Raw genomic sequence first — 57,671 nt, 5'->3', positions numbered from 1 at the left:
TCCGATGGACAACCAGCGCGCGCTGATCCGGCACGCTTTCGACGCGGGCATCACCCACTTCGATCTGGCCAACAACTACGGTCCCCCCTACGGATCGGCAGAGAAGAACTTCGGCAGGATTCTGCGCGAAGACCTCGCGCCGTACCGCGATGAGCTCATCATCTCCTCCAAGGCCGGATACGACATGTGGCCGGGGCCGTACGGCGATCGGGGCTCGCGAAAGTACATTCTTGCGAGCGCCGATCAGGCCCTCGATCGCATGGGTCTCGAGTACGTCGACATTTTCTACTCCCATCGCGAGGACGAGGGCACGCCCCTGGAAGAAACGATCGGCGCTCTCGACACGCTTGTCCGTCAGGGGAAAGCCCTGTACGTCGGGATCTCCTCGTACTCGGCCGAGCGCACACGCACAGCCGGAGAGATCGCTCGCTCTCTTGGCACTCCGCTGGTGATCCATCAGCCGAGCTATTCGATTCTCGATCGCTGGGTTGAGGGCGGGCTCACGGATGCTTTGCGTGATGAGGGAATGGGGGCGATCGCTTTCGTTCCTCTGGCGCAGGGACTATTGACGGGCAAGTACCTGGGCGACGGAACCGCCGAGCGGGCTCAGCAGCGCGGTTCTTTGCCTCCGACGCGTCTCACGCCGCAGGCGTTGGAGATCCTCCGTGGGCTCGGCGATATCGCTTCCGCTCGCGGACAGAGCCTGGCGCAGATGGCTCTGCAGTGGGTTCTCCGGGACCGTGTCGTGGCATCAGCTCTGATCGGCGCCTCGCGTCCCGAGCAACTGGACGAGAACCTCGCTGCCCTCGACGCGGCACCGTTCTCGGATGAGGAACTGACCCGTATCGATCAGATCTCGGCGGGTCTGCCGGGAGGACCGGGAAGCGCCTTCGAGAAGTAGTGCACGCGCCGCGCGGGTGATCACCGCGCGGCGCGTCATCTTCGTGCCAGGCGGTCTCGCATCGGTCGGGAAGGCCGGGCGCCGCGAGATACGCTGAAGGTATGTCGCTGGCGGAAGAATTCCAGGGGGTGCGCGTACGCGCACCCGGCAAAATCAACGTGTTCCTCGCCGTAGGGGCGTTGCAGAGTGATGGCTACCACGAGCTGGCGACGACATTCCAAGCGGTGTCGCTGTTCGAAGATGTTGTGGCGACGCTGTCAGACGATTTCACGATCAGCGTGACCGGATCGGTCGACGTTTCCGGAGTGCCAGCCGACGAGACCAACCTGGCTCTTCAGGCAGCGCAGCTTCTCGCCACGGAGACAGGCTACGAGGGCGGTGTGCACCTCGACATCCGCAAAGAGGTTCCCGTTGCTGGCGGTATGGGAGGCGGTTCCGCGGATGCGGCTGCGGCCCTTGTCGCCTGCGATGCGCTGTGGGGAACCGACCTCAGCTCACAGGAGCTCCACCGACTTGCCGCGCAGCTCGGCGCAGATGTCCCCTTTGCCCTCAAAGGGGGCACAGCGGTGGGCACTCGCCGCGGCGACGAGCTGAGCGCTGCACTCGCGCACGGGCGCTTTGAATGGGTCATTGTGCCGAACCCCGTTGGGCTGTCGACCCCGGCCGTGTACCGGGAGGTAGACCGGCACAGAGGAGAGCACCAGGAGGCGCTCGGGGAGGTTTCTGCGACGCCGTCTGTTGATGCCGGTGTGCTCCAGGCACTGCGGGCCGGAGATGCGCGCCTTCTTGCCGATGTCATCCGCAACGATCTGCAAGCGGCAACGTTGCGACTGCGCCCGGATCTTGCCGACGTTCTCGAATTCGGGGAAACCTCCGGAGCGCTGGCGGGTCTCGTCTCGGGATCTGGGCCGACGGTCGCGTTCTTGGTGGAGGACACCACGAAGGCAGACGAACTTCGTCGAGTGCTGATGTCCGCCGGACACGAGGCGATCCACGTCTACGGTCCCGTCCACGGCGCGCGCATCGTCTGAGCCCGTCGCGATAGGTTCGGAAGATGGCACGCATCGATCTGAACAGCGACGTCGGTGAGTCTTTCGGGGCCTGGACGATGGGCGACGACGCCGCCATACTTCCGAGTATCTCCAGCGCCAACGTCGCCTGCGGGTTCCACGCGGGCGACCCAGCGGGAATTCGGGCGACGCTCCGCTCCGCGCGTGGGGCAAACGTGAGCGTCGGCGCTCACGTTGGGTACCGGGACCGCGCGGGTTTCGGACGACGCTTTCTCGATTGCGCGCCGGCGGAACTCGCGGCAGACATCGTCTACCAGATCGGGGCGTTGCAGGCGCTTGCGGCGGCCGAGGGTGTCGCCGTCCGGTATGTCAAACCGCACGGCGCCCTGTACAACGCGATCGTTCGGCACGAGGGGCATGCCCGCGCCGTCGTTGACGCCGTTCGCGACGTCGATGCATCGTTTCCGCTTGTTGGGCTCCCGGGATCTCTCGTGCTGGACATCGCCGAGCGCTCCGGGCTGCGCGTCGTGCGCGAGGCCTTCGCGGACCGTGCGTACACCGCCGGGGGCGAGCTTGTTCCTCGCCGGGAGCCCGGCGCCGTCATTCATGATGTGTCCGCTGTCGCGGAGCGCGTGCTGCGCCTCGTCACAGAAGGAGTCGTTCGCGCCGCAACCGGGGAGCTGGTGCGTGTCGACGCCGAGAGTGTCTGCGTGCACGGGGACACCCCTGGCGCGGTGGCGATGGCCGCCGAAGTGCGCAGAACGCTCGATGAGGCTGGCGTCGAGATTGTGAGGTTCGCATGATCACTCGGCGAGCCAGCGTGTGGACCCGGGCTGCGGAGAAGAGGCCGTGACCGAGATGCGGCGGGCAGGGGAGCGGGGGCTTCTTCTGGAAGCACCGTCCCTCGCCGGCGTGATGGCGCTTCACGCCCGCCTTCTCGCCGAGCCGCTGGCGGGGCAGCTCGACGCGGTCGCGGCAGCGCGGACCGTCCTCGTGACGTTTCAGACCGCTCGCCATGCGCGCCGTGCGGAGGCCATCATCCCTGTTCTCGAGGTTCCCGAGAACGAGGTTGCGGCGGGTCGAGACATCGAGATCGAGGTTGAGTACAACGGCGAGGATCTTGCCGACGTCGCGGACATGACCGGCATGTCTGTTGCGGCGGTCATTAACGCACATACGGACACTCCGTGGCGGGCAGCATTCGGCGGTTTTGCGCCCGGCTTCGCGTATCTGGCCGACGGCGACACCCGTCTCCAGGTGTCTCGCCGGGAAACTCCTCGCACCCACGTTCCGGCAGGATCTGTTGGGCTCGCGGGCGAGTTTTCGGCGGTCTACCCGCGGGCGTCACCGGGCGGGTGGCGGCTGATTGGCCGCACCGATGCGGCCATGTGGGATCAGAGACGCGATTCCCCCGCCCTTGTCCGTCCGGGGGATACCGTGCGCTTTCGTGCTGTTCGCGCCACCACGACGATTGCGTCGGCAACCAGAGCGCAGCGCTCGGCGGAGCCGGATATGTCAGCACCGGACAGCGCACACGGGCTACAGATTGACGCGCCCGGTCCGCGATCGCTCGTTCAAGACCGAGGGCGTCCCGGCCACGCCGATCTGGGTGTTACCGCGTCCGGTGCCGCCGACACCGCTTCAGCGCTGTCGGCCAATCGCCTCGTCGGAAACGATCGAGACGCGGCCGTGATCGAGTCCTTGCTGGGCGGTCTCACGGTCACGGCCCGTGGCGACCAGGTTCTCGCTCTCACGGGCGCCATCGCCGGCGCTCACATTGGCGAGGAAGAGATCGCCTTCGGATCTCCGTTTCTCCTCCGCAATGGGGAAACGCTGACGGTCGGAACGCCGGATCACGGTCTCCTGACCTACGTCGCCGTTCGCGGCGGCATCGATGTTCCGGCCTTTCTCGGAAGCCGCTCCGCCGACACGCTCAGCGGAATCGGCACGCCCGCGCTCGCGGCGGGGCAGATGCTCGCGGTGGGTTCCTCGACGGCCGGAGCCGTGGGAGCGCCGGAAGAGCCCGCTACCGAAACCCGCACCCTGCGTGTCATCCCTGGTCCGCGCACCGAGTGGTTACCCGACGGCGAGTTCGATGCGTTTCTGGGTATGTCGTGGGTTGTCAGCGATGAGGTGAACCGCGTGGGAATCCGGCTCGAGTCGGCTGCCGACGGACGAGCGTTGCGGCGTCGGCAGGGGGAGCTTCCCAGCGAGGGGATGGTGCGTGGCGCGATCCAGGTCCCGCCGTCCGGGATGCCGGTCATCTTCGGGCCCGACCACCCCGTGACGGGTGGGTATCCCGTGATCGCCGTCGTCATCGACACCGATGCCGCGGCGCAACTGCGCCCTGGCGAGAGCATTCGCTTCGCGGTGTAGTCAGAGACCAGGGCGCTTCGAAAAACTGGGACAACGAATTGTGCGGAGGCTGTCGATATCCGGCATGCGTGTTCGTCATCATGGTGTCGGGTCGTTCGGTCCGGCGCCATCGCCCGTTATTGCTACGGGCGCTACCAAGGAGGAACTGTGAAGTACGCACTGCTGCTGATGGGACACGTCGACGATCCGAACTGTGGTGAGGACGGCGGAGCCAGCCCCGAAGAGTTTTTCGCGTTCGACAAGGAGATCACCGAGGCGGGCGTCGTGGTCACCTCGTTCGCTCTCGAGGACGACGCGGCCGCCGGTGTCATCGTGCAAACGGACGGCGCCGGCGAGCGTGTTGTGTCATCGGGGCCGTACGCCGAGGTACGTGAATTCGTCGGGGGTGGCTACATCATCGATGTTCCCGGCATCGACGAGGCGATCGACTGGGCGAAGAAGAGCCCGGGTTCGGCTCCCGGCGGTCACGTCGAGATTCGTGCCGTCGCGCCCTACTGAGCCATGCCGGACGCACGTCTGAGCGGTGCCGACGGATCTGCCGTTGGCACCGCCGCGGCGCTGACACGTGATGAGCGCACATCGATCATCGCGGCGCTGACACGTCGCTTCGGAGACCTGGACCTCGCGGAGGACGCGCTGCAGGATGCCACGGTGCGGGCATTGCGCAGTTGGCCGAAAACGGGTGTGCCCGCCGTACCCGCCGCCTGGCTGATGACGGCGGCGAAGCGCCGCGCGATCGACGTCGTGCGGCGCGACGCGGTTCAGCAGCAAAAGGTCGCTGAGCTTCGACACGATGCGTTTCGTGTCGGAGCGTCGCACGGCGCCGATGATCCGGCAGATGTGCGGGAGGACGAGAGCGGGGTGGACGACCGGCTCGGTTTGTTCTTCGCCTGTGCTCACCCGGCTCTTTCCGCCGATGATCGCGCCGCGCTGATGTTGCGATTTCTTGCGGGACTCACAACGGTGGAGGTAGCCCACTCTCTGCTGGTACCCGTTCCGACCATGCAGCAACGTCTCATCCGTGCGAAGAAGCGGATTCGTACGCTGGGAATCCGCTTCAGCGTTCCGCGACACCGAGATCTTCCGGAGCGATTGAGCGGTGTTTTGCAGGTTGTCCTGCTGATGTTCTCCGAGGGTTTCGCGCGGTCGACCGGGCCGGAGCACACCCGTGACGACCTCACGGAAGAGGCGATCCGTCTGGCTCGTATGTTGTACGCGCTGATGCCAGGATCAGCGGAGACCGCGGGTTTGCTGTCGCTGCTGTTGCTGACGCAGGCACGGCGTCCCGCACGCGTAGACGGCTCCGGACGCCCTGTCCCGCTGGCCGACCAGGACCGGTCGCTGTGGGCGGCAGAGCTCGTGTCGGAGGGCGCGCGGCTGGCCGAGATGGCAGCGGGCTCCCCAGGGGCCGGTTCCTGTGCCATTCAGGCGGCTATCGCGGCTGTCCACGCGGAAGCGGAGAGCATCGACAGTACTGACTGGGCGCAGATCGCCGTGCTGTACCGCATGCTCGGGGCGTATGAGCCCGGCCCCGTTGTCCGTCTCGGGCACGCCATCGCGTGCGGGCGGGCGCAGGGGTTCGAGGTCGGCCTGAGGATGCTCGACGAGATGACGGGTGATGCGGCGATGGCGCGCTTTCGTCCATTTCACATCGCTCGAGCAACAACCCTCGGTGAGCTGGGCCAGACCGCGCAGGCGGCTGCTGCCTTTCGGCGGGCTCTCGATCTCCCGGGAAACGCTGCCGAGGATGTTCTGCTGAACGAGCTGCTCGCCGAGCTCAGCTGAGGAGTTCGCTCAGCTCTAGCCAGCGTTCTTCGAGGGCGTCGTTTTGCTCCTGGAGATCGCGGAGCTTGCCATTGAGAATGCCGAGACCTTCGAAGTCACCCTGATCGTGCGCCGCCATCTCTGCGTGCGTTGCTTTGACCTTCACCTGCAGGTTCGCGAGTTTGCGCTCGATCGCGCTCAGCTCTTTTTCTGCCGAGCGCCGCTCGGAACCCGACAGCTCCGGTTCCGCGGTCGCTGTCGTCTGCGCCTGCTTGTTTCCGGGGGAGGAGCCGGACGCAGCCTGGGCGGCACGCAGTTCGAGGTACTGATCGACTCCGCCGGGAAGATGTCGAAACCGGCCGTCGAGGACCGCGTACTGCTGATCCGTGACGCGCTCGAGCAAGTAACGATCGTGGCTGACGACCAGCAACGTCCCCGGCCAAGAATCGAGCAGGTCTTCCATCGCCGCGAGCATGTCGGTGTCGAGATCGTTGCTGGGCTCGTCCAGGATCAGCACATTCGGCTCGTTGAGCAGAACGAGCAGCAGCTGCAGACGGCGCTTCTGTCCGCCCGAGAGGTCCTTTACCGGCGTCGACAGCTCACTGGTGCGAAATCCGAGTCGTTCCAGCAGCTGCGACGGTGAGAGTTCCTTGTCGCCTGAGACGTAGGACGATTTCTGCCGCGCGAGAACTTCTCGTACCCGTAGTTCGCGTACCTCATCGAGCTCCTTGAGTCGCTGATCCAGGTACGCGATTCGTACGGTCTTTCCTCGTTTGACGCGACCCGATGTGGGTTCGACGGCACCTGAGATCAGGCCGAGCAAAGTTGACTTTCCGGCACCGTTCGCGCCGAGGATTCCTGTGCGTTCTCCCGGGGCGATGCGCCAGGTGACATCATTCAAAACGTCGCGCTCGTCGTACACGACGCCGGCATCCAACAGGTCGACGACGTCCTTGCCGAGGCGAGCCGTTGCCAGCTGCGTCAGCTGAACGGCATCGCGCACGGGTGGCTCGTTCTCGATCAGCTGATTGGCGGCATCGATGCGGAACTTCGGCTTTGATGTGCGGGCGGGGGCGCCGCGTCGCAGCCACGCGAGCTCCTTACGCATGATGTTCTGTCGCTTTTCTTCCGCGACAGCCGCCTGCCGCTGTCGCTCGACACGCTGCAGAACGTACGCGGCATATCCGCCCTCGAAGGGGTCGACGATTCCGTCGTGCACTTCCCACATGCGTGTGCACACGGCATCGAGGAACCACCGGTCGTGGGTCACCAGCAACAGCGCGCCCTGATTCTTCTGCCAGCGGCGATCGAGGTGCTGCGCCAGCCAGGAGATTCCTTCAACATCCAGGTGGTTGGTGGGCTCGTCAAGAGCGATCACATCCCAGTCGCCGACGAGGAGCTTCGCGAGGGCGACGCGGCGACGCTGTCCGCCAGAGAGGCTCGTGACATCGGCCGCGAGATCGAGGTCTCCTGTGAGCCCGTCGAGAACATCGCGGATGCGCGCGTCGCCCAGCCAGGTATGTTCATCGGCATCGCCGACGATCGCGTGCTGAACCGTTCCGCCGCCGGGAAGATCGTCTTCCTGCGCCAGCATTCCGACCCGCAACGCGTTCCTCTGCGTGACGCGTCCGTCATGGGGCGCCATGCGCTGCATCAGCACCTTCATGAGCGTTGATTTGCCGTCGCCGTTGCGTCCCACAATGCCGACGCGGTCGCCGTCGGCCACTCCGACCGTGACGCCGTCGAGAACGGTTTTCGCGGGGAAGTCGACCCGCAGGTCCTCGCCTCCGATGAGGTGGGCCATGTGCGCGTTACGCCTTTCCGTCGAACGAGATGAGCAGCTGGCGGAGGAGTCCGCCCAGCCGCTTCTGGTCGTGAGTTGACATCGACTGCAGAAGATCCGACTCTGCGTCGATGAGCCTGGTGATTGCCGCGTCCACGCGCGTCCGCCCCTCGTCGGTGAGCGTCACGAGGACGCCGCGCCGATCGGCCGGGTCTGTGGCTCGCTCGACGAGGCCGCGCTCGCGCAGACGATCGATGCGGTTGGTCATCGTCCCGCTCGAGACAAGGGTCTGTTGCAGGAGCTGCTTGGGGCTGAGCCGGAACGGGTCTCCCGCGCGGCGCAGGGCTGAGAGAACATCCCACTCCCACGGTTCGATGTCGGTACGGCGAAACGCCTCGCGTCGTTCCCTGTCGAGATGATGCGACAGGCGGTCCACGCGGGAGAGCACCTCCATCGGTGAGAAGTTGAGGTCGGGTCGTTCGGCGCTCCACGCCCCGACGATCCGATCGACCTCATCATGTTCACTGCCCATCCGATGATTATCGCGTGTCTCGCCCTCTTACGCGCTGTGCGCATCGCATTCACGTTTCCCCTCGTCGTTCATGCAAGACTTATAGGGCGGCGTCAGCCGTAGTCCGCCATGGTGTAATGGCAGCACGACGGCCTTTGGAGCCGTGAGGTCCGGGTTCGAATCCTGGTGGCGGAGCGTGACGAAAAACGGTGAGGGCCAGCGCCAGCTGGCGATCGTGGTGATGGCGGCTGGTCAAGGCACCCGCCTCAAGTCGGATACGCCCAAGGTTCTACATCGCATCGGGGGGCGAACGCTTCTCGGACACGTACTCAGCTCGGCGGAGGCGCTCGGATCCGCACACGTGCGCGTTGTGGTTCGCCACAAGCGGGAAGAGGTTGTTGCCTCTCTTGAGGACTACCCCGGCGTCATCGCCGTCGATCAGGACGACATTCCGGGAACGGGGCGCGCTGTCCAACTGGGCGTCGAGGCGCTTCCGGCAGAGTTCGATGGTGATGTTCTCGTTCTTTCGGGCGATGTCCCCCTGATCGAGCCAGATATCTTCCGCTCGCTGCTTACCGAACACGCGGGTCGCGCCGCCGCCGCAACGCTCTTGAGCGCCGAGCTGGCGGACCCGCACGGATACGGCCGCGTGATCCGAGACGCCTCGGGTCTTGTCGCCCGCATCGTTGAGCAGAAGGGGGCGACGGCAGAAGAGGCCGCGGTCACCGAGATCAACGCGGGCGTTTATGTGTTTCGCGCGCCCGAGCTGCGCCGCGCTCTCGCGGACGTTGGCATCGACAACGAGGCCCGCGAGATGTACCTCACCGACGTCATCCGCATTCTTCGCGCAGACGGTCACGGCATTGCCGCCGTTTCCGCGCCCGATGCATCAGCAGCGCTGGGCGTGAACGATCGCCGCCAGCTCGCGGAAGCGGGGCGCATGCTGAACCAGCGCGTCATCCGGCGATGGGAAGCCGGTGGGGTCACGGTTCAAGACCCACACACCACGTGGATCGATGACACGGCCACGTTCGAACAAGACGTGACGATTCTGCCGAATACCCACATTCTCGGCGCCTCGCATGTGTCAACGGGCGCAACGATCGGTCCGGACACGTCAATCGTCGATACCGAAGTGGGGGAGGGCGCCGTTGTGCGCCGTTCTGATGCGAACCTCGCCGTTATCGGCGCGGGCGCGAACGTCGGTCCGTGGGCGTATTTGCGCGCGGGCGCCGTTCTCGGTCGCGGGGCTAAAGCCGGAACGTTCGTCGAGATCAAGAACTCGACTGTCGGCGATGGCAGCAAGGTTCCTCACCTGTCCTACGTTGGCGACACCGAGATCGGTGTTGGTGTCAATCTCGGTGCCGGAGCGATCACGGCGAACTATGACGATGTGGCGAAGCACCGCACCGTTATCGGCGACCATGTGCACACCGGCTCACATACGGTTCTCATCGCCCCCGTTAGACTGGGCGACGGCGCAAAGACGGGCGCAGGCGCGGTCATCCGAAAAGATGTTCCGCCCGGCGCGCTCGGCCTAAGCGTTGCACCCCAGCGGAACCTCCAGGGGTGGGTCGAGAAGAACAGAGCGGGTACGGCGGCAGCAGAAGCCGCAGAGCGTGCTCGAGACTCAGAGAAAGCGACCGATGACGGGCAAGAATAAGACCGTTGACCTCGACCTCGAGCGGGGCATCGCCCCGGGCAAGGTTCAGAAGACGAAGAAGCGTCTGGTGGTGGTCTCCGGGCGTTCGCATCCTGAGCTCGCTCGCGACGTCACGGCGAACCTCGGTATCGAGCTCGCTCCAACGGAGTGCCGCACATTTGCCGCAGGAGAGATCTACACGCGCTTCGAGGTGTCGATGCGCGGAACCGATGTCTTCCTCCTGCAGAGCTTCGGCGAAAACATCAACGAAGACTTGATGGAAACGCTGATCATGCTTGACGCGCTCAAACGGGCCTCGGCGAAGCGCGTCACGGTGGTCCTGCCGTATTACCCGTACTCCCGTCAGGACAAGAAGGGCCGCGGCCGCGAGCCGATTTCCGCCCGCCTTGTCACCGACCTCATTGCCACGGCCGGCGCCGATCGCATCATGAGTGTCGATTTGCACGCGTCGCAGATCCAGGGGTTCTTCGACGGTCCCGTCGATCACCTGTTCGCGAAGCCGGTTCTGCTCAAGCACTTCCAGGAGACGCTCACGGAGGAAGACCGCGAAACACTCACGGTTGTTTCTCCCGACATGGGACGCGTTCGTGTTGCCGACACGTGGAGCGACTCGCTGCTTGCTCCGCTCGCCATCATTCACAAGCGACGTGACCCGAAGGTCGCGAACCAGATCTCTGTGCACGAGATCGTCGGACAGGTCGAGGGGCGCACGTGCCTCCTCGTTGACGACATGATCGACACCGCCGGCACGATCCAGAAGGCGGCGCGCGCGCTCAAGGAGAACGGCGCCAAGAAGGTCATCGTTGGGGCAACCCACGCGATTTTCTCGGACCCCGCCGTGGAACGCCTGCAGGACCCGGCGATCGACCGCGTTGTTGTTACCGACACCGTGCCGATTCCTCCGCATCACCGCTTCGACAGCCTCACGGTCCTCTCGGCCGCGCCGCTTCTCGCGCGCGCCATTCAGGAGGTCTTCGATGACGGTTCCGTCACGAGTATGTTCGACGGCGCTGCCTGAATATCGTTCAGAGACGGATGAATGGGTTCGTTTTTCGGTAGCGTTGCGCGTACGCAGCACGTCGCGGCTCCAGCTGGGAGGATCGAAATGAACCGAACTGTGCGCGCCTCTGCGGCGTTTGTTGGTGTCGCCGGAATCATGGCGCTCGCGGGCTGTGGCGCCGCGACGCCCGGCGCCTCCGGGTATGGCGGCGGTCAGCAGACCGATATAACGCCCACCGAAACCGGCTATGCCGACGGAACATACTCGGCGGAGGGCACGTACCAGACGCCCGAGACCGTGGAAACGGTCGAGGTGACCGTCGATGTGCAGGACTCCGTCGTCACGTCCGTCGAGGTGGTGGGAGATCCGCAGGCCACCGAGAGTCGGCAGTTCCAAGGACAGTTCATCGACGGCATCGCCGATGAGGTCGTTGGCCAGCCACTCGACGAGATCAACGTCAGCCGAGTTGCGGGTTCATCGTTGACCAGCGGCGGCTTCAACCAGGCGATCGAGCAGATCAAGCAGGACGCGGAGCTCTAACATGTCGCCCGCCGTATGGCGCTTCGACGCGATCGGCACGGCATGGGAGATCGTCACCCCGGGGCCGATCGCAGCGGGGGAGCGCGACGCGGTGTCGCGCGTGATTGCGGAATTCGACGCCGATTGGTCGCGGTTTCGGCCCGATTCTGTTGTGTCACGCCTGTCGCTGAAAGGCGGCTCGGTTCCTGCGCCACCGGATGCCGAGGCCATGTTGGCACTCGCCGGCGAGCTTTCCGTGGCGACGGCGGGAGGGGTCAATCCCCTGATCGGCGACTCCCTGAGCCGGTTGGGATATGACGCGGACATCACGCTGAAGCCCACCGGTTCGGCGCTTCCGGCCCCTGTGCGCTGGCGCGAGATCCTCAGCTGGGACGAGACATCTCTGCGACTCGCTCGGCCCGGCACCATCGACGTGGGTGCGATGGGAAAGGGGCGACTGGTCGATCTCGTGTGTGATGAGATCGCCGGACCGGTCGTCGTCGACGCGAGCGGCGACATTCGAGTTCGGGGGATGCCACAGCGCATTGCGCTTGAGCACCCCTACGATTCACGCACGGCGATCGGGGTGGTCGAGATTGACGGAGAGGCGCTGTGCGCCTCGGCGACCAATCGGCGCGCGTGGGGTAACCAGCTACATCATGTGCTGGACGGACGAACGGGAGAACCCGTTCGCGAAATCGCGGCAACGTGGGCGATCGCTCCCGACGCGATGACGGCGGATGCCGCGGCGACGGGGCTGTTCTTCGACGGCGGGCCGCAGTTCGCTCATGAGCGCGGCGTGCACTGGGTGAGGATGTTCACCGATGGGCGCGCCGAGTGGTCGCTCGGTGACCGAGTTGATCAGCGCGTGGCGGAGGTATTTGCATGAACGGGCTGGGTAGTGCAGTGAGAAGAATGCGTGGTGCGCTGGGGCGGATCACGATGTACCGGTTGGTGCTGGCCGGCCTGGCTGTGCTCGCCGCGCTGGCATGTGTGCTGTCGTTCTTCGGTCTTATCGGTCCAGAGCCGGCGTCGCTTCTGCTGACCGCTGCCGTGCTTGTTGGGGTTGGCGCCGGAATCGACATGGTGGTGCATCGGTTGCGTGGGGCAATCTGGCGGCCGGAATCGACGCTGATCACGGCCGGCATCTTGTTGTTCGTGCTCCGTCCAGGGAGCGATGTCGCCACGCTTCTCGGCGCCGCTGTGGCCGCGGTTGCGGCTTCTGCGTCCAAGCACCTTCTCGTGTGGCGCGGCCGGCATCTGCTGAACCCCGCCGCGGTTGGCGCGACAGTGGCGACGCTCGTTTCGCTCACCCCGGTGATCAGCGGGGGCTCTGCCTGGTGGGTCGGAACGCCCTGGTTGTTCGTGCCTGTGCTCTTCATTGGCGGGGTCGTGGCATGGCGAACGGAGCGCATCGGCGTCGTCAGCGTTTTCCTCCTCGTCGCCGTTGCCACCTCCCTGCTCCGCACCTACGTTCAACTGCACCAGCTTGGAGCAACCCTTCCGGTTGTCGATGTGATCACGGCGGTCGTTGTTCAATCGCCGGTGCTCTTCCTCGGCGCTTTTATGCTCACGGAGCCCCTCACGCTTCCGCCGCGTCGGCGCCAGCAGGTGCTTATCGCCGTGGTCGTCGGACTTCTCGTCGGGTGGCCGATTTCTGTTGGTGTCATGACGCTCGGCCAGGAACGCGCGTTGTTGATCGGCAACCTCATTGCCGCCGCTTTTGTGGCTCGCGGGGCAATCCGCATGACGCTTGCACGCAGCACAAAGATCACTCCGACGGTCCGAGAGCTGTCGATGGTGGCTGATCGGCCTTTCCGGTTCGTTCCCGGTCAGTTCTTGGAACTCGACATTCCTCATCCGCGGCCCGATGCCCGCGGAAGCCGGCGGGAGTTCTCAATCGTTTCGGCCCCGGAGGATATGCCGGAGGTGCGGATCGCTTACCGTGAGCGGGCGGGAGATCTTTCGACGTTCAAACATGCGCTCACGGCAACGCCGACCGGATCGCGGGTGCGCGCAACGGGAGTGTGGGGCGATTTCTTCCTGCCCCGCAGGGGACCCGTTCTTCTTGTGGCGGCAGGTATTGGCATCACCCCGATCGTCTCGCAACTGCGGCACGATCGCCTTGCCCGGGTGTCTCGTGATGTTGTTCTCGTGTACGTCGCCTCGTGTTCCGATGAACTTGCCTACCGCGATGACATCGCTCGTTGCGGCGTTCCTGTTCACGTCGTTGTTCCTGATCGGCCCGCGGCGTTGCCGACCGACTGGACATGGAGCGGAGATCGACTCACCGCCGAAGCACTGCTCACGGTGGTCCCCGATCTGGCGGATCGTCATGCGTTCGTCTCGGGCCCCCCGGCCCTGATCGCCGGCCTGGCACCAGCCTTGGGCCGGGCCCGCAAGGTCACCACCGACGCCTTCTCCGGGTACTGAAACCTGCCGGCAAGCAGGGCGGGATTCACAGGTCAGACATAAGCCGCGCCATAGCGAACGCATAGAAACCGGCGCACAATGGTGAACATGACGAACGCACCCCATGGATCCGCCCTGTCTCGCGCCGACGGCACCGACGTCCGCGTTCTCGTTGTTGACGATGAGCAGATGCTGACCGATCTGTTGTCGATGGCGTTGCGCATGGAGGGCTGGGATGTGCGCACCGCGAGCAGCGGTTTCGAGGCGTTGGAGGCCGTCAAGGACTTCGAACCTGATGCTCTTGTTCTCGACATCATGATGCCTGACCTTGACGGAATGGCGGTTCTGCAGCGACTGCGTCAGCAGAACAACATGGTGCCTGTTCTGTTCTTGACGGCGAAGGATGCTGTTGCCGACCGCGTGGCGGGCCTCACTGCCGGCGGTGACGACTACGTCACGAAGCCGTTCAGCCTCGAGGAGGTTGTTGCGCGATTGCGGGCGCTGATGCGTCGTGCGGGAACGGCGCTGTCGGCCGAGCCTGACCCGATTCTGCGCGTGGGCGACCTCAGCCTCAACGAAGACAGCCATGAGGTGATCCGCGGCGAGGAAGAAGTGGAGCTCACCGCAACGGAGTTTGAGTTGCTGCGATTCCTGATGCGCAACCAGCGCCGCGTTGTGTCGAAAGCGCAGATCCTCGATCGCGTCTGGAACTACGACTTCGGGGGCAAGTCCAGCGTTGTCGAGCTGTACATCTCCTACCTTCGGAAAAAACTCGACGCGGGCAGGGAGCCGCTCATTCACACGGTGCGCGGCGTGGGATACATGATCAAGGCACCGCAGTAATGACCACCGACGCTCCGCAGCAGGCGGAGGCGGAGGCCGCCGCGCCTTATCCGCCGCAGCCCGTTCTGCGGCAGCGTCGTGGCAAGCGTCTGACGTTGCAGACGCGTTTGATGGTGACGATCTTTGCGATTGTCGCAGGTATTTTGCTTGTGGTATCGGCCGTCACGGGTGTCATGCTCAACACCGTTTTGGCGGCCCAGACCGATCAGCAGTTGACGAGCGCGTGGGAGAATCTCAGCCCACAGATCGGTATTTCCGCCGTGCATGGCACCGCGGCCGACCAGTTGCAGGGCGCCCAGGCCTCACCCGGCACAATTCTTGTTGTCGAGAGTCCGTTTTCCGGCAAATCAGGAGCCGTCGTCGGCGACGACCTTGCGCGTTATCACCTGTCGCCTGCTCAGGCCGAGCAGGTGATGAAGACGGCCCGTTCTGCGGGAGACACAACGGTGAACCTGCACGGGCTCGGCACGTTTCGTATCGTACCCGTGACGCAGTCGGGTGAGATTATCGGCGTTCTCGGCATTTCTCTGGGCTCGGAGCGCACGGTGTTGACCCGCATGCTGTGGTCCATCACGCTGGCAACCATCGGTGGCATGCTCGTGCTGGGCTTTGCGACAAGCGGTGTGATTAGCCGCGGTTTCCGGCCGCTGCGCGGAATCGCGGCGACGGCAACGCGTGTTTCGCGCCAGAAGCTCGACGAAGGCGTTGTGTCGATTGCCGAGCGGGTTCCCGAAGAGCAGTCCGACCCATCAACTGAGGTCGGACAGGTGGGGTTCGCCCTGAACACCCTTCTCGATCACGTGGAAGACTCGCTCGCCGCGCGTCAGCGCAACGAAGAGACGATGCGACGCTTCGTCGCGGATGCCAGTCACGAGCTGCGCACACCCCTCGCATCGATTCGCGGATATAGCGAACTGTCTCAGCGTGACCCTGAGCTGACGGAATCGAGCCGGCAGTCGCTCGAACGGATTGAGGCTCAGTCGCAGCGGATGACCGGGCTGGTCGAGGACCTGCTGCTTCTCGCGCGGCTCGACGAGGGGATGGAACTCACCTTCGACATGGTGGACCTGAACCAGCTTGTTGTCGAAGCGGTCGGCGATCAGGCGATGGCGGGAATGGAACACGACTGGGGCGCCGATGTGGGGGAGGAGCCCGTGTTGGTCGCCGGGGATAAGGCTCGACTGACGCAGGTCGTGACCAACCTGCTGGCGAATGCGCGTACGCATACGCCCGAGGGCACGCAGGTGACGGTGGGGCTCCGCACCGTCGGTGAGGGGTCGTCAACCCGAGCGATATTGACCGTTCATGACACCGGGCCCGGAATCGCCCCCCAGCTGCAGGACACGCTATTCGCCCGATTCGCGCGCGCGGACAGTAGCCGCAATCGGCGAACGGGAGGGTCGGGTCTGGGCTTGTCGATCGCGAAGGCCATTGTTGAGGCGCACCACGGCGATATCTCCGTTCTCAGCGTGCCGGGATCGACGACGTTCACCGTGACGTTGCCGGCGCGGCCGTCGACATAGTGCGCAGATTCGCGAGCGGTGCCCGAACTCGCGATGGGGAGACGCTGGCGGCACGCTTGGCAAGATGTGCCCCGGTCGCGGCGGTGCTTGTCCGTTCGGGGTTCCCAACACCAGCTCCTGCACACAAAACACGGGCGCCGCGGCAGGAAGAACCTGCCGCGGCGCCCGTGTTCTGCGGAGACGCTAGTGCGTGTCGACAGCCTCGATCTCGGTACGGTCACCCGACCACTGCGTGTGGAACGTGCCGTCCTTGTCAATGCGCTTGTAGGTGTGCGCGCCGAAGAAGTCACGCTGACCCTGCACAAGAGCGGCCGGCAGACGGTCGGCGCGGATGCCGTCGTAGTACGCAAGCGACGAGCTAAACGCCGGCGAGGGGATACCTGCCTGCGTTGCTGCGACCACGACGCGGCGCCAGGATGCCTGGCCGCGCGTCAGGGCATCAGCGAAGTACGGAGCTGCTGCCAGAACGGGAAGGTCGGCCTGCTCGGCGTACGCGTCAGCGATGCGGTTGAGGAACTGAGCGCGGATGATGCATCCTTCGCGCCAGATCTTCGACACGGCGCCGAGGTCGATCGACCAGTTGTACTCGGCTGCGCCGGCGCGAATCTCATCGAAGCCCTGCGAGTAGGCGATGATCTTCGAGGCGAACAGAGCCTGGCGGACATCCTCGATGAAGGCGTCGACGTCGGTGACCTCGAAGGCTTCCTCCGGACCGGGGAGGATGCTCGCCGCGGCGCGCTGCTCGGGGTGCGACGACAGCGAACGTGCGAACGTTGCCTCGGCGATACCGGAGACGGGAACACCAAGTGCCAGCGCCGTCTGCACGGTCCAGGCGCCGGTGCCCTTGGCTCCGGCCTGATCGAGGATGACGTCAACAAGCGGCTTGCCGGTTTCGGCGTCGACCTGGCGAAGCACCTCGGCGGTGATCTCGATCAGATACGACTCGAGCTCGCCCGTGTTCCATTCAGCAAAGATGTCAGCGATCTCGGCGGGAGTCTTGCCCGTACCGCGACGGATGAGGTCGTATGCCTCGGCGATGAGCTGCATGTCGGCGTACTCGATGCCGTTGTGCACCATCTTGACGAAGTGGCCGGCGCCATCGTGCCCGACGTGCGTGACGCACGGTTCGCCTTCGGCGACGGCAGCGATCGACTTCAGGATCGGCCCCAGCGTGATCCACGCCTCGTCAGATCCGCCCGGCATGATCGAGGGGCCGTTCAGTGCGCCCTCTTCTCCGCCCGAGATACCCGCGCCGACGAAGTTGATGCCCGTTGCACGGACAGCCTTCTCGCGGCGGATCGTGTCGGGGAAGTAGGCGTTTCCGCCATCGACGATGATGTCGCCCGGTTCGAAGACCTTGACGAGCTCATCGATGACCGCGTCAGTTCCGCGGCCCGCCTTCACCATGATGATCGCCGTGCGGGGCTTCGACAGCGACGCTGCGAACTCCTCGTACGAGAACGCCGGAATGAATCCGGCTTCCGGGTGCTCGGCGACGAGCTGGTCTGTCTTCTCACGGCTGCGGTTGTACACCGCGACAGTGTTGCCCTCGCGACTGGCGAGGTTGCGGGCGAGGTTCGAGCCCATCACAGCGAGGCCGACGACCCCGATGTTCGCTGCGGCAGCGTTCACGCACGTCTCCTTAATAAGAGAGTATTCAGATCTTTACCCAGGCTAGTCGCTCGCCGATAACGGGAGTGACGGTCGGATCGTGAGAAGTCCGAAACCTCGACGTTAGTTGTCGTATGAGCCCTGGCGGCCCATCGAATACATCGCACCGACCGCGAGCACCGTCGTTACGAGGGTGACAACGCCGACGACGAGAGTGATCAATTGCGATGCGTCCATGGTGCGGGCTCCTCGGGTGCAAGGGAAAGCGGTGGGGCGCGCTGTGCGCACGCTGGATCAGCTTATCGAACCCATCGGGTACCATGGAAACTGACCTCGGCGAGGGACGCGTGTACGTGTCCGTGATCGACGCGGTGAAGATGACCCTGCCGGGTCTCCTCACGTTCCCGTTTCTGGGAAAGCGTTCGAGTCGAGAACCCGTACCAACGATTTCAGGAGTCATCATGGCTGATCAGTACAAGCTCTCCGTCGACGTCCGCAACGAGTTCGGCAAGGGCTTCGCCCGCCGTCTGCGCGCCGCCGGCAAGATCCCCGCCGTTCTGTACGGCCACGGCACCGAACCGCAGCACCTCGCGCTTCCCGGTCACGAGACCGCGCTGATCGTGCGTCACTCGAACGCGATCATCACGCTCGACATCGAGGGCACGGAACAGCTCGCCCTCGTGAAGGACATCCAGCGCGACCCGGTGCGCCGCATCATCGAGCACATTGACCTCGTCGTCATCAACAAGGGCGAGAAGGTTCAGATTGACGTTCCTTACGTTGTCGAGGGCGTGTCGTTCGCAGGAACGATGACGACCTTCTCCGCTCAGGCAATCGCGATTGAAGCGGACGCGCTCAACATTCCCGAGCAGATCGTCATCAACGTCGACGGTCTCACCGATGGCACGCAGATCCTCGCGAAGGACGTCGTGCTGCCCGAGGGCGCAACCCTCACGGACGACCCCGAGCTGCTGATCCTCGCCGTGACGGCCGCTGGTTCTGGCTCGGACGCGGATGACGCCGCCGACGCCGCCGTGGCCGAGGCTGCCGCTGCTGAGTCGGCCGAGTAAGATTCTTTTGTATGCGAGGGGCGCGGGCGACCGCGCCCCTCGTCGTATCTTGAGACGGCGTGTGGAAAGGACGCTATGGCGGACACCTGGCTGGTGATGGGGCTCGGAAACCCCGGTTCACGGTATGAGAAGACGCGTCACAACGTTGGGCAGATGGTCGTCGACGAGCTCGCGGCGCGGCGCGGCGCATCATGGCGGCAGCACAAGGCCGGCGCGCGGGTCGCTGAGACGTGGCTCCGCCCGGGGGCAGCGAAGCTTGTGCTCGTGAAGTCGAACGGCTACATGAATACCTCTGGTGGGCCGGCCGTGGGCGTTGCGCAGTTTTTCGGTGTTGCAGCCGACCGCATCATCGTCGTGCACGACGAGCTCGATATCCCGTTCGACCAGCTCAAACTCAAAGCAGGTGGCGGGCACGGCGGGCACAACGGACTCCGCGACATCGCCAAGGCCCTCGCAACTCCGGACTTCGTCCGTGTTCGCGTAGGGATCGGCCGGCCGCTTGGTCGTCAAGATCCCGCGGACTGGGTGCTCAGCGAGTTCGGTTCCACGGAGCGCACCACCCTCCCGATTCTCGTCGCTGACGCAGCAGACGCCGTCGAGATGGTCGTCGACGACGGTCTGATCGCCGCCCAGCAGAAGGTCCACGCACCGAAGTAGCAGTGCTACTGCTCGTCAAGGTACTCGCTGTACAGCTCCTCGTCGGGTATGTCGTTGAAGTCCGTGCGTTCGTCGGGGATCGCGACGCGTTGCGCGGTGAGGTCACGGGGGCGAAGCAAGAAACCCTCCCAGTGCATGTCCATGGGGGACTGATCCTCTGATGCCCAGGTAGCAGAGCGTATGAACCTGGCTTTTCACCTTGCGTCGTCAGCCGATAAACGGGACGAGGCCCGAGATCCCGCCGAGGACGGCCGCCTGCGTCAGCGCTGCGAGGGGAATCCACGCCGTCAGCGATACGACGATCGCAATGACGCCCCAGACGCGTCCGCGGCCGATCGCTGCCGCGACGGTGCCTTGGATCAGCGCCCAGAGGGCAAGAAGTGCGTGAACGACCCACGCAGCAAGTAACCAGACCACCGACCACGTCGCCGAAGAGAGCGTTCGCCAAAACTGGGCCTCGAAGTCGAGCACCAGACCGGGGTAGTCGCTCAGTCGGAGTGCGAAGGCGATCGAGTACCCCGCGACAGCAATGGCGATTCCACCGATCACCAGTGAGAGTATTGCCGCCACGAACGCCACAACACCAACGCCGCGCCGCGGCCGGACCGCCGGAACCTGGGCCGGAACGCCGGGCGGAACGGGAATGGGGGCAGTGGGAACAGGGCTCACACTGCCACCGTATGCCCGCGGCACGATTCAGGTGCAGAGGCGATGCGCACTTGGGCAGTGCGCGCGGCTCCTGGGCAGTGTCTCGCCCGTAGAATTAACGGGTGACTGTCTCCGGGATTCTGCGTGCCCTCGATTCCTCTGAATCCTTCCGCGAGGCGTTCGTCGCGACGTCAACGGACGCGGATGTGTCTCTCGTCGAGGGGCTCGATGCTCCCGCGATCGCCGCGCTTCTCGAACGGCGCCAAGCGTCAGGTCATCCGCCCGTCATCGTCGCAATCGCGCCGACGAGCCGTCGCTCGGAAGCCCTCGCCGGAGCGTTGAGGTCGCTCATCCCCGGCGCAGACGTGCGTGACTTTCCCGCATGGGAAACTCTTCCGCATGAGCGGCTCAGCCCGACACCCGAAACGGTCGGGCGTCGCCTCGAGACCCTGCGTACCCTCACACAGTGGGATGGAGTCACGCCACTTGTCGTGACCGCCTCTATTCGCGCCGCGATTCAACCGCTCGCGCGGGGCCTCGGCGACGCAGAGCCTGTCACTTTGATCGTCGGCGGGCGAGACATGTGGCTCGAGGATGCGACCGAACGCCTCGTCGAGCTCGCATACCTGCGCGTGGATATGGTGTCGCGTCGTGGTGAATTCGCCGTGCGTGGCGGCATCCTCGATGTTTTCCCCCCGACAGCGGACCATCCGTACCGCGTCGAGTTCTTTGGCGATGAGGTCGATCAGATCCGGCAGTTCTCCGTGGCAGATCAGCGCTCTTTGCAGGGAGACGTCACCGAGCTTGTCCTCTTGCCCAGCCGCGAGCTCTTGCTCACCCCGGAGATTCGCCAGCGCGCCCGCGAACTGCAGGCTGAATATCCCGGCATCGCTCAGATGCTCGAGAAGATGGCGCAGGGGATCCCCGCCGAAGGGATGGAGTCGCTCTCATCGCTTGTCGCGGGTCCGCTTGTCTCACTTGCCGAATATCTTCCCGAGGGGGCGGCGGCAGCGCTCGTCGATCCCGAACGCGCCGTTTCTCGTGCCATCAGCCTGGGAGAGACGAATTCCGAGTTCCTGCAGGCAGCGTGGAGCACAGCGACGGCCGGGGGATCGGCTCCCGTGTCGATTGATGAATCAAGCGGATTTTTCACCATCGTCGAGCTGCGTGACATCGTGCACGAACGAGGTGGAGTGTGGTGGACGTTTAGCCCCTTCGACTCCGGTCTCGCGGCGATTGAGGCCGAACTCGCCGAGGCAGACGGTGAGTTCGCACCCGCCCGTGAAGAAACAGCCCGCGTCGACGCAACGGCGATCCCGTCTTTCCAGGGAGACGTCGACGGAGCAACGCGCTACGTCATCGGGCTGCTGCACCAGGGGTGGTCCGTTGTTCTCGCCGCCGCGGGAATCGGCCTTGTTGAGCGAGCACGAGACGTTCTGAGCGACCTCGGTGTTGCGGCGCGCATCGTTGACGCGATTGACGAAACACCGGAGCCTGGGGTCGCCACGCTTGTCGCAGCGCCCATTGAACGCGGTTTTGTCAGTGACGACGTGAAACTCGCCGTTCTGACCGACGCCGAGTTCTACGGACGTACCGCGCGGGGCGGCGAACAGGGCGTTAAGAAGCTCGCATCGCGCCGGCGCAATGTCGTCGACCCTCTTCAGCTCAAGCCGGGTGATCCCGTTGTGCACACGACCCACGGCATTGGACGGTTCGTCGAACTGGTTCAGCGTGAGGTCTCCACGGGCGGCAAGAACGCGCAGAAGACGCTGCGTGACTACGTCGTACTGGAGTACGCGCCGTCGAAGCGCGGGTATCCCGGTGACAAGCTGATGGTGCCAACCGATCAGCTTGACCTGCTTTCGAAGTACGTCGGCGGTGAAAACCCTCAGCTGTCCAAGATGGGCGGATCTGACTGGTCCCAGGCAAAGTCGAAGGCGCGACGAGCGGTCAGGGACATTGCTGTCGAGCTCGTCAAGCTCTACTCGGCACGCATGGCATCACAGGGGTACGCCTTCGGCCCCGACACCCCCTGGCAGCGGGAGCTGGAAGAGGCGTTCCCCTTCGCCGAGACACCAGACCAGCTGCAGACGATCGACGAGATCAAACGGGACATGGAGAAGTCCATTCCGATGGACCGCCTTCTGTCCGGAGACGTCGGCTTCGGTAAGACCGAGGTGGCTGTGCGAGCAGCCTTCAAGGCGATCCAGGAAGGCAAACAGGTCGCCATGCTGGTGCCGACCACCCTTCTCGTCAAACAGCACTTCGAGACCTTCTCTGAGCGATTCGCCGGGTTCCCCGTCAAGGCCCGCGCACTCAGCCGCTTCCAGACGGCGAAGCAGGCAAAGGACACGATCCAGGGCCTCGCCGATGGCACCGTAGACATGGTGATCGGAACGCATCGCATCCTCACGGAAGGCATCGCGTTCAAGGATCTCGGCCTGATGATCATCGACGAGGAGCAGCGATTCGGCGTTGAACACAAGGATGCGCTGAAGAAGCTGAAGACCAACGTCGACATCCTCGCGATGAGTGCGACCCCCATTCCGCGCACGCTGGAAATGGCCGTGACGGGCATCCGCGAAATGTCCACGCTTGCCACCCCACCGGAGGAACGTCACCCGATCCTGTCGTACGTTGGCCCCTCCAACGACAAGCAGATCGGCGCGGCCATTCGCAGAGAGATGTTGCGCGAGGGACAGGTGTTCTACGTGCACAACCGCGTCACGACGATTCAGAAGGTCGCCAATCATCTTGCTGAGCTGGTGCCGGAGGCACGGATCGCGGTGGCGCACGGCAAGATGAGCGAAAAGCAGCTCGAGCAGGTCGTCGATGACTTTTGGGAGCGGAAGTTCGATGTGCTCGTGTGCACGACGATCATCGAAACCGGTATTGACATCGCGAACGCCAACACGATCATCATCGATCGTGCTGATAAATACGGCCTGGCGCAGCTCCACCAGCTCCGCGGACGCGTCGGTCGTGGTCGTGAGAGGGCTTATGCCTATTTCGTTTACGACGAGAACAAGCCGTTGTCGGAGACCGCAGCCGACCGTCTCGAGACGATCGCCGTTCACAACGATCTCGGAAGCGGTATCCAGGTAGCAATGAAGGACCTCGAGCTACGCGGAGCGGGAAACCTGCTCGGAGCGGAGCAGGCTGGCCATATCGCGGGAGTCGGCTTCGACTTGTACCTGCGCATGATCGGTGAGGCCGTCAGCGAGTTCCGCGGTATCGAGAACGACGGGCCGACGGAGCTGCGCCTGGAGCTGCCCATCGACGCACGCATTCCCGACGACTACATCGACAGCGAGCGCCTCCGCCTGGAGGCCTACCAAAAGCTGTCAGCCGCGGCAACGGCCACAGCGGACGAGGACGCGATCGATCTCGTGATCGAAGAGCTCACCGACCGCTACGGTGAGCCGCCCGAAGCCGTGACGGGTCTCGTGCAGGTGGCACGACTGCGTCGCCGTGCCGCGCAGTCCGGCCTGGCTGACGTTGTGGCGATGGGAAAGAACCTGCGTATTGCACCGGCGCAGCTTCCGGATTCGATGAAGGTCCGGCTGCAGCGGCTCTACCCCGGTGGCAAGGTCATCGGGGGCGCAGATGCCCTTGTCGTCCCGATGCCGGCTGCCGGAGGACAGCCCCTCACTGATGCCGCGCTTCTGGACTGGGTCCGGCAGCTCCTCGACGCGCTCTTCCCATTGCAGAAGGCGCCCGAAACGGCGAAGGGCGACCAAGCCTCAGCCTGATCGCCCTTCGCGGCGTTGCGCGAAACCGCCGTCACTCGTGGCCGGTCGTCGGTTCTTCCTCGGCGGTTGCCAGCTCGTCGTACTTCCTGCGCGCCAGCGGAACGCGTGTGAGATACGCGGAGCGGGCGATTGCGATCGTGCCGATGGCGCTTGTCGTGAGCTGGAGGACAACGATGAGGATCACCTTGACGGTGTCCGCGAGGGATGGCGAATGCATCACGGCACCGACGACGACGAAGGTAATACCGAGTCCGCCCGCCGTTCCCACGGCCGAGATGCGGGTATAGGCATCGGGGAACCTCATGATTCCGAGCGCGGCTGACAGGAAGATCAGCCCGCCGATGACGACGAGAACATCACCGATGATCTGCAAAACGTTCATCGCTTTCCTCTCGTGAGCGCGCGGGCCAGCGAGATCGCCGACAAGAAGCCGACGATCGCGGCGACCAGCACGATGTCGAATGTGTACACGCTTGCGATGCGGATTCCGGCAAGCGCGAGGAGCCCGACAACAGCGAACTGGAGGAGATCTCCGGCAACCGCTCGGTCGGCATCTGTTGGCCCAACGATCATCCGATAGATCGCGGGGAGGCAGGCGAGTGCGAGCAGGACGATCCCGATGTCGATTCCGATCATGCGTTCAGTCCCTTCCGTCGGAGGGCGCGCAAGAGTCGGTTCTGCATAACCTGCAACTCCGCACGCAGCACGTCCGGGCTGTCGGCGTACATGCCGTGCACGAACAACACGCGTGTTCCGTCCCCCGTTGTGTCCGTTCCGATCGTCAGCGTTCCGGGTGTCAGCGTGATGCACGAAGCCAGGAGCGTGAGCTCAAGGTCGGTACGGCATTTCGTCGGCATGCGCGCGATCCCGTTCTGCGTGCCCTGGCCCGGGGTCAGGTTGTCGTGCAGAACTTTCCAGTTCGAGCTCACGAGCTGACCGGCAAACCAGAACACGTAGCCGATGAGGCGGAACGGCCACGTCAGCCAGGTCACGAGCCCATCACCGCCTCAATGTAGGAGGTGGGATCGAGGAGGCCCGCTGCGGCCGTTTGAGACAGTGACATCAGCAACTCCGCTCCGAGCCCGAGGCCCAGCGTGACGAGTGCGAGGATAACGGCGGGAGCCATGAGAGCGGCGCCCACCTTTTTCTGAGCGGCGACCTGGGTGGTCGCGAGGGCGGAGCCCGCGGTGATCGGCGGCGTTTCGGGGAACTTCTCCTTGCCCCAGAACACCCCACCCCAGATCTTGAGCATCGACAGCAGCGTAATGATGCTGACGACGAGCATGATGACAACGGCGGCGATCTGCCCAGCATCGAGCGCGGCGAAAATCAGCGACATTTTCGCAACAAAGCCCGAGAATGGCGGGATGCCGGCCAGCGAAAGTGCGGCGACGAAGAACGCCGCGGCCAGAATCGGCTCACGCTTCGCCATGCCCTGAACCTCGCCGATTTTTCCGGAGCCGTAAGTGACCTCGATCGCGCCCGTTGAGAGGAAGAGCGATGCCTTCACGATCATGTGATGCAAGAGATAGAAGATACCGGCGGCGAGCCCCGCTTCGGTAAACAGCGCGATGCCCAGCATGATGTAGCCGATCTGGCTGACCATGTGGAACGCGAGAATTGACCGGGTGGTCTTCTCGCCGACGGCGCCGAGCACGCCCAGCAGCATCGTCGCGCAGAACAGCAGAACACCGATCCACAGCCAACGGGCATCGCCGTCGTACATATACGCGTAGATGCGGTAGATACCGTAGATCGCGACCTTGGTATGCAGACCGGAAAACAGTGCGGTGATCGCGGGGGACGTGGCGGGGTATGCCTTTGCCAGCCAACCGTGCACCGGAACGATCGCCGCTTTGATCCCGAGCGCGAACAGGCACAGCGAACCGGCAATCGCCACCGTGCTGTCTTCTGCGGCAGCGCCGGCGAGCTCTGCCATGTTGACCGTTCCGGCCGTTCCGTAGACGAAACCGACGCCGATGAGGAAGATCGTCGATGTCAGCAGGTTCAGAACCACGTAGAGTCGAGCTCCGGCAATCCGGCCGAGCGGTGCTTCGCCGTATCGTGCCAGCACGAACAGCCCGTACGAGGGCAAGAGCATGACCTCGATGAACACGAACATGTTGAACAGATCTGCCGTGAGCAGCACGCCGTTCACACCGCCGACGAGAACGAGGATCAGCGGCGCGAAGAAGCGCGACATCGTTCGGTGGGCGATGACGGCGAAGAGAACGCAGACAACGGCCAGCAGGCCCGTGACGACGAGCATGAGGGCGCTGAACATATCAGCGACGAAGGGAATCGCGATTCCGAAGCCCCACGATCCGACGCCGTGTGCGTACGTTCTGCCGCCGACGAGCGCGGCCACGAGCGCGATCGACCCCGCAAGCGCGCCGGTGATGACGGCGAACATGACGACAAGGTGAAGCCGAGGGCGGTGGCCGATGATTGTGAGGAAACCAGCGGCGATGAGGGGAATCGCCACGAACAGGGGAAGAAGTGATCCGATCATGCGGATGCCTCCTCTCGTTCGTTCGACATCGAGGGCTCCGCGGTGCCGGACTCGTTCGGTTGCGGCTCGTCTTCGTCCGTCGCGCCGTCCTCCGCGTTGTCCGTGTCCGTTCCTGTTCCGGCGAGAACCAGCATGAAGATTGTGATCGCGAAGGCAATCACGATGGCCGTCAGAACAAAGGCCTGGGGCAGGGGATCGGCGACAACAGAAATGTCATCGGGAGTTCCGAACGGCTCTTCGCGACGTGATGCGCCACCGGCCGCCATGATGATGAGGTTCGCGGCATGGCTGAGAAGAACGAAGCCGAGGATGATCAGCAGCATCTCGCGTCGCATGAGCAGGTAGACGGCTCCTGCGACGAGGATGCCTGCGGTGATGGCGAGTGTCATCGTCCGCTCCCTCCCGTTGTCGTGGCGGATTCTGTGACGGGCACGGGCCCCGTTGGTGCTTCGGGATCGTCATCGTGGGAGACGCGGTGCCGCCTGCCCAGCAGATTGAAGGTGGCGAGCACGATGCCGATGACACCGAGGTACACGCCGAGGTCGAAGATGAGAGCCGACGACAGCCCGTAGCCGAAGATGTCGAAATCGATCGGCGTGAGGAACGATCCTTCGAGATAGCCGAGGAAGCCGGTTCCCGTTCCGACCACGATTCCCGCACCGATGAGGGCCATGTACGGCCACCGAACGCGTGCGGCCGAGTCGGACGGCGCCGCGAGGTAAACGAGCGCGAATCCTGCGCCGCCGACCAGGGCCGAGATGAACCCGCCACCAGGCTCGTAGTGACCGCGCAGCAGGAGCACGATCGAGAGGACGATGATGATGGGCCCAAGGATTCGCGTGATCGTGCCGACGAACACAGCGTTCTTCTCGGCGTTCGCCAACGGAGACGATGTGTCGATACGGGCCGAACGGGTTCCCGTGAGATGGCGTGAGTGCAACAGCGCCGCCATGGCAACGCCCGCGATGCCGAGGACCGTCAGCTCGCCCAGCGTGTCGAAGGCGCGGAAGTCGACAAGGATCGTGTTGACGATGTTCGGGCCGCCCGTTGTCACATACCCCTCGGTGAGGTAGTACTCGGCGGCATCCGACATCTCTCGTCGGCCCGTGAGCGCCCAGACGGCAACGGTTGTCGCCACACCGGCAGCGACCGCGAGAAGTGCTGCGGGGACGCGCTTGCGCCATGTTTGACGCTCGATCTTGGCGGGCAGGCGGCGCAGCATGAGCACCATCACGCAGACCGTCAGGATTTCCACCAGCAGCTGCGTCATCGCCACGTCGGCGGCCCCGAGGGTGAAGTACCACAGGGTCATCGCAAAACCGATGACACCCGTGACGACGACGGCGGAGATCCGAGTGCGAACGCGCAGCAGCGCGAGAACACCAGCCGCGACAAGCGCAAGAAGCAGCCAGTCCATCGGGCGGGAGGCATCGCCGATCACAGCGGGCAGTTCGCCGACGAAGATGTATCCGAGAGCGGCGATTACCACGAGCGACACAACAGGAAGTGCCAGATGCAGGCGCGGCGAGCGTGTTCCCGTCCACGTTCCGACAACGCCGCCGACGCGGATGATCCCGAAGCGCGTGCCGTCGACAACGGCGAGCCCCGAGATCGGAATGCTGATGTTCTCGGTGGCTTTTTCGACCCGGTTGCGGAAGACGATGAGCAAAACCCCCGAAGCGATCACGAGCGCCGAAACGCCCAGCGCAGGGGTGAAGCCATGCCACAGCGCAAGGTGCGCATGGGCGGGTTGTCCGATGACGGCAGTCGCTGCGGCGTCGACGAGCGGGTCGAGAATGAACGGAACGATTCCGAGGCCGAGGCCCGCGACCGCAGCAAGAGCCGGGACAATCCAAAATGACGTGGGTGCCTCGGTAATCGTGCGCTCACCCCGTCCGGAGAATGCGCCAAGGATGAGGCGACCCGAGTATGCGAAGGTCAGCGCGCTCGTGATCGCGGCACCGATCACCACGACGGGAACGACCCAGCCGGTGCCGGCATCCAGGAAGCTCTCGAACATCATCTCCTTCGAGATAAAGCCGAGCAGGAGCGGAACGCCCGCCATGGACGCTGCCGCGAGGGTCATGGCAATCGCCGTGACCGGCATCCGCAGACGCATCATGCGCAGCTTGCGGATGTCGCGTGTGCCGGCTTCATGATCGATGACGCCGACGAACATGAACAGTGAAGACTTGAACAGCGCGTGGCCGACAGTGTGAACAACGGCCGCTGTCAGAGCTGCGGGCGTGCCAACGCCGATCATCACAACGAGAAGACCCAGCTGGCTGATGGTCGAGTAGGCAAGAAGTTCTTTGAGGTCGTAGCGCTTGAGCGCTGCGCTCGCGCCAAGGAGCGCCGTGATGAGCCCAGCCGTGATCAGCAGAGTGGACCAGAGGGTGTCGCCGGCGAGCGGGGGCGAAAAGCGCAGCAGGAGGTAGATACCGGCCTTGACCATCGCCGCCGCGTGAAGGTACCCGGACACGGGAGTGATCGCGACCATGGAGTCGGGAAGCCAGGCCTGGAAGGGGAACTGGGCTGACTTGGTGAAGGCGGCCCCGGCGAGGAGGACGGCTGCGGCGGTGGCGTAGCCCGGCTGCTCGGTCCACATGGGGGACACGAGGATGTCACTGATGAGCGTTGTGCCGGAACCGACCACCATCACGGCGACGGCGCCGAGAAGGCTGAGTCCGCCCGCTGCCGTGACGAGCAGGGTGCGGATCGCGGGCTCGCGGGCGTGTTCTCCGGAGCGCGCGATCAGGAAGAACGAGCACAGGGTTGTGGCTTCCCAAGCAACGAAGAGCACGACGATGTCGTTCGACAGCACCAGGAGGAGCATTGCCGCGGCGAATGTCGTCATGAGTGTGTAAAACGAGCCGTGCGTCCCCGCGGCGCTCAAGTATCGCGCCGAGTACGCGAGGATTCCCGCTCCGATGACGAGGACGAGCATCGAGAACACGAGCGAGAGCGCGTCGAGCCTGAGCGTGAGTCCGATGTCGAGAGAGGGGATCCAGGGAACGTGTTGTTCTACCGCGCTATCGGGGGCGAAGCCGGTCGTAGCAAGGAGCGCCCCGGCGACGGCCAGAAGGGCCGCGGCGAGGATCCAGCCGGCGTTGCGTCCCGCGAAGCGCGTGAGGGCGGGGGCGGCGGCGCACAAGAGTACGACGGCCGCGACACAGGCAAAGAGCAAAGGGTCACCTCGGTTCGGGAGGGCTGATCAATCATCGAGCCGAACGGCGGCGATTGTCCTCGCGTGTGCGTCAGACCGAATAGCGCCGACGTTCGTGCGCCGTTTCTTCGGGGATGGCCCCGGAGAGGTTCGCTCCCCAGGAAGAAATATGCCCGTTGGTGCCGGTATGAGCAGGGACGCGAAACACCGGTGCGAATGCTGACCTGCAGCGCTGTCCTGACGTGCTCATACTGCGCAGAATCGTATCAGTACCGGTGAGGCGATCTCTGAAGGGGCGCAGTGCGCGCAGGCGTGGAGGAGAATTGATCGGGTGAGCGATCAATACCCCGAACTCTTCCGCGCGGCGAACGTGATGCGCGATGTCCATGATCGGTGCGTCTGGTCGCAGGCGATGACACACGAACGACTTGTTCCGTACCTCGTCGAAGAATCCGCCGAGGTGATCGAGGCGGTCGAAAGCGGTGACGCAGACGAGTTAAGAGAAGAGCTGGGCGATCTTCTGTGGCAGGTGCTGTTCCACGCGTCTGTGGCGTCGAACCGTGCGGATGATCCTTTCGACCTGGAGGACGTCGCCGCCACGCTCGCGGAGAAGATGATTCGTCGTCACCCGCATGTCTTCGGTGAGGAAACGGCCGAAACACCGGAGCGGGTTCTCGAACTCTGGAATGCCGCAAAGGCCTCCGAGAAGAGCGAGCGTCGTTCGGTTCTTGACGGTGTCCCGATGGGCATGTCTTCGCTCGCGTTGGCGCAGAAGGTGCTCGACAAAGGACAGAAGGTCGGAGTCGGCGAGGAGTTCCTCGAATCCGTTGCCGCTTCGGAAGCCATAGAAGAAGAGGAGGGGGTTCCCCTGCTCCCGCAGAGCGAGGAGGAGCTCGGAGACACGATTCTCGGACTCGTCGCCGTCGCGCGCGCCAGGGGCTGGGACGCCGAGCGTGCACTTCGCGGGCGTATGCGCGCAGTTGCGGAGGAGATCCGCGCCGCCGAAGTGGAAGAATGACTTCGTTATGGCAACTGTGAACCCGCCGCGCGGCATGCGCGATTTTCTCCCCGCTGACAAGGCCCGCCGCGAGCGCGTTCTCGCGATCATTCGCGAGCGCTACCGCGCCCATGGTTTCGATGAGATCGAAACGCCCGTCATGGAGGAGCATGCTCGCCTGCACGCGGGGATCGGCGGTGACAACGAGAAGCTGGCGTTTAATGTCTTGAAGCGCGGCCTCGATGCGGACGCCGTCCGCGACGCCGCTGAGGACACGTCGGCGCTGAGCGATCTGGGCCTGCGTTATGACCTGACGGTACCGCTGTCGCGTTTCTACGCCAGCCACCGTGCGGAGCTGCCGACCGTGTTCCGAGCCGTGCAGATTGCGCCCGTCTGGCGGGCGGAGCGCCCGCAAAAGGGGCGCTATCGCCAGTTCGTTCAGTGCGATATCGACGTCATGGGTGATGCGACGAGCCGCGCGGAGGCAGAGCTCATCACGGCAACGCTCGACGCGCTTGATGCGCTCGGCCTGGAGGGGACGAGTGTTCGCATCAACGACCGCCGTGCACTCGATGCAATGCTCGATACTTTCGGCTTTCCGGCGGAGGAGCGGCCGGGGGTTCTCATTACGATTGACAAGCTCGACAAGATTGGCCCGGCTGGCGTTGCAGCCGAGCTACGGGAACGCGGCGGTAGCGAGACGGCTGTTGCGGCCCTCGAGTCCTTCCTCGCGGATCTCCCCGAGGACGCTCCGGGATCCTTCGGCGCCGAGCAGATCCGGGCCATGCTGCCCGCGGGTGTTCCGGAAGAGATCGTCGAGCACCTCACCGGGATCGGTGCGGCAGTCATCGCCGCGCGCGGCGCCGCGCCCCTGCAGTTCGACCCGTTCCTCGTTCGCGGAATGGGGTATTACACCGGAACGATCTTCGAGATTGCGCACCCCGATGTGTCGTACTCACTGGGTGGTGGTGGTCGCTATGACGGCATGATCGGGCGGTTCCTCGGGCAGGATGTTCCGGCCGTTGGTTTCTCGATCGGGTTTGAACGAATCGTTGAACTGGTGCAGATCGCGGAAGACAGCGCGGGTTCTGCTGTTGTCCTTGTCCACGACAAGGATGTCCCGGTGTCCGAGCTGCTGCGGCACAAAGCCGCCCTGGTCGCGACGGGGGCGCGCGTACGGCTCGAAAAGCGCACGAAGAACCTCAAGGGGCTACTTGCGCGTGCGGAGGCTGATGGGTACACCGCGTTCGCCACGGTGTCCGCTTCGCAGGATGACCTCGACGTGAAGCCACTCGGCTAATACTCCCGAATCTGCAGAGACGCCCCTTGCCACGCGGCTTCGAATCGCTCGTTGTCGAACAGTGCCTCTTCGCGAGTCAGATCCTCCTCACCAAGGTCGACAAGCTCACGGAAGTCGAGCTGCTGCGGGTGGCGGCCGCCGTCAGCGACATCAATCCCAGTGTCGCAATCGATGGGATTCACTACGGACACATGGCCTTCGAGCGAATAGCGGCGATGCCCGAGTATGACTATCACCGCGTGGAGGTGCTCAGCCGTGAACTCGAAGCGATGGACGACGAGCGGGGTACGCAGGATGGCATTGCGTCTCTCGTCATCGACGACCCGCGCCCGTTGCACCCCGCACGCCTGCACCGGCTGTTCACGACCGCTCTTCCGCAGCAGTGCTATCGCAGCAAGGGGTTCTTCTGGCTTCCCAGTCGCGATGATCGCGTTCTGGCATGGAGCCAGGCAGCCGGACAGATCGGACTCGAAGCCATCGGCTACTGGAAAGCCGGCGTCCTTGGCGAGGCGCGCCCCAATCGCGCTCAGCGTCGCGCCGCCCAGAAGGCCGGCGATCGCATCGTTGCCGGCGGCGGGCGACTCACGCAGCTCGAGCGAGAGGTCCTTGTCGAGCGGATGAAAGATCTCGATCCGAGATTCGGTGATAGAAGAACGCAGCTGACCCTGATCGGCGAGCGCGCCGAAACCGAGCTCTTCCGTGATCTGTTGATGGACTGCTTTTGCACGGAACAGGAGATTTTGCGCTGGCAGAAGGGTGGTTCCTTCGACGACCCGTGGCCGACGGCCACGCTGGAGCTGCAGGCAACCGAGTGATCAAAAGCGCCGCTGCGGCGTGCCGGTCGAGGCGACGAACGGATGAACAGCTCGGCGGGAGACCTGGGGGACGGATAGGATGGGCCACGGACCGAGGGCGGCTCAACGATCAGCGCTCGCGCGCCGAACGGAGCGCCCCTCCACACATCAGTCACCCTTTAAGGAGTAATCCGTGGCTCAGATCGAGGCAGTAGGCGCACGCGAGATTCTTGACTCGCGCGGCAACCCGACCGTTGAAGTTGAGGTTCTTCTCGACGACGGCATCGTCCAGCGAGCGGCAGTTCCGTCCGGTGCATCCACCGGCGCCTTCGAAGCGTATGAGCTTCGCGACGGCGACAAGGCTCGCTACGGCGGCAAGGGCGTCCTCAAGGCCGTTGACAGCGTTATCGACGAGCTCGGCCCCGCAATCGAGGGCCTTGATGCAACCGACCAGCGTCTGGTCGACCTCACACTGAACGAGGTTGACGGAACGTCCAACAAGCAGCGCGTTGGCGCAAACGCCATTCTCGGCGTCAGCCTCGCGGTTGCGAAGGCCGCTGCCGACAGCGCCGACCTCCCGCTGTACCGCTACGTCGGTGGCGCGAACGCGCACGTTCTTCCCGTTCCCGCGCTCAACGTCATCAACGGTGGCGAGCACGCCGACAACGGCATCGACATGCAGGAATTCTTCATCGTCCCTCACGGTGCCGAGACGTTCGCTGAGTCGATCCGCTGGGGTGCCGAGACCTACCAGGTCCTGAAGAAGGAACTGCTTGCCGGTGGCTTCGCAACGGGCCTCGGCGACGAGGGCGGCTTCGCTCCCGACCTGCCCAGCAACCGTGAGGCTCTCGACTTCCTGATGAAGGCGATCGAGAAGGCTGGCTTCACCCCCGGCAAGGACATCGCGGTGGGTCTGGACGTTGCGTCGACGGAGTTCTTCCGCGACGGCGTTTACAAGTTCGAGGGCAAGGACCTCACGGCCGAAGAGCTCACGAAGTACTACGAGGAGCTTCTCTCGAACTACCCGCTCGTCACGATCGAGGATGCCCTCGCTGAAGACGACTGGGAGGGCTGGGCGGCCCTGACCGCAGCGATCGGCGACAAGGTGCAGCTCGTCGGCGACGACCTGTTCGTCACCAACCCCGAGCGCCTCGAGCGCGGTATCCGCGAGGGAATCGCCAACTCGCTCCTGGTGAAGGTCAACCAGATCGGTACGCTCACCGAGACGCTCGACGCCGTCTCGATGGCGCACAACGCGCGCTACACGACGATGATGTCGCACCGTTCGGGTGAGACAGAAGACGTCACGATCGCCGACCTCGCCGTCGCCGTGGGTAGCGGTCAGATCAAGTCCGGCGCGCCCGCTCGCAGCGACCGCGTCGCGAAGTACAATCAGCTTCTGCGCATTGAAGAGGAGCTGGGTGACGCGGCAACGTTCGCGGGCCGCAGCGCCTACCCGCGCTTCCAGGGCTAATCGCTCCGGACACACGCTGAACGAGAGGGGGTCGCATGGCAAAGCCGGCGGCTCCCTCTTCGCGTTCCCGGAAGGCAGCGGGGTCTGCGCGCGTCGACGTTCGCGACTGGCTGGGCAGTGTCCGGCTGTCGGGATTCGCCGTCATCATGTTGGGGCTCGTTGTTCTTGGTGCATTCGTTCTCGTGCCAAGCGTTGGACACTACGTCGATATGCGCCAGCAAATCGACCGTGCCGAGGCGTCGGTGACGGTCACACAGGCCGAGATCGCCGAGCTGGAACGTGAGCGCGAGCGCTGGAATGACCCGGCGTATATCCAAACCCAAGCGCGTGAGCGCCTGTACTTCACACAGCCCGGCGAGGTCACGTATCTCATTCAGAACGACATCGATGTCGACGATGTCGTTCTCGGATCCGGTCCTGTCAGCGCCGACCTCGTCGAGCGCGACAGCGACTGGATGGGAACCGTTTTGCGGAGCGTCGTCGAATCTGGGCTCGCACAGCATGCCGTTGCGGAAACCTCCCCGGAAGACGGAGAAGACGACGTCTTCGCGCCGTCTCCGACGCCTGACGATAACGAATAGCTTTCAGGGGCATCTTTCGTACCCCTCGCACCGGGGAATGTCAGCGGTGAACGGTTAGCCTCGATGCGTGACAACACCTCCATTTGCCCCTGTGAGCGCCGCTGACATCCGCGTCGTCAGCGAGCAGCTCGGCCGCGAGGCGCGCGGCGTCGTCGGCATTTCGGCCCGTTGTATCTGCGGTAATCCCACCGTGGTGTCCACGGCACCGCGCCTGCCGCAGGGAACGCCGTTTCCCACTTTTTACTACCTCACGCATCCCGCCGCCACGGCCGAGATGTCTCGTCTGGAGTCGGGCCAGATGATGGTCGAGCTGAACGCCCTCCTCGGTGAGGATGAGGAGGTCCGAGAGCAGTATGTGCGTGCCCACGAGGCCTACATCGCCGATCGTGCTCAGTTCGGAGAGGTCGAGGAAATTGCTCACATTTCGGCAGGTGGCATGCCCACGCGCGTGAAGTGCTTGCATGCCGTCGCGGGGCATGCGCTCGCCGCAGGCCCCGGGGTCAACCCCATCGGCGACCTCGCACTCGCTCGGTCTGCCTGGTCTCCCGAGCGATGTGAGTGCGCCGTACCGGGATCCGCACGTCGCAGTGACGAGCAGGTCGCCGCAGAATGACACGCGGCGCGCGCGGAATCGTGGGGGCGGCTGTCGCCGTTCTGCTGCTGGCCGCTGTCGCGCTTCTTCCGGCATCTGCCGCTCTTGCCGTGACGGACGAGACACCGGCTCCCGTCGCCACCACATCACCGTCCCCGACGCCATCACCGACGCCGACTCCCGACCCCGTCGATCCGATTCGTTCCTCGCAGTACTGGCTTGAGCAGTACGGGATTGAAGAAGCGTGGGAGACTACGCGCGGGGAAGGGGTAACGATCGCCGTCATCGATAGCGGTGTTGCTGGCGGGATTCCTGAGCTGGAGAACGCTGTTGTCGGCGGCACCGATATGTCTGGCGTAGGTACGTCTGATGGTCGTACACCTCTGGGAAGCACGATCAGTACCCGCAGCCACGGCACATGGGTCGCATCTCTCGTCGGATCACGGGGGCTCGCCGACGACGCCGGGGTCATCGGCGTTGCGCCTGAAGCTGACATTTTGTCCGTGTCTCTCGGTTTTGGCGCCGTCAGCGATGTCTCGTTCTCGGAACAGGTTGCGGAAGCCATTGTCTGGTCCGTCGACAACGGTGCCGACATCATCAACCTCTCCTTTACGACCAATCAGACGCAATGGGATGAGAGCTGGGACCGTGCCTTCAGCTATGCGTTCGACCATGACGTTCTCGTCGTCGTGGCGGCAGGAAATCGTGCCGGTGGAACGGATGTCGTCGGCGCACCCGCCACAATTCCTGGCGTACTTGTCGTCGGTGGAGTGGATGAGAACGGAAATGCCAGCGAAGCTGCGTCGACGCAGGGTTCCACGATTGGTATTTCTGGTCCCAGCGAAAACCTGCGCGGCATCGGCCCATCCGGTGTGGTCGACGAGTGGAGCGGTACTTCGGGGGCAGCGCCGATCGTCGCGGGCGTAGCGGCGCTCGTCATGTCCGCGAAGCCCGAGCTCGACGCCATTAACGTCATCAATCAGCTCATTCAGACCGCTGATCCTGCTCCGCGACAATCGGGTGACCGTGATCCGCTCTACGGTTTCGGAATCGTCGACGCGGCTGAGGCCATCACGGCGCAGTTGCCTCGCATCGAGGAGAATCCGATGGGGGATCTCAGTCGCTGGATTCGCATCAATCGCAGCGCCACATCGGACGACCCGGGCGGCGACATCACCCCGACACCAGATCCCGTCGATCTGCCCGCGCTGCCGCCGCCGGACCCGCCCGCACAGGCCGCCAGCCCCCTGATTCCGACGGCGGATAGTTTGCGCGAGGTGACGCTGCCGCTCGTGGCGATCAGCGCCGCTGGTATTCTTCTAATGCTCGGCGTCGTCGCTGTGTCCCGGCGCATCAGATCGGTGCGCGCGCAGCTGATGCGTGGCCGATCACATGACAATTCCAAGGAGATAACGTTCCGTGCCTAAGATCCTCATCGTCGGAGGCGGCTACGCAGGTTTCTACACCGCGTGGAAGCTCGAGAAGCACCTTCGCAAGGGCGAGGCCGAGGTCATCGTGGTCGACCCGCTTCCCTACATGACCTACCTCCCGTTCCTCCCCGAGGTCGCTGCCGGAGCAATTGAGCCCCGTCACGCCGTGGTGTCGCTCCGTCGTCACCTGAAGAAGACGACGGTCATCAACGCGAAGGTCACCAACATTGACCACGCGAACAAGACCGCCACGATCTCGCCCGAGGGCGGGGACAGCTGGAACCTCGACTACGACCACGTCGTCGTCACGGCCGGCTCCGTTTCGCGCACCTTCCCGATTCCCGGCATCGCCGAGAACGCCGTTGGTATGAAGTCGATTGAGGAAGCCGTGTACGCACGCGACACCCTCATTCGCAACTTCGAGCGGGCGGCAGCCCTTCCCGAGGGCAGCGAACTTCGTCAGCGTCTTCTGACAACGGTCATCGTCGGCGGCGGCTTCGCCGGTATCGAGACCTTCGCCGAACTGCGCTCCGCCGCGTCCGCGCTGCTGGAAAAGTTCCCCAACATCACGTTCGACGAGACGCAGTTCCACCTCATCGAGGCCGCTCCGCGCATCATGCCCGAGGTGTCGCAGCAGACGGCCGACTGGGTGCTCAAGGACCTCGCAAAGAAGGGCGCACACGTTCACCTGAACACGCAGTGTGCCGACGCCACCGACGGCGTGGTCAAGACCAGCGACGGCGCCGAGTACCCCAGCGATCTCATCATCTGGACGGCCGGTGTGATGGCTAACCCGCAGGTCGTGAACGGGTCTGACCTGCCGCGCGAGGCGCGTGGACGTATCTCCACGCAGGCCGATCTGCGCGTCGTTGACGAGAACGGCGAGATCATCGACGGCGCATGGGCTGCCGGCGATGTCGCTGCTGTTCCGGACCTGACCGGTGGCGGCGTTGGCGGCATGTGCGTCCCGAACGCGCAGCACGCTGTGCGTCAGGCCAAGCGACTGGCAAAGAACTTGGTGGGCGTTCTCCGCGGCGATGAGCCCGTGGACTACGTGCACAAGAACCTGGGCGCTGTTGCGGGCTTGGGTCTGTACAACGGTGCGTTCCAGTCGGGCAACATCGCGCTCAAGGGCTTCCTGGCCTGGTGCGCGCACCGTGGCTACCACGGTCTCGCGATGCCGTCGTGGGAGCGCAAGTGGCGCGTTCTGTGGGGCTGGTTCCACAACTTCTTCCTTGGCCGCGACCAGGTGCAGGTTGCAACGACTCAGAAGCCGCGTGAGTTCTTCGAGGCCTTTGCCTCGCGGCCCAAGCCGCCGGCAGACGTCAGCAAGTAAGTTGTTGTGAAGGGCGCCTCGCACACGTGCGGGGCGCCCTTTTGCCCCCTTAGCCCAATCGGCAGAGGCAGCCGACTTAAAATCGGTCCAGTGTGGGTTCGAACCCCACAGGGGGCACCGGAGGGCCGTTGTTCAAACCAGCGACGTTGCAGGGCTGATCCGTCCTGCGACCGCAGAGCAGTCCGGGCGCGGCAGGGCACGCTAGGCGACGAGGCGGAAGCCGGCGCTGAAAGCGTTCGCCATCGCATTCGAAGGCCGAATCAACTAATTGACGCTAGTCCACATCCACCGACAATCAGACACAACCGCGAAGGTGCGGCGACGCAGTGCCAGAGTGGTGGCGGCCTACCGCGACCGCCAGCACATCACCAGCAACTGCCCTCTCGGCCCCGAATCAGAGAGCGCGGCGCAGAAGATTGACCATGCCCGCGCCGATGCCGCTCTCTTCCGCGGACGGGCCATCACCGGGCCCCAGCAGGACGGGCCGGGACGGCGCCCAATCGGACATGACCCGATCAGCCTGCTCCTGTGAGTCCTTCAAGATGTCAGAACTCGGACGTACCGTAGGAGTGAGGCAGGTTTTCCTCACCACTCGGCCGCACGCGGTCGGACCGACTCCGGGCCCTTCTCAACGCGCTGCCTCCTCAGATGAAAGGTGCGATTGAGAGGATCTGAACATGTTCCGCCTCCTGACAGAGGTCAGCATCCACATCCGGAACTTCTTGCGCCGCTACATGCGCACCAACATCCTCGCTGACGCCATACTGACCAGACGCGGCATGAACTGGGGACCGGCAGTGATGTTGCTGTCCATTCCGTACTTCGCCGCAGCGTGGCTGACCGGCCTCATCGATCAGGGTGCGCCAGGTTGGCTGCATCTGCTCGACCTGCTGACGATCTGGAACGGGTTCAAGATGCTCTGGCTCGGGCCTGCCAGCGTCGCTTGGCTCATCCGGGCTCGCCTCCGTGAGGCCGATGCACGTCGACGGCAGCGAGTCGTCGCGCTGAGTTCAGGCTCGACCGTCTCTAGCCAATCGAGCCCGAGGACCTCGCCGCCGCGTTGCTCACGTGCCTGGGAACGGGCGTCGTGTCGGGCACCCCTGCCATAGAATTTCACCTATGTCATCTGATCGACCGGCACGGCAGCCAGCACCGAGTTCTACCGTGCCCGTCCTTCGGAGTCTGGGACCCGCGTACGAAGTGGAACTCCACGGGCGCAACGCGGCCGTCCTCCTTGACGTACTGACTCACAAGTCCGAAACGGCCGCGAAGAACATCGCTCTTGCGGGTCACTACGGCAGCGGCAAGAGCAGTGTCATCCTCGGTGTCCAGGGGGAGTTAGACGGACGCAAGATCAAGTGGGTCAATTTGTCTTTGTCGAGCCTCGGCATCGACGACACGAAGCGGGCACGCATCCAGCAAGACGGATCGCTTGCGCCCTTGACCAACCTCATACAGAAGGAAATCGTCAAGCAGCTCCTCTACCGGAAGCCGCCTTCGGACATGCCGGGTTCAAGGTACTTTCGCATCGACTCGTTCAAACCTTGGCCAGCCTTGATGTGGGGCGGTTTAGTAGCAGTCGGATTCTTCGTTGTTGCCGTTCTTCTTGGGCTGGTCAGTCGCATCGAGAACGTGGCACCCGAGAGCCTGGTCGACAGTCATTCTTGGGCGGCTTGGGTCGCCATCGGCGTCCTCGGCGCGCTCGTGGGCTGGGTCTGGTTCTTAGCCCTCCGTGTCTTTCAGAGCCGAATGCGGGTGGAGAGTGTCTCCGCTGGCGGAGCAGCGGTCAAGCTGAGCGCGAAAGAAAACTCGTACTTCGACGAGTACCTGGATGAGATCGTCTATTTCTTCCAGCGGACGAAGACAAAGGTCGCGATTTTTGAGGACCTAGACCGGTTCAAGGACCCGCACATCTTCGAGACCCTGCGTGAGCTAAACACCGTCTTAAACAACTCCGAGCAGATCAAGTCACGGCCGATTCAGTTCGTTTACGCAGTCCGGGACAGCATCTTCGAGGAACTTCGAGTAGACGCGGAATCCGACGGGGAGGAGACCACGACTTCGGCCCTTCATGCGTCCGCCTTGGAGTCTGCACCTTCGGCGAACAGGACAAAGTTTTTCGACCTGGTAGTGCCGATGGTTCCGTTCATCACCCACCGTTCGGCACGGGATCTTCTCGAGGCCGAGTTCGCCGGAGCGGACCACCAACCGTCTACAGCATTGGTGAATCTTGTCGGCGCCCATCTGACCGACATGCGCGTGATCCGCAACATCCGAAACGAGTACGAGATCTATCGCGCATCCGTGCTCGGTGAGAATGGGCTCAAGGGGCTGACTGCCGACCGCCTGTTTGCGATGATGGTTTACAAGAACCTCCACCTGGAAGACTTCGAGGCTATCCGGCTCGGCACAAGCAAGATCGACGAGGCACACCGGGCCTTCCACAAGATGGTTGAGTATCAAACTCGGCATCAGGCAGTGCGCAGCAAGACGGCACAGAACCGAGTGGCGAGAAAAGTGCTCTGGGAAAAACACGCTCTCGCAGCCGGTGAGCGGCTGCGAGAGGTGCTGCCAATCGTCTACCGAGCGACGGGGCGCGGAGGTAAGCCGGTCCTTCGGTATCAGTCAGAGGACTACCAGCTGTCAGATCTGACATCGGGTGACTTCTGGAGGTCGTTGTACGAGAATCGCGATGCGGTACGTCTCTTTCGTCCGGGGTACGGCGGAATCGACCTGACGTTCAACGAACTGATCTCGCTGGCAGGAATAGGGACCGCTGGTTTGGACGACGCCGTAGGCACTGATGTTGCCCGCCTTCAGCGCGATTCCCGGGTGGCACTGGAGACTAAAGACTTCGTCACGAAGGCCACGATGGCGGAACTAATGGCCAAGACGGATCTCGTCATGCCTGCCGAGAACGGCGACGAACGCAATTTGGACTCCATCATCAGCGAACTCGTGTCTCCTTTGGGACGCGATCTGCTGGCTAAGGGCTACATTGACGAGAACTTCACTCTGTACTGCTCGGACTACCATGACATCGCGATCAGCGTGAGTGCGATGAACTTCATCCTTCACTGCGTCCAAGTCGATCGCGCAGCTCCCCACTTTCACTTCGATGAGACAAGCTCGATCGAAGCGGTTGAGAAGGAGATGGGTTCCCGCTTCCTCGACGGCGAAAGTGTCTTCAACGTCGAAGTGTTTGACTACTACTTGTCTACACATCCCGAGCACCTGGACAAGGCCATCGATAAGCTCGCCGTGCGTTCGCGGGATGACTCCTCTTTCCTCGACGCATACCTGATAGACGGCAAATCTCACGATGAGCTCATACGTCGATTGGCTCCGCGCTGGGACGGTCTTTTCATTCACCTGGTCGAGAAGGCACCACTAGAACTCGAAGTAGTCGTGGCCCTCGTTGATGCGGCTATCACGAGCGCCACGAAGGACGCAGACTACGTAGCATCTGACCAGGTCGCGGAGTTCGTATCGGAGCACTACGCCCAGATGCAGGCATTCGTTGGCGAGACGGATGCGGCGAAGGCCACCGACGTGATGGCTCTACTACGTCGTCTCGGCGCGCAGATAAGCGATCTCGGCGTGCTCGGAGAGAAACAGCGCAAGGCGACGGTGGCCGCAAGCCTGTACCCGGTCACGCGGATGAACCTGTCAGTCGCGCTAGATGAAAGCACCGGTCTAGCGCTTGACGCCATGAACGCTGCCGATGACTCCGTCTACAGGCATGTGCTCGCGAACCTGGACGACTACCTTGACGTCCTCCAAGACGACGAGGTGACCGTCGAGAGTCCAGACGCATTCGTTGCTGTGCTCGGTGACGTCGTAGATGCAGCCGAGTTTGCCGTGTGCCTCGTCGCGGCCCGTGCGGCGGACTCCTGCGAAGTTGCCGACCTTACGAACCTCGATGACGAAGCATGGGGACACGTGGTGTCGGCAGGTCGGTTCGCGCCGACTGTCTGGAACGTGAGCCAGTTCGTCAGCAAGTTCGGAGTCAACGAAGAACTGATCGAGAACCTCGGCATCCTCAACCTCACCGAGGCCGAGGGTGTGGACGAAGAGCCCAGGCTGGGGCTTGCATATGCACTGGCCAACTCCGGCGCGTTGGACTCGGCAGCAACCGTCCGCCTACTCGGGCAGCTCAACCTGCCCGGCGGTTTGGACCCCGAATACTTGTCTGACGGCGGACTCGCCGTCCTTCCATCGCTGCTAGACGAGGACCTGGTGCCTGACGCCGTCGACACCTACGCCCTTGTGAGTGACCGCCCGTTCGCATTCCGCGAGGATTACTTCGCAGCGTCCAAGCAACTAGCGTCGTACGTATGCGATTTGGAGTTGTCGAGCGACGATCTGGCTCAAGTGATGCGGAGTCGACGCCTGGCACCAACTGTGAAGCGCGCGATCGCCGACGATGCAGAGTTCGTCAGTGACCGTCTGTCTCGGCAGAGCGTGATCGCTTTTTGCGAATGGGCAAGTAAAGGCAACGACATTTCAGTTGAACTACTGCTCGCGCTTGCCAAGGCTGGTGCCCCGGCTGAACATGTTTTGACTCTGCTCGAAGCACATCTATCGAACATAGAACTTGGGATCCTAGACCAAATCCTGCTCGGATTGGGAGACGATTATGAGCCTCTCACGAGGACAGGGCACCATCGTCCGCGCTTGAAGGATCGAGCCGGCACCGATGAGCTGCTCAAAGAGCTGCAACGTCGCAACAGGGTGAGTTCTTTCGGTCCGGCCAAATTGATCGGTGGAATCCGAGTAAACATGCGCCATTGAGGAAAACGAACGTGTTAACTCGGAAACGGCAGTTAGCTAGGCACTTGCGATTACGCGCAACTTTATTCCGTAGGTCTCTGCAAGGAACCGATCTGTCGCCCCAAGGAGAGATCGCATGTCGTCACTCGCTGCGGACTTTGACATCCCGGGCTGGACGATCGCCACAGTGACGTGCAGCAGGCGGTAGCGCGCTTCACGAACAATAGCCGCGAGAGTCCCGATATCTCCGATAATGAGACCACTTTTTCCAGCCGTCTGACGATCTTGCTCTCGTCGGAAAAGTCGTTTCGTAAGCAACTCCGGCATAGACTTCGCCCGATTCATCTTCATTGATTGGCCGCACACATCGTACAGATCATTGATACGTGCGCCCGGCTTGTCGCTGGACGAGTACTTGCAGTGGACGAGTAGAACCTCCAACGCATCATCGGTCCGTCGCAGAAGAGCGATGTCGGCCAGTTCACCAGTGCCGTCGTCATCGAGGACGACTTCCCATTCATCCTCAGCAGAGAGTGCCTCAATGGCGCGATGTTGGATCGTCGCGGGGTCGCGTTCGACACCTTGCGACTCGCGTCTGATATTGACGCCAGACCAGTCGATGGTCTCAACGGCGTCGATAGGAAAGAGACGTCGTTCTCTCTCTGGCTTCAGTAAGAAGCCCTGCTCGACTAGGACTACCTCATCCTCGAACGTCACGAGGAGGCCGTGCGCGGTGAGAAATGCCGCGAGGCTGCCCGCGCCAGATGGCGTGAGGACCTGGCCGTCGTCACTTACTGGGCGGATCGTCGGAGGTCCATCCTCACGGAACTCAAACTCAAACTCTAGGGACCAGGATGGCGTCTTGACCTCGAAGCGGAGCGGCTGGTCCGCTGTATGGTCCGTGAGGGACAGTTCGGTGTCGAGCAGCGAGAATGCCTGATCTTCGTAGCTCACTTTCCGTCGATCGCTGAAGGTTGCGACGAGTTGATAGGGCCACTCGATCGACAGGGGAACCAAGGGTGGGCGCTCCCGTGCGGGCTCGGGTAACAGGAAACCCGACATGACGGAATCGAGCGAGATGGATGTGTCTGTGATGGCTGGTCCGACCTGGCTGGCCCAGCGGACCCAGTCGTGGATGTCCCGAGCTTGCTCGTGACTCCAGACGCGTCCTTTACGGGATGCCCCGAAGCTGACAGCACGATTGTCGAAGAATCCGTGCGCGAAGATGTTGGTCTTCATCTTCGTGCCGCCTTCGCCGCGCCAGGCATGGAGTACGTCTTGGCCGACGTGCATGGAGAAGCGGCGATTGCGGCTGACTGAGTCAAGGAGGCCGACGTTGGTCGGGACTCGGCGCTTGACCTTGGAGAGGATGCGATACACAGTCTCTCCCTTCACGAGTGTGACGTCGTCTCCGCCGACAGCTTTCGCGATGTCCTCGTGCATCGAAGTGTTGTTCGTACTGTTGATGTAGAGGAACCCTGCCACATCGTCGACGTATACGACGTGAAGGTGGTGTACGAGTTCGTTGAAGCTGGCGAAGTCGCCCCATCTCACGGGCGTCGCCTCGCGCGACACCCACCAGACCACCTTGTCCTTGTTGTTGATGCCGAGTCGAGTGGTCAGTAACCGGTCCTCGAAAACGTCGTAGATACTCTCCGGGTTCCAGGTGAGTGATGTCTCGGACTGATAGGTGACCGTGCTCATCTTCGGATGAATGCTGCGCATGGCTACTTCACGCGGAACCGACCCGAAAGCCAGCTCAAAGTCTGTCCGGTCCTTTTCTTGGCCGACTCCGCGCTCGGTCAGGTCACGGATGACCTCGTTCCAGTCGGCATCCTCGCCGTAGAGCTTACGAAGCCGTTCGTCGACTCCCGCAACCTGTAGCGGGACGAATGCGGACGCTTCTCCGAGTGAGTCGTCACCCACTCGGGTGAAGCGCCCAACGAACTGCAAGGTGACAGCGAGGCTCTTCTGCGGATCATGGATCGCTGCGATCTTGAGCGACGGTAGATCGAAGCCCTCGCCGAGCATGTTGACGCAAATAACGATGCGGCTCTCGCGGTTGAAGAGTTTCTCTCTGCGTTTCCTGCGGGTTGACTCTGCCATGCCCGTATCGATGCGAATGGGGGAGAACTCGGAGCCGATCTCCTCGTACAGCTTGATGATCTCCTTCGCCCGTTCTACGGAGCGAACACGCGCCATGAGGAGATGATCGAGTCCAGCGTCGATATCCACACGAAGTTGCTCGATGGCTGCGGTAGCAACTGCCCGGTCGGGATCGGCGAGATCGATCACCGAGCGGTAGTTGATTCGGGAGAAGTAGCCATGAGCCTGTGCCAGACGAAGCGGATATGCGTATGCGATACGACCGCCAAGATGCCGGCCGTCCTCGCGATATGGAGTCGCGGTGAACTGGACGACTTCACGGCCGTCGAACAGGCCAACTACCTCTTTCCACGTGCGTGCGCCGAGATGGTGAGCCTCATCGACATACAAGCGCTGACACGACTGCGCGAGATGTGAACGCGCCTCATCTGAGCAGGCGTTTAGCGCCTGCGCCGTCGCGACGACCACGCTCGCGCGCGATAGAACATGCTCTACCTGATCGACCGTCTGAAGCCCGCTCTTGATAACGAGGACGACAGGGCACACGAAATCACCAACAACGGCGCCAACAGAAGGTAGAACGCCAAGCGTCGTGAACTTCTCCGCAATCTGTGTACGAAGGGCGTCAGACGGCACCACCACCAGAGTCCGAGAGGGCGAGTGGCAGTAGGCGGCGAGCATCGTCTCGGTCTTGCCGGTACCTGTCGGCATCACTACTGTGATTGGCTCGTCTTCTTCGGTGGACCGGTGGGCCAAGATCGCGTGCAACGCGCCGAGTTGCGGGCGGCGGAGGCCGACGCCCGCTTCGGACTCCTCAACGAAACGGAACCGCCCCGCCAGAGACGCTGCTACGGCGTTGCCGTCCTGGGGTTCCTCTTGGTGAGCGCCTGCACCCTCGCTGAGCCACCACAACTCATTGCCGTCGATGTCTTGTCGCTCGATGACAGCCATGTGGGCACTCCTTCGTCCCAGGTCCACGAAGTGCCTTCGCAACTCCTCTACTCCCTAGTATGGACGCTGAACGTGGTCTCTCGCTTCGCTCAGAGCTGTGTCGTTGGCTGCCGGGCTCTGGCGGCGACGAGAGCTGTCCGTCAGATCGTGGCCGGACGGCGACCCCGGGAGCGGATCGTTCCACCACAGGCCACGACCGCAGAGCGGACCGTCGGGTCACCGACCCCCAGTTCGGCAGCGACCTCTTCGAGCGTCATACCCTGCTCGTACAGCCGCGTAGCTTCTTGACGCCCAGGCTCATCCAGACCGCGGCGCCGCACTGCGACACCCGCCTGAGCAGCGAGCCGGTGCACAGTCGTGCGGTGTATCCCGAACCGCCGCACCAGCTCATCGATTGACACTCGCTTGGCGTACTCCTCGGCCAGCGCAGCCCGATTCGGGACACTCAAACGGGTTTGAGGACGAGGCGAGTTCTTCGCCACCGGGCCGCGCACATCCTCGATAGGCTGACGCTCAGAGCGTGACACCGAGCGTCGTGATCCCCGCAGAACCCTGCGAATCAGCGTCATAAGGGGCTTGCACGGGTTTGAGAACCACCCAGCGAGGTGCACCATTGATCGGCGGAATGATGTGGGCCGCGTGACTCCGAGTAGCGAGCGTGATCGTGACGATCAGCCCCGCATCGATGACGACGAACGTCGCAGAGTTCACAAGCGCACGTTGATCGTCGTCGTTATGAGCGAGGTGCTCGGCGGCGCTGGTCTCGCGGCCGGTGTGTCCGTTGGCGCGCTCCTTGCGCAGGAGATGTTCGGAAGCGAGGGCTTCGCCGGCCTCCCGACCGCACTGTTCACCGTGGGATCAGCCCTCGCGGCATTTCTGATTGGGCGGGTCACGCAGCGTCTCGGACGCCGCATCGCCCTCGGGGGCGGATTCGCGGCGGGCGGCTTGGGTGCGATCGGCGTCGTGGCCGCCGCCGCAACGGTCAGCGTTCCTCTCCTCCTGGTGTCACTGTTTGTCTACGGTTCCGGAACCGCGACGAATCTGCAGGCACGGTATGCCGGAACGGATCTCGCGCTGCCGGCACGACGGGGCACCGCCGTGAGCATCGCGATGGTCTCGACGACCTTCGGCGCGGTAGCCGGCCCGAACCTGATCGAACCTCTCGGCGCCCTGGCGATCGGCATCGGCATTCCCGCGCTCTCGGGCCCCTTCCTGCTGGCGGCAGCGGCGTACCTCGCGGCCGGCATCATTCTGTTCACGTTCCTGCGACCGGATCCGTTTCTCATCGCCCGACGGATGGACGCCGCCGCTCGGGCCGTCTCAGGAGCACAAGAGCAGGCGACCCCACGACGGGGAAGGGGCGTTTATGTCGGCGCGACGGTCATGGTGCTCACGCAGATCGCGATGGTCGCGATCATGACCATGACGCCCGTTCACATGACATCCCACCACCACGGCCTGGGCGACATCGGCTTGGTGATCAGCCTTCACATCGCCGCGATGTTCCTGCCATCACTGGTGACGGGAGTTCTCGTCGACAGGCTCGGCCGCGCACCCGTGGCGATCGCCTCGGGCGTCACGCTTCTTCTTGCCGGGGGAGTTGCCGCGCTCGCGCCAGGCGACTCGCTCGTTCTGGTGATCGTCGCCCTCATTCTGCTGGGCCTTGGGTGGAACTTCGGCGTGATCGCCGGAACGGCGCTTCTCATCGACGCGACGGTTCCCGCGAATCGGGCGCGAACGCAAGGAACTGTCGACGTTCTCATGGCGCTCGCCGGTGCCGGAGGGGGTGCGATGTCCGGCATGGTGATGGCGGGAACCAGCTTCGCCGGGCTCTCCCTCGCGGGAGGATTCCTCGCCGTGCTTCTCATTCCCGTTCTGTTGTGGGCCAGCCGCTCACACCGCTCGACGATCGAGGGCGCGGACCGAGGGGCTTGACGAGCGTTTCAAACGCGAGATCGTCGTGCTGGGGAATGCCGAACCGATCGTCACCGTAGGGAAAAGGGCTGGTGTGCCCCGTCTTGGCATAGCCACGGCGTTCATACCAAGCGATGAGTTCGATGCGCTGAATGATCACCGTCATGCGCGCCTCGTTCGCGCCCCATTCCGCGCGTGCGAAGTCTTCTGCGGCGGCGAGGACAGTGCGCCCATAGCCCGCGCCCTGCGCCGGCGGTGACACGGCGAACATGCCGATGTACACGTGATCATCGCGGTTCTCGAGGTGACAGCACGCGACGATCGTTCCGCCTCGTTCCGCGAGAAAGACGACCGATCCCTCCGCGATGAGCATTTCGTCGACCTGTTCGGGGTCGGTGCGCTGGCCCGCGAGCAGGTCCGCCTCCGTTGTCCATCCCGCGCGACTGGCTTCGCCTCGGTACGCGGATTCGACCAACCGGACGATCTCGGGGACATCGGAGGGCTCTGCGGTGCGGAAGGTCAGCTCAGCGCTCATACCGCCACCCTACGGGCAGCGTGCGCGCCGGTGGCGGCCTGGGCCGCATCGGACCTCCGGGAGAGCGTTGAACCGCGAACGAGCAGGGTGGGCTCGTACCAGGCGCGGACAGCGTCGCTTCGACCATCATGGCGTTCGGCGATGCACTCAATCGCCCGCCGGCCCATCGCTCGCTGTGGTTGATTGACACTTGTCAGCGCGGGGGAGAGTAACCTCGCGATCGGTGTGTCGTCGTATCCGACGAGAGCGACGTCATCCGGAACGCCGATGTCGTGCTCATGGGCGACCCGCAGGATCTCCGTTGCCATCAAATCGTTGTTCGCGAGAACGGCATCGACCCCGGACGAGAGAATTCGCGCCACGGCGCCCGAATCCTCCCGTTCGACGCGATGAACCTCGAGGTCGAGCCCCACATGGTTCAGCGCCGCGCGGGTGCCGCGGGCGCGGGCATCGCTGGTCGCGCTCGTGGACCGTGTGACATACGCGATTCGGCGGCGTCCGATCGCCAGAAGATGTTCGGCTGCGGCCCGAGCGCCGGAGAGATCATCGCTCGCGATCATGTCGACTTCTTCCGGAGGAGTTGCCAGGCGGGCGACCACGGCGATTGGCGTTGCCTTCCCCGCGCGCGCCAGAACATCGACGGGAGTCCACGAACTCACGACGACGATTCCATCGACGCGGAGTTCGAGCATGGTTTCGATCTGGCGAGTGAGTTCGGGAGGGGAGTCCGCGCCATGACCGATGATCGTTCGCAACCCGCGTTCGCGCGCCTCGGCTTCAACTCCGGCGACGACACCCGTAAAGTGCGGGTTTCCGATGTCGTTGAGAACAACACCGACGATCCCGGACCGGCCGCGCGCAAGCGAGCGCGCGGCCGAATTGATCCGGTATCCCAGCTCGGCGGCCGCAACATGGATGCGCCGCCGCGTCTCATCCGCAACGCCCCTCTCGCCACGGAGCGCCCGCGACGCCAGTGACTTCGATACGCCGGCGCGCGCCGCCACCTCGATGATCGTCGGCGCGCGCCCCGAGGCGAGCATGGTCACACGCCGCGCCTGCGCGTCACGATCCCGTCCGCGACCGCGTCGAGCGCGGGGTAGGAGCCGCCAGCCCGCGTTGCCACGAAGCCGGGCGCGAGGTGATCCCCGCCGGACGGCGCCTCGTCGTACCACAGCGGGCGGTAGTCGCCGCCGGCCCTGCGCAGGATGAGCATCGACGCGGCTACGTCCCAGGGGTTCACGGAGGAGCCGAGTGCGCTATCCGCCCATCCCGCGGCGACGTGAGCGATCGTCAGTGCGCCAGAACCGGTGCGCCGAACCGAACTGAACGCGTTGACGAGTGATCCGAATGCCTCGAGCGCGGCAGCACCGTCCGCCTGAAGGTCGCGCGCGGTGGGATAGCCCGTGATCACCGTGGCGGCGTCGGGGCCGAGAGCCTGCCCTGTGTGCAGGGGAGCGTCGTCGAGGAACGCACCGTCGTCTGATGCCGAGAACATGCGGTCGGCAATCGGGTCGTACACCACTCCGGCGACAATCTCACCGTCCCGTTCGGCCGCGATAGCGACGCAAAAGAACGCGATCCCCTGTGCGAAGTTTGACGTACCGTCGATTGGATCGATGTACCAGGTGACCGGACCGTTCCCCCCGCGTACGCCGCCCTCTTCGCCAACGATGCGTGAGCCCGGCGCACCGTCTGACAGCAGGGGAACGATGATTTCCTCTGAGGCGCGGTCGTGCATCGTGACGAGATCATGGCGGTCGCGCTTGCGCTCAACGGTCATCTCTTCGCGGAACACACCACGCAGATAGATGCCCGCCTCCCGAGCAGCGTGCTCGGCAACGCCCCTCAGAGCAGAGGTCGCGAGCGCACGGGTTTCAACGCAGGTCATCTGAGATCTCTTTCATCAGGTCCAAGAGGCTGGCGGGGGTGTCGGTGATGAGGTCTGCTTCGATTCCGAACACCTCAGGGTGAGTAGCGGCATGGGGCGATGGCATCAGCACATTGCGTCCGATTCCGGCGCGCGTTCCGCACAGAACGTCCCTGTCGAGATGGTCGCCCACGTACCAGCAGTCCTCGGGCGGCATATTGACGGCCTCGCACCCCATCAACATGAAGTCGGGGTTCGGCTTTCTCACGCCGGCCTCGTCTGAGTAGATCTCGGCGGAAAACGCGTCCGACAGGCCCTCCTCTGCGAGGAAGTCTCGGTGCACCTGCCCGGAGAGGGCGTTCGACACGATGGCGACGGGGATTCCGTTTTCGCGGCAGAACCCGAGCAATTCGCGGATGCCGGGACGAAGCGTGCGCCGTTCTTTTGCCGTGGATACGCGGTAGCTGATCGCCGCAACGTGCGGAGATATCGCGCTTCGCTGCGATTCGGTCCAGTCCGCCGCGATGAAGTCCATAACGAAGGTTGTCTGAGCCAGCTCGGCGGGACGCAACGGCCGAGACATCGCGTTGCGCCACTGTCCCGCAGCCACCGCGCCGGCGGTGACATCGGCGCAAATGCGATCGATGGGCGGCACGGCGGCTGCGCCCGCGAGATCGACGATCGCCTCGGCGACCACGCGTTGCCAACCGTTCGGCTTTTCTGAGGCGACGATGACGCCGCCGAAATCGAGCAGAAGCGCCTTCGGGAGATCCGTGATGTTGCGCGCGCCCTGCGCGGTCACGAGAGTGGGGGTGCTCATGCAGCCACCAGACTTTCTGTCAGCCGAGATCCGTCTTCAGCGAACAGCAAAACGTCTCGGGCGGGAGCCCACGCGTTCGTCCGGTCGCCCTCGCGGACATTTGGGATGGTTGTGGATGTTCCGAAGATGCGCCGCGCGCCGTCTGACGCCTCGACGATCCAGGATCCGCCCGTGGGAAGAAGCGCCTCGATCGTCACGGGAACCGAAAACGCTCCCGCGCTGGGCAGATCCGTGAACTGCACGGCCTCCGGACGAAGACCTGCGGTGACGGCTCCGTCCGCTCCGCGCCACTCGGCCAGGGCCTGCGCCGCGCGGCCGACGCCCGAACGCTCGACGACGTTGAGGGGCGGGCTCCCCATGAATTCCGCCACGAACCGGTTGGCCGGCTGGGAATACACGTCGAGGGGGGAACCGATTTGTTGGACACGTCCCTCGTTCATGACGACGATGCGGGTGGCCAGGGTCATCGCCTCCCACTGGTCGTGGGTGACGAAGACCATTGTCGTGCCGGTCTCGCGGTGAATCCGTTGGAACTCCGCACGCATCTCCAGGCGCAGTCGTGCATCGAGGTTCGACAGGGGCTCGTCGAGCAACATGACGGCGGGACGCGCGGCAAGCGTTCGCGCGATGGCGACGCGCTGCTGCTGACCTCCCGAGAGATCGCCGGGGTAGCGATCGGCGTACGGGGCAATGGCGAGAGTTTCCAATGCGTGGTCGACGCGCACACGACGTTCGCGTGACCGAATCTTCTGCATCGTCAGCCCGAACTCGACGTTCTCACGCACTGTGAGGTGCGGCCAGAGAGCGTAGCTCTGGAACACGAAGCCGAGGCCGCGTCGTTCCGCCGCGACGTGGATACCACGCGGAACATCGTCGACGCTGGCTCCGCCGATGTCGATGCGCCCTTCTGTCGGCCTTTCCAGCCCGGCGATCAAGCGGAGTGTTGTGGACTTGCCGCAGCCGGACGGGCCGAGCAGGCACAGGAAGTCGCCCTCTTCGACGGTCAGATCCAACCGGTCGACGCTGCGAGTGTCGCTGCCCTGATAGGTCTTCGCGACCTGTTCTAGACGGATGGCGCTCATGGTCTGTCTTTCTCGTTCGTGGCTCCTGCGGGGATCATCGCGCCGATGTGCGCCACAGGTCCTGCCACACTTCGCGGTCCGCCCAGTCGGTGTCGAGACCGGCATTGTTGAAGTGGAACAGCGTCTCGAGGTGATCGGCCGTGTTCGCGGGGTCTTCCGGCTGGATGACGTCACGGTTGGAGGAGATCTTGCCGTCCGAGATCTGCGGCTCAATTCCCTCCTGTGTCAGCGCGTAGTGGACGAAGAGCATGGCGGCGTGCGGGCTGGCGGTGCCCGTTGCGATGGCAATTCCCTTCGGCGCCGCGCGTCCGGTCCAGGGCGACAGCCCGTCGCACACTGCGAGGGCGTAGCCCTTTTCGTCGATGTTGCGGTACTTCGCGCTGGACATCAGTCCCATGGGCGGCTGAGTCTGCCCGAGTGCGCCGACGGCCTCGGATGCTTCTTCGCTCGACTTCGTGATGATGGGCTCGTTTGCTGCCAGACGTGAGATCCACTCGGCCGCTGCGGAGTCGTGTGTCGTCGTGAGCTCCTCACCGAACGCTTCCTCGTACGCGGCGCGCAGTTCGTCGTCTCCGAACTGGGCGATCTGGCTGAACCAGTCCAGCGTCGCGTTGGACCCAACCGGGTCATCGATCGCGAAGGCGCCGCTCCATTCCGGCTCCGTCAGCTGCCACACGTTGTCGACGGGGCAGGTGTCATACACCTCGCTGTTGTAGGTGAAGAACGACGGGTCGGTGATGAGAACCAGCGGCTCGCGCATGCTCTCGTCGATGCTGTCTTCGAGGTCCGACGGCACCCACGTTGTGACGAAGCCGCTCGGCAGAAGCTGGCTCTTGAGCGCGGGCAGGTCGCTCAGGGCAACGACGTCGGCGACGATGTTTCCGGACTGCGCCTCGCGCGTCGTCTTTTCGATCACCTCGGCTGCGTCGGCCTTCACCCCCGTGGCGTCGATGCCGTACTGTTCCGAAAACGCCTCTGCCATTGCCTCGACCTTGGACGTGCCGTCGTAGATCGTGATCGGGCCTTCCTGCTGCGCACGCTCGATGAGCTCATCGAGCGTGAGATCGGACGAGAAGACGTCGGAGGTGTCATCTGCGGCCGTTCCCGCCGGCGCCTGGCCGGCGCAGGAAGTGGCGACGAGCGAGATGCCCAGCAGAGCAGCGGCCCCGCTGGCGGTGCGGCGTGCGTAACGGTTCATATCGTGTACTCCTAGCGGTGATGAAGCGGTGATGAATCGGTGAAAAGAGGGAGGATCAGGACCCGATGCCGGAGGACAGGTCCGCGCGGAACAGCGTGCGGGCCAGCCAGGTGCCGAGCAGCGCGATAACGCAGATGAGCACGACGACACCGTTTGCGGCGTGCGTGTACCCGTTATCGACGAGCGTCATCGAGAGGGTTGTCAGCAGTTGTGTTCCGGGGGTGGCGAGGATGATGACGAGGCTGAGCCCCTGAACTCCCGAGACGAAAGGGAGCAGGATGGCGCTGGCCAGGGCATTGCGCTGAATCGGAAACACGATCAGGCGCATGCGGGTAAACCATCCGGCGCCGAGCGTCTGCGCGGCTTCTTCGGGGTCCCGACCGAGCTGCATCATGGCGCTTGTCCCGGCGCGCGATGCAAAGGGCATTTCGTCGGCGATCATCACAATGACAAGCAAGATTGCGGTGCCGTAGAGCGCCGGGATCGGTCCACGTTGCACGGCAAACAGCGACAAACACGCCACCGCGAACGCGATACCAGGGACGAGATACGGCATGAACGTCACGGATCGCAGCGTCGTCCCGACCCACCGCGCCGGGGCGCGGGAGACCACGTATCCCACGAGCATTCCGAGCACACCCGCAGCGACCGCGGCAACGCCCACCATCCAGATGGTGTTCCACGCCGCTTCCCAGGTCTTGGGGTTGACGAGAATCCCCTCGGAGAACCCGACGGTGGGAAGGTTCTGGCCGAGCCAGTAATCGAGAGTGAAATTCGACCACTCGAATCGGCCGGGGATGCGCATGACGGTGGAGAGGACGAGAACGCCGAGGGGAAGAACAACCGAGGTGGTGAACAAGGCAACAACTCCGCTGAACGCCACCCACTTGCGCCGGCCGAGCCGCTGTGCCTGGCCACGGAGACCGCGGCCGGAGACGGTCGCGAAGCGCTTCATCTCGCGGAGGAATCGCACATCGACGTACACAGACAGCGCGCCGAGCGCGACCATCACGGCTGCGATCACGGCAGCAACGCCCGGTTGCTGGGTCTGGATGCTCTGGTAGAGCGTTGTGGAAAGAACCGAGAAGTTCGCGGGGGTTCCCAGCACATATGCAACGCCGAACTCTCCGAGAGCCTTGGCGAAAATCAGGGTTGATGCCGACAAGATGGCGGGCGTCAGGAGCGGCAAAACGATGCGACGTATCCGGATCGCGGCCGGTACTCCCAGGACCTGGCCGGCCTCGGTCAAGTCGTCCGGCAGGTTTTTCATCGCGTTCGTGACCAGCAGGATCACGAAAGGAATGAAGTGCATCGTGAAGATGACGAGGATCGGCAGGGGGCCGTATGCGATCCAATCGGGAGGCGTGAAACCGAGGGTCTCGAGCCAGCCGGGCGCGCCGCCGATACGACGATTCTTGAAGATCGTCGTCCACGCGAGGGCGAATGTCCACGCCGGCAGCATGTAAGGAACGATGAGCGCCGTGGAGAACCAGCGACGTCCGGGCAGATCGGTGCGCGCGAGAAGCCACGCGACCGGGACGCCGAGAGCAAGAGAGGTGACGATCGCGGCGAGCGACAGCACGACGGTGTTGCGCAGCGGCTCATAAAAGATGATGTCGGATACACCCGACGTGAACACCCGCTCGATGTAATACGTGGTGAGGGACCCGGCGGACTGACCGATGCGCGTGTCATCCCCGAACCCCACCTGGAAAGCGCCGAGTAGCATCGAGACAACGGGCGCGACAATGAGGTAGCCAAAGATAGCGATGAGTATCGCGCCGAGAATGGTCGCCGGGTGTCGGAGCGAGATCATCGTGCGATGACGCCACGACATCGTCTTCCGTTCCGGGGCCATCTGCGGCGTGGAACGCTCCACATCGGTGAGCATTGCGCCTCCTCTCATCGGGTCGATGGTGTCGACGCTAGAAAGGTGTGGCGAATGGCGAGGATCTTCTCGGTGGCCCGCAGGTGAACCCGTGTGGAACGCTCCACACACGGGGGCGGGGCCAAGGCGGGAACCCTCACGCTTCTTCGAGCAGGAGTGGCTATGCTCCTGTGAACGTGGCACGTTTCGGAAAGAGGATCCTCGCCCCGCGCGACGGGATCACGGCGACGCGCCTGCGCGCCCCGGGCGGAACGCAGACGCATGATGCCCAGGATCTGCCTGTTCCTGCCTCCATCCGCGAGTGGTTGCGCGATTCGGTGATCCCCGCCGCGACCGCCCACGAGGAGGTGCTTGACGCCGAAGACCTCCACCTCGATTACTTCACGGGCCCCGGCGAGCTAACCGATCAGAACGGTCGGCGTGCATCACTGGACGACGCGGTCATTCCCGGTGGTTTCTACGTCTTCCATAAGCCGACGCCGCCGGAAGCTCGGGTTCCGTTCGAGATCTCGATCGTGCACGAGGACGACGACCTGCTGATCGTCGACAAACCGCACTTTCTGGCATCGACGCCCAACGGCGCTTTCGTGCGCGAGTGCGTTGTCACACGACTGAGGGTTGAGCGTGGTGAAGACGATCTGGTCGCCATCCATCGTCTGGACAGAGTTACCGGCGGCCTGTTGGCCGTCTCGCGACGCACCTCGACGCGAGGTGCGTATCAGGTGCTTTTCCAACAACGCGGGATCACAAAGTCGTATCGCGCACTCGCGAACCTCCCCGAAGGGTGGCGACCAGGAGATCCGCTGCCGCTGGGACTCGAATCCGGTGAGCCCCGCGAGCGTCGAACGCTTCTCCAAAAGATCTCCGGAGACCGCGCTGTGCGCGAAATCGACGGCGCACCAAACACGCACACAACCATCCGGCTCGCGCGCACTTTTCCCTATCAGGGCCGGTGGGTCGGGGAATTCGAGTTGTCGCCTCACACGGGGAAAACCCACCAGCTCCGAGTGCACATGAACGGACTCGGATTGCCCATCTTCGGCGACCCGGTCTACCCGCGCGACATCAACCCCGACCCGTACGACTTCTCGTCAACGCTTCAGCTGCTCGCCGAGCGCCTCGAGTTTGATGATCCGTTCACCGGGACCACTCGCACCTTTCACACCCGGATGACTCTGGATCCTGCCGCCGCGTCGCCCCGCAGCTCCTCCGGAAGCTCGTCACCGATGAGCGCGAGGATCTGAATCGCCGCAAGCCCGTACTGAGCCTGTTCCAGGTGGATGCCGGTCAGCCGTTCGCCGACCTCCCATTCCTGCTCTTCGGGCGACGCGAGGACCCACGTGACCCACTCGCATGCACCTTGTGCGCGCACGGCCCAGCCGACGGGAGCCGTCGTCTTCTCGCTCATGGGTCTCCAGTGATCCGTTGTGCTGTCGGATGGGATGCGGCTTCTCTGCCGTCACCACACGTGCCGAGGCAAGCGCTTTCCGAATCTGAAACGTATCATATTTGCCGCAGTGGCTGTCAATGCTTCTGAATGCACAAGCGCCCGCCAAGATCGGCGGGCGCTTGTGCATTCAGAAGGTCAGTGGCCGGCAGATGCCTGCTCAGCCTCCTCAGTTCCGTCCGGTTTCACCACGAAGAACGCCAAGGCGACGGAACCGAGGGAGATAAACGCCGCGATGAGGAACGCCGAACGAGCCCCGGGAGCTCCGGCCTCCGCAACGGACAAGCCCTGGGCTTCTCCGGCATACAGGAACGTTGAGTACACCGAAATGAGCAGGGCGGTTCCTGCCGCGCCCGCCACCTGCTGCAGGGTGTTCAGCGCCGCTGAACCGTGTGAATACAGCGGACGAGGGAGCGAACCCAGCGACGCCGAGAACAGCGGGGTGAAGGAGCTGGCCAGTCCCACCGACATCACGGCCTGCGCGGTGACGAGCATCCACACCGGTGTGCCGATGTCGACGGTGGAGTAGAAGAACAGCGCCGAGGCGATCATGATCGAGCCGGGAACCAGCAACACACGCGGGCCGTGCGCGTCGTAAATACGGCCCATGACGGGGCCGAGGAGGCCCATTAAGACCGAGCCGGGGAGCAGAATCAGGCCGGATTGCGTGGCGCCAAGGCCCGCAACGTTCTGCAGGTACTGCGGCAGAAGGGCAAAGGTGCCGAACATCGACAGCGAGACGATCACCATGATGCTGATCGAGATGACGAAGTTGCGAGACTGGAAGACTCCCAGATCGAGCAGGGGCTGCGATGATCGCTTCAGCTCGATCTGTCGCCACACGAAGAGCGCGAGGAAAACGGCA

At 63.8% G+C, this 57,671-nt stretch carries 50 protein-coding genes and 2 tRNA genes (2 of these 52 only partly in view); 30 read left to right on the top strand and 22 right to left on the bottom strand.

Annotated features, from left to right (window positions below; genetic code table 11):
- From mgrA to G6N81_RS03935, 6 genes are all read left to right on the top strand, one after another.
- Window positions 1-901, top strand: the 3' portion of a protein-coding gene (mgrA, locus tag G6N81_RS03960; protein WP_277602644.1) for an L-glyceraldehyde 3-phosphate reductase. 170 nt of this gene lie to the left of the window's left edge; the window shows 901 of its 1,071 coding nt (coding positions 171-1,071); the start codon falls outside the window, past its left edge; it ends in the stop codon at window positions 899-901.
- Between the two features lie 101 nt (window positions 902-1,002).
- Window positions 1,003-1,932: a 4-(cytidine 5'-diphospho)-2-C-methyl-D-erythritol kinase gene (locus tag G6N81_RS03955; protein WP_165133383.1), complete on the top strand. Its 930-nt coding sequence runs from the start codon at window positions 1,003-1,005 to the stop codon at window positions 1,930-1,932.
- A gap of 23 nt (window positions 1,933-1,955) precedes the next feature.
- Window positions 1,956-2,714, top strand: a complete 759-nt coding sequence (locus tag G6N81_RS03950; protein WP_165133380.1) for a LamB/YcsF family protein — start codon at window positions 1,956-1,958, stop codon at window positions 2,712-2,714.
- Between the two features lie 55 nt (window positions 2,715-2,769).
- The gene (locus tag G6N81_RS03945) at window positions 2,770-4,287 is read left to right on the top strand and encodes a 5-oxoprolinase subunit B/C family protein (protein ID WP_165137741.1); all 1,518 of its coding nucleotides are present in this window, start codon (window positions 2,770-2,772) and stop codon (window positions 4,285-4,287) included.
- A gap of 147 nt (window positions 4,288-4,434) precedes the next feature.
- Complete coding sequence (locus G6N81_RS03940; RefSeq protein ID WP_165133377.1) at window positions 4,435-4,785, top strand: YciI family protein; 351 nt, start codon at window positions 4,435-4,437, stop codon at window positions 4,783-4,785.
- Between the two features lie 3 nt (window positions 4,786-4,788).
- Window positions 4,789-6,072, top strand: coding sequence for an RNA polymerase sigma factor (locus G6N81_RS03935; protein WP_165133374.1), 1,284 nt, complete (start codon window positions 4,789-4,791; stop codon window positions 6,070-6,072).
- On the opposite strand, the gene G6N81_RS03930 is transcribed toward G6N81_RS03935, so the two are convergent.
- Both G6N81_RS03930 and G6N81_RS03925 read right to left on the bottom strand, forming a co-directional pair.
- Entirely contained in the window at window positions 6,065-7,855 is a 1,791-nt protein-coding gene (locus G6N81_RS03930) for an ABC-F family ATP-binding cassette domain-containing protein (RefSeq protein WP_165133371.1), read from the bottom strand. The genes G6N81_RS03935 and G6N81_RS03930 overlap by 8 nt on opposite strands.
- 7 nt (window positions 7,856-7,862) lie before the next feature.
- Window positions 7,863-8,366, bottom strand: coding sequence for a MarR family winged helix-turn-helix transcriptional regulator (locus G6N81_RS03925; protein WP_165133334.1), 504 nt, complete (start codon window positions 8,364-8,366; stop codon window positions 7,863-7,865).
- A gap of 102 nt (window positions 8,367-8,468) precedes the next feature.
- Between G6N81_RS03925 and G6N81_RS03920 the strand changes: the two genes are divergently transcribed.
- The 8 genes from G6N81_RS03920 (at window position 8,469) to G6N81_RS03885 (ending at window position 16,305) form a co-directional block, all read left to right on the top strand.
- Window positions 8,469-8,540: transfer RNA gene (locus tag G6N81_RS03920), tRNA-Gln, on the top strand.
- Window positions 8,541-8,586: 46 nt separating this feature from the next.
- On the top strand, window positions 8,587-10,008 hold the full coding sequence (glmU, locus tag G6N81_RS03915; protein ID WP_165137738.1) for a bifunctional UDP-N-acetylglucosamine diphosphorylase/glucosamine-1-phosphate N-acetyltransferase GlmU: 1,422 nt from the start codon (window positions 8,587-8,589) through the stop codon (window positions 10,006-10,008).
- The gene (locus G6N81_RS03910) at window positions 9,992-11,026 is read left to right on the top strand and encodes a ribose-phosphate diphosphokinase (RefSeq protein ID WP_165133331.1); all 1,035 of its coding nucleotides are present in this window, start codon (window positions 9,992-9,994) and stop codon (window positions 11,024-11,026) included. The genes glmU and G6N81_RS03910 overlap by 17 nt, the downstream gene beginning before the upstream one ends.
- Window positions 11,027-11,113: 87 nt before the next feature.
- The gene (locus tag G6N81_RS03905; RefSeq protein WP_165133328.1) at window positions 11,114-11,548 is read left to right on the top strand and encodes a hypothetical protein; all 435 of its coding nucleotides are present in this window, start codon (window positions 11,114-11,116) and stop codon (window positions 11,546-11,548) included.
- A 1-nt stretch (window position 11,549) separates the two neighbouring features.
- A complete protein-coding gene (locus G6N81_RS03900; protein ID WP_165133325.1) occupies window positions 11,550-12,416 on the top strand; it encodes an FAD:protein FMN transferase in 867 nt (288 codons plus the stop codon).
- A gap of 26 nt (window positions 12,417-12,442) precedes the next feature.
- A complete protein-coding gene (locus G6N81_RS03895; protein ID WP_241245059.1) occupies window positions 12,443-13,960 on the top strand; it encodes an FAD-dependent oxidoreductase in 1,518 nt (505 codons plus the stop codon).
- 87 nt (window positions 13,961-14,047) lie between these two features.
- Window positions 14,048-14,782, top strand: a complete 735-nt coding sequence (locus tag G6N81_RS03890; protein WP_165133319.1) for a response regulator transcription factor — start codon at window positions 14,048-14,050, stop codon at window positions 14,780-14,782.
- Window positions 14,782-16,305 carry a sensor histidine kinase gene (locus G6N81_RS03885; protein ID WP_165133316.1) on the top strand — a complete coding sequence of 508 codons (1,524 nt, stop codon included), beginning with the start codon at window positions 14,782-14,784 and terminating at the stop codon, window positions 16,303-16,305. Before G6N81_RS03890 ends, G6N81_RS03885 begins: the two co-directional genes overlap by 1 nt.
- A 183-nt stretch (window positions 16,306-16,488) precedes the next feature.
- On the opposite strand, the gene gndA is transcribed toward G6N81_RS03885, so the two are convergent.
- Complete coding sequence (gene gndA, locus G6N81_RS03880) at window positions 16,489-17,892, bottom strand: NADP-dependent phosphogluconate dehydrogenase (protein WP_241245107.1); 1,404 nt, start codon at window positions 17,890-17,892, stop codon at window positions 16,489-16,491.
- Between the two features lie 485 nt (window positions 17,893-18,377).
- Between gndA and G6N81_RS03875 the strand changes: the two genes are divergently transcribed.
- Both G6N81_RS03875 and pth read left to right on the top strand, forming a co-directional pair.
- Window positions 18,378-18,986 carry a 50S ribosomal protein L25/general stress protein Ctc gene (locus G6N81_RS03875; protein ID WP_165133310.1) on the top strand — a complete coding sequence of 203 codons (609 nt, stop codon included), beginning with the start codon at window positions 18,378-18,380 and terminating at the stop codon, window positions 18,984-18,986.
- 75 nt (window positions 18,987-19,061) lie between these two features.
- Window positions 19,062-19,643: an aminoacyl-tRNA hydrolase gene (gene pth, locus G6N81_RS03870; protein ID WP_165133307.1), complete on the top strand. Its 582-nt coding sequence runs from the start codon at window positions 19,062-19,064 to the stop codon at window positions 19,641-19,643.
- A gap of 5 nt (window positions 19,644-19,648) precedes the next feature.
- On the opposite strand, the gene G6N81_RS03865 is transcribed toward pth, so the two are convergent.
- The gene (locus G6N81_RS03865) at window positions 19,649-19,786 is read right to left on the bottom strand and encodes a hypothetical protein (protein ID WP_165133304.1); all 138 of its coding nucleotides are present in this window, start codon (window positions 19,784-19,786) and stop codon (window positions 19,649-19,651) included.
- 64 nt (window positions 19,787-19,850) lie between these two features.
- Complete coding sequence (locus G6N81_RS03860) at window positions 19,851-20,312, bottom strand: hypothetical protein (protein ID WP_165133301.1); 462 nt, start codon at window positions 20,310-20,312, stop codon at window positions 19,851-19,853.
- A gap of 101 nt (window positions 20,313-20,413) precedes the next feature.
- Between G6N81_RS03860 and mfd the strand changes: the two genes are divergently transcribed.
- Window positions 20,414-24,043, top strand: a complete 3,630-nt coding sequence (gene mfd / locus G6N81_RS03855) for a transcription-repair coupling factor (RefSeq protein ID WP_206527898.1) — start codon at window positions 20,414-20,416, stop codon at window positions 24,041-24,043.
- A 31-nt stretch (window positions 24,044-24,074) separates the two neighbouring features.
- On the opposite strand, the gene G6N81_RS03850 is transcribed toward mfd, so the two are convergent.
- From G6N81_RS03850 to G6N81_RS03825, 6 genes are read right to left on the bottom strand one after another with little or no spacing between them, the layout of a single operon-like run.
- Complete coding sequence (locus tag G6N81_RS03850; protein ID WP_165133298.1) at window positions 24,075-24,425, bottom strand: cation:proton antiporter; 351 nt, start codon at window positions 24,423-24,425, stop codon at window positions 24,075-24,077.
- Window positions 24,422-24,679, bottom strand: coding sequence for an MrpF/PhaF family protein (locus tag G6N81_RS03845; protein WP_165133295.1), 258 nt, complete (start codon window positions 24,677-24,679; stop codon window positions 24,422-24,424). The genes G6N81_RS03850 and G6N81_RS03845 overlap by 4 nt, the downstream gene beginning before the upstream one ends.
- Window positions 24,676-25,035, bottom strand: coding sequence for a Na+/H+ antiporter subunit E (locus G6N81_RS03840; RefSeq protein ID WP_165133292.1), 360 nt, complete (start codon window positions 25,033-25,035; stop codon window positions 24,676-24,678). The genes G6N81_RS03845 and G6N81_RS03840 overlap by 4 nt, the downstream gene beginning before the upstream one ends.
- Window positions 25,032-26,555 carry a monovalent cation/H+ antiporter subunit D family protein gene (locus G6N81_RS03835; RefSeq protein WP_165133289.1) on the bottom strand — a complete coding sequence of 508 codons (1,524 nt, stop codon included), beginning with the start codon at window positions 26,553-26,555 and terminating at the stop codon, window positions 25,032-25,034. The genes G6N81_RS03840 and G6N81_RS03835 overlap by 4 nt, the downstream gene beginning before the upstream one ends.
- A complete protein-coding gene (locus G6N81_RS03830) occupies window positions 26,552-26,944 on the bottom strand; it encodes a sodium:proton antiporter (protein WP_165133286.1) in 393 nt (130 codons plus the stop codon). The genes G6N81_RS03835 and G6N81_RS03830 overlap by 4 nt, the downstream gene beginning before the upstream one ends.
- On the bottom strand, window positions 26,941-29,742 hold the full coding sequence (locus G6N81_RS03825) for a DUF4040 family protein (RefSeq protein ID WP_165133283.1): 2,802 nt from the start codon (window positions 29,740-29,742) through the stop codon (window positions 26,941-26,943). Before G6N81_RS03825 ends, G6N81_RS03830 begins: the two co-directional genes overlap by 4 nt.
- A gap of 352 nt (window positions 29,743-30,094) precedes the next feature.
- Between G6N81_RS03825 and G6N81_RS03820 the strand changes: the two genes are divergently transcribed.
- From G6N81_RS03820 to G6N81_RS03770, 11 genes are all read left to right on the top strand, one after another.
- The gene (locus tag G6N81_RS03820; protein WP_165137732.1) at window positions 30,095-30,739 is read left to right on the top strand and encodes a nucleoside triphosphate pyrophosphohydrolase; all 645 of its coding nucleotides are present in this window, start codon (window positions 30,095-30,097) and stop codon (window positions 30,737-30,739) included.
- A 7-nt stretch (window positions 30,740-30,746) separates the two neighbouring features.
- Window positions 30,747-32,018 (top strand): histidine--tRNA ligase, encoded by a 1,272-nt coding sequence (gene hisS / locus G6N81_RS03815; protein WP_165133280.1) that lies wholly within the window; start codon window positions 30,747-30,749, stop codon window positions 32,016-32,018.
- Window positions 32,019-32,044: 26 nt separating this feature from the next.
- On the top strand, window positions 32,045-32,833 hold the full coding sequence (locus G6N81_RS03810; RefSeq protein ID WP_165133277.1) for a GTP-binding protein: 789 nt from the start codon (window positions 32,045-32,047) through the stop codon (window positions 32,831-32,833).
- A 172-nt stretch (window positions 32,834-33,005) separates the two neighbouring features.
- Window positions 33,006-34,286: a phosphopyruvate hydratase gene (eno, locus tag G6N81_RS03805; protein ID WP_165133274.1), complete on the top strand. Its 1,281-nt coding sequence runs from the start codon at window positions 33,006-33,008 to the stop codon at window positions 34,284-34,286.
- A 35-nt stretch (window positions 34,287-34,321) separates the two neighbouring features.
- Window positions 34,322-34,867, top strand: coding sequence for an FtsB family cell division protein (locus G6N81_RS03800; RefSeq protein WP_165133269.1), 546 nt, complete (start codon window positions 34,322-34,324; stop codon window positions 34,865-34,867).
- 67 nt (window positions 34,868-34,934) lie between these two features.
- Entirely contained in the window at window positions 34,935-35,480 is a 546-nt protein-coding gene (locus tag G6N81_RS03795; protein WP_165133266.1) for a DUF501 domain-containing protein, read from the top strand.
- The gene (locus G6N81_RS03790; RefSeq protein WP_165133264.1) at window positions 35,477-36,886 is read left to right on the top strand and encodes a S8 family serine peptidase; all 1,410 of its coding nucleotides are present in this window, start codon (window positions 35,477-35,479) and stop codon (window positions 36,884-36,886) included. The genes G6N81_RS03795 and G6N81_RS03790 overlap by 4 nt, the downstream gene beginning before the upstream one ends.
- A complete protein-coding gene (locus tag G6N81_RS03785) occupies window positions 36,879-38,225 on the top strand; it encodes an NAD(P)/FAD-dependent oxidoreductase (RefSeq protein WP_165133262.1) in 1,347 nt (448 codons plus the stop codon). Before G6N81_RS03790 ends, G6N81_RS03785 begins: the two co-directional genes overlap by 8 nt.
- A gap of 43 nt (window positions 38,226-38,268) precedes the next feature.
- Window positions 38,269-38,342 (top strand) — tRNA-Leu (locus G6N81_RS03780).
- Between the two features lie 560 nt (window positions 38,343-38,902).
- On the top strand, window positions 38,903-39,334 hold the full coding sequence (locus G6N81_RS03775) for a hypothetical protein (RefSeq protein ID WP_206527897.1): 432 nt from the start codon (window positions 38,903-38,905) through the stop codon (window positions 39,332-39,334).
- 10 nt (window positions 39,335-39,344) lie between these two features.
- Window positions 39,345-43,019, top strand: coding sequence for a YobI family P-loop NTPase (locus tag G6N81_RS03770; RefSeq protein WP_165133260.1), 3,675 nt, complete (start codon window positions 39,345-39,347; stop codon window positions 43,017-43,019).
- A 36-nt stretch (window positions 43,020-43,055) separates the two neighbouring features.
- On the opposite strand, the gene G6N81_RS03765 is transcribed toward G6N81_RS03770, so the two are convergent.
- Entirely contained in the window at window positions 43,056-46,055 is a 3,000-nt protein-coding gene (locus tag G6N81_RS03765) for a DEAD/DEAH box helicase (RefSeq protein WP_165133258.1), read from the bottom strand.
- Between the two features lie 140 nt (window positions 46,056-46,195).
- A complete protein-coding gene (locus tag G6N81_RS03760; RefSeq protein ID WP_241245058.1) occupies window positions 46,196-46,504 on the bottom strand; it encodes a helix-turn-helix domain-containing protein in 309 nt (102 codons plus the stop codon).
- Window positions 46,505-46,694: 190 nt separating this feature from the next.
- Between G6N81_RS03760 and G6N81_RS03750 the strand changes: the two genes are divergently transcribed.
- Window positions 46,695-47,990, top strand: coding sequence for an MFS transporter (locus G6N81_RS03750; protein WP_241245057.1), 1,296 nt, complete (start codon window positions 46,695-46,697; stop codon window positions 47,988-47,990).
- Here G6N81_RS03750 and G6N81_RS03745 read toward each other — a convergent pair.
- From G6N81_RS03745 to G6N81_RS03715, 7 genes are read right to left on the bottom strand one after another with little or no spacing between them, the layout of a single operon-like run.
- The gene (locus G6N81_RS03745) at window positions 47,920-48,504 is read right to left on the bottom strand and encodes a GNAT family N-acetyltransferase (protein WP_165133252.1); all 585 of its coding nucleotides are present in this window, start codon (window positions 48,502-48,504) and stop codon (window positions 47,920-47,922) included. The genes G6N81_RS03750 and G6N81_RS03745 overlap by 71 nt on opposite strands.
- Entirely contained in the window at window positions 48,501-49,544 is a 1,044-nt protein-coding gene (locus G6N81_RS03740) for a LacI family DNA-binding transcriptional regulator (RefSeq protein WP_241245105.1), read from the bottom strand. The genes G6N81_RS03745 and G6N81_RS03740 overlap by 4 nt, the downstream gene beginning before the upstream one ends.
- Before the next feature lie 2 nt (window positions 49,545-49,546).
- Window positions 49,547-50,392 carry an inositol monophosphatase family protein gene (locus tag G6N81_RS03735; protein ID WP_165133248.1) on the bottom strand — a complete coding sequence of 282 codons (846 nt, stop codon included), beginning with the start codon at window positions 50,390-50,392 and terminating at the stop codon, window positions 49,547-49,549.
- A complete protein-coding gene (locus tag G6N81_RS03730; RefSeq protein WP_165133245.1) occupies window positions 50,379-51,191 on the bottom strand; it encodes an HAD family hydrolase in 813 nt (270 codons plus the stop codon). The genes G6N81_RS03735 and G6N81_RS03730 overlap by 14 nt, the downstream gene beginning before the upstream one ends.
- The gene (locus G6N81_RS03725; protein WP_165133242.1) at window positions 51,188-52,273 is read right to left on the bottom strand and encodes an ABC transporter ATP-binding protein; all 1,086 of its coding nucleotides are present in this window, start codon (window positions 52,271-52,273) and stop codon (window positions 51,188-51,190) included. The genes G6N81_RS03730 and G6N81_RS03725 overlap by 4 nt, the downstream gene beginning before the upstream one ends.
- Window positions 52,274-52,307: 34 nt before the next feature.
- Entirely contained in the window at window positions 52,308-53,471 is a 1,164-nt protein-coding gene (locus tag G6N81_RS03720; protein WP_165133239.1) for an ABC transporter substrate-binding protein, read from the bottom strand.
- Window positions 53,472-53,526: 55 nt separating this feature from the next.
- The gene (locus tag G6N81_RS03715; RefSeq protein ID WP_206527896.1) at window positions 53,527-55,362 is read right to left on the bottom strand and encodes an ABC transporter permease; all 1,836 of its coding nucleotides are present in this window, start codon (window positions 55,360-55,362) and stop codon (window positions 53,527-53,529) included.
- Window positions 55,363-55,535: 173 nt separating this feature from the next.
- On the opposite strand from G6N81_RS03715, the gene G6N81_RS03710 reads away from it, so the two are divergent.
- Window positions 55,536-56,603 (top strand): pseudouridine synthase, encoded by a 1,068-nt coding sequence (locus G6N81_RS03710; protein WP_241245056.1) that lies wholly within the window; start codon window positions 55,536-55,538, stop codon window positions 56,601-56,603.
- Here the strand turns inward: G6N81_RS03710 and G6N81_RS03705 are convergent.
- A complete protein-coding gene (locus G6N81_RS03705; RefSeq protein WP_165133236.1) occupies window positions 56,519-56,767 on the bottom strand; it encodes a hypothetical protein in 249 nt (82 codons plus the stop codon). The genes G6N81_RS03710 and G6N81_RS03705 overlap by 85 nt on opposite strands.
- 177 nt (window positions 56,768-56,944) lie before the next feature.
- Window positions 56,945-57,671 carry the final stretch of an MDR family MFS transporter gene (locus G6N81_RS03700; RefSeq protein ID WP_378731338.1) on the bottom strand. 767 nt of this gene lie beyond the right edge of the window, so only the last 727 of its 1,494 coding nucleotides appear in the window; the start codon falls outside the window, past its right edge; it ends in the stop codon at window positions 56,945-56,947.

Source organism: Microbacterium amylolyticum (assembly GCF_011046975.1).
Lineage (GTDB): Bacteria > Actinomycetota > Actinomycetes > Actinomycetales > Microbacteriaceae > Microbacterium > Microbacterium amylolyticum.
Note: the sequence above shows the minus strand (reverse complement) of the source record. Positions and strands in the feature narration are given on the sequence as shown.

Bases quoted from the DNA above. Each gene is read 5' to 3' on its own strand.
- G6N81_RS03835 (WP_165133289.1), bottom strand. From the start codon at position 26,555: ATGATCGGATCACTTCTTCCCCTGTTCGTGGCGATTCCCCTCATCGCC.
- glmU (WP_165137738.1), top strand. From the start codon at position 8,587: ATGGCGGCTGGTCAAGGCACCCGCCTCAAGTCGGATACGCCCAAGGTT.
- G6N81_RS03775 (WP_206527897.1), top strand. From the start codon at position 38,903: ATGTTCCGCCTCCTGACAGAGGTCAGCATCCACATCCGGAACTTCTTG.
- G6N81_RS03740 (WP_241245105.1), bottom strand. From the start codon at position 49,544: ATGCTCGCCTCGGGGCGCGCGCCGACGATCATCGAGGTGGCGGCGCGC.
- G6N81_RS03905 (WP_165133328.1), top strand. From the start codon at position 11,114: ATGAACCGAACTGTGCGCGCCTCTGCGGCGTTTGTTGGTGTCGCCGGA.
- G6N81_RS03900 (WP_165133325.1), top strand. From the start codon at position 11,550: ATGTCGCCCGCCGTATGGCGCTTCGACGCGATCGGCACGGCATGGGAG.
- G6N81_RS03935 (WP_165133374.1), top strand. From the start codon at position 4,789: ATGCCGGACGCACGTCTGAGCGGTGCCGACGGATCTGCCGTTGGCACC.
- G6N81_RS03790 (WP_165133264.1), top strand. From the start codon at position 35,477: ATGACACGCGGCGCGCGCGGAATCGTGGGGGCGGCTGTCGCCGTTCTG.
- G6N81_RS03725 (WP_165133242.1), bottom strand. From the start codon at position 52,273: ATGAGCGCCATCCGTCTAGAACAGGTCGCGAAGACCTATCAGGGCAGC.
- G6N81_RS03735 (WP_165133248.1), bottom strand. From the start codon at position 50,392: ATGACCTGCGTTGAAACCCGTGCGCTCGCGACCTCTGCTCTGAGGGGC.
- G6N81_RS03830 (WP_165133286.1), bottom strand. From the start codon at position 26,944: ATGACACTCGCCATCACCGCAGGCATCCTCGTCGCAGGAGCCGTCTAC.
- G6N81_RS03955 (WP_165133383.1), top strand. From the start codon at position 1,003: ATGTCGCTGGCGGAAGAATTCCAGGGGGTGCGCGTACGCGCACCCGGC.
- G6N81_RS03705 (WP_165133236.1), bottom strand. From the start codon at position 56,767: ATGAGCGAGAAGACGACGGCTCCCGTCGGCTGGGCCGTGCGCGCACAA.
- G6N81_RS03925 (WP_165133334.1), bottom strand. From the start codon at position 8,366: ATGGGCAGTGAACATGATGAGGTCGATCGGATCGTCGGGGCGTGGAGC.
- G6N81_RS03715 (WP_206527896.1), bottom strand. From the start codon at position 55,362: ATGCTCACCGATGTGGAGCGTTCCACGCCGCAGATGGCCCCGGAACGG.
- G6N81_RS03845 (WP_165133295.1), bottom strand. From the start codon at position 24,679: ATGATCGGAATCGACATCGGGATCGTCCTGCTCGCACTCGCCTGCCTC.
- G6N81_RS03765 (WP_165133258.1), bottom strand. From the start codon at position 46,055: ATGGCTGTCATCGAGCGACAAGACATCGACGGCAATGAGTTGTGGTGG.
- G6N81_RS03720 (WP_165133239.1), bottom strand. From the start codon at position 53,471: ATGAACCGTTACGCACGCCGCACCGCCAGCGGGGCCGCTGCTCTGCTG.
- G6N81_RS03890 (WP_165133319.1), top strand. From the start codon at position 14,048: ATGACGAACGCACCCCATGGATCCGCCCTGTCTCGCGCCGACGGCACC.
- G6N81_RS03770 (WP_165133260.1), top strand. From the start codon at position 39,345: ATGTCATCTGATCGACCGGCACGGCAGCCAGCACCGAGTTCTACCGTG.
- G6N81_RS03950 (WP_165133380.1), top strand. From the start codon at position 1,956: ATGGCACGCATCGATCTGAACAGCGACGTCGGTGAGTCTTTCGGGGCC.
- G6N81_RS03850 (WP_165133298.1), bottom strand. From the start codon at position 24,425: ATGAACGTTTTGCAGATCATCGGTGATGTTCTCGTCGTCATCGGCGGG.
- G6N81_RS03930 (WP_165133371.1), bottom strand. From the start codon at position 7,855: ATGGCCCACCTCATCGGAGGCGAGGACCTGCGGGTCGACTTCCCCGCG.
- gndA (WP_241245107.1), bottom strand. From the start codon at position 17,892: ATGGGCTCGAACCTCGCCCGCAACCTCGCCAGTCGCGAGGGCAACACT.
- G6N81_RS03910 (WP_165133331.1), top strand. From the start codon at position 9,992: ATGACGGGCAAGAATAAGACCGTTGACCTCGACCTCGAGCGGGGCATC.
- G6N81_RS03945 (WP_165137741.1), top strand. From the start codon at position 2,770: ATGCGGCGGGCAGGGGAGCGGGGGCTTCTTCTGGAAGCACCGTCCCTC.
- G6N81_RS03800 (WP_165133269.1), top strand. From the start codon at position 34,322: ATGGCAAAGCCGGCGGCTCCCTCTTCGCGTTCCCGGAAGGCAGCGGGG.
- pth (WP_165133307.1), top strand. From the start codon at position 19,062: ATGGCGGACACCTGGCTGGTGATGGGGCTCGGAAACCCCGGTTCACGG.
- G6N81_RS03865 (WP_165133304.1), bottom strand. From the start codon at position 19,786: ATGGACATGCACTGGGAGGGTTTCTTGCTTCGCCCCCGTGACCTCACC.
- G6N81_RS03745 (WP_165133252.1), bottom strand. From the start codon at position 48,504: ATGAGCGCTGAGCTGACCTTCCGCACCGCAGAGCCCTCCGATGTCCCC.
- G6N81_RS03875 (WP_165133310.1), top strand. From the start codon at position 18,378: ATGGCTGATCAGTACAAGCTCTCCGTCGACGTCCGCAACGAGTTCGGC.
- G6N81_RS03820 (WP_165137732.1), top strand. From the start codon at position 30,095: ATGCGCGATGTCCATGATCGGTGCGTCTGGTCGCAGGCGATGACACAC.
- G6N81_RS03885 (WP_165133316.1), top strand. From the start codon at position 14,782: ATGACCACCGACGCTCCGCAGCAGGCGGAGGCGGAGGCCGCCGCGCCT.
- hisS (WP_165133280.1), top strand. From the start codon at position 30,747: ATGGCAACTGTGAACCCGCCGCGCGGCATGCGCGATTTTCTCCCCGCT.
- G6N81_RS03730 (WP_165133245.1), bottom strand. From the start codon at position 51,191: ATGAGCACCCCCACTCTCGTGACCGCGCAGGGCGCGCGCAACATCACG.
- G6N81_RS03895 (WP_241245059.1), top strand. From the start codon at position 12,443: ATGCGTGGTGCGCTGGGGCGGATCACGATGTACCGGTTGGTGCTGGCC.